Origin of the sequence: Enterococcus sp. AZ109 (genome assembly GCF_051714625.1) — a bacterium.
Lineage (GTDB): Bacteria > Bacillota > Bacilli > Lactobacillales > Enterococcaceae > Enterococcus_A.
Genome location: NZ_JBIOSF010000001.1, coordinates 813,187 through 870,857, shown reverse-complemented (window position 1 = coordinate 870,857; position 57,671 = coordinate 813,187). Strand labels below are relative to the sequence as shown.

The window sequence follows — 57,671 nt, the reverse complement described above, 5'->3', positions numbered from 1 at the left end:
TTATAAAAGGCAGACCAGAGGCAGGCAGCATGTTAGAGGTGACCGATTTTACGAGTCGTGAGTTATTGGTTGTAGTTAATAATGAAAAAGCAGAAAGTGAAGTGAACTATATTGATAATTTTTAATATTATTCTATTTATACTGTTAGTAGCAGTAGTATTGTTTGTCGTTTCAAGAATGGTAGTTATTGTTCAGCAAGGAGAAGTAAAAGTAGTAGAAAGTTTCGGGAAATATGACCGGTCTTTAGAACCTGGCTTGCATTTCTTGATCCCAATATTGTATCATGTACGTCGTCGTGTTTCTTTAAAGCAGACCCCAATTCAGATTGATCCACAAAGTGTAATTACCCGTGATAATGTAATTGTTGAAATTGATGAAGCCATCAAGTATCATGTGACCGACGCCAGGGCTTTCGTTTACGACAATGAAGATTCTGTTACATCAATGATTCAAGACTGCCAATCTAATTTGCGTGGAATCATTGGTAAAATGGAATTGAATGAAGTGTTAAATGGCACGGAAGAAATCAACTTAAGCTTGTACGAAAGTGTGAAAGATATCACAGCAGGTTATGGGTTATCCATCGACCGAATTAATATCGGCGAAATTTCTGTTTCTGATGAGATTATTAATTCCATGAACAAACTAATTACCGCCAGTCGGGATAAAGAGTCTTTAATCACTATCTCGGAAGGAAAAAAACAGTCAGTTATCTTAGAATCAGAAGCTAAAGCCTCTGAAATGCAGATTGATGCTGAAGCACGAGCAAAGCAAACTAAAATCGATGCTCAAGCACGGGCAGAACGGACTAAAATGGATGCAGTCGCTGAAGCTGAACGGATCAAGTTGATCACCGAAGCTGAAAAAATGCGAATTAAGGAGATCAATCAAGCGATCTCTGAAAGTGGTTTAACGGAAGAAATGATTGCTTATCTGGGAATCGAAGCGTTCAAACATGTGGTAGAAAACAACAGCAACACGGTTATTATGCCGAGCAATTTGACTGAGTTGGGAAATGTACCCGCAATCAAAGAAATTTGGCAAAAAACCAAGTAGGAGATGAGGCACAATCGCAAAAAAGAGCAAAAAGCAGACTCCCGTAAAGATTCTATCTAGCATTGTTATACTTATCGCTGCTTTATATGGCTTGTATACACAGGAGTTCTTTGAAGACAATACGGTAAAAAATGTAGAAGTCAGCCAATTAGCTGAAATTCCCGCTTATGATGGTGAAAATCAAGTCATTCAACTAAATCATAATCAACCAGACTTTACCCAAGAAGATTTAGAAATGTCTATTGGGACTCATTTTTCTGATTTAGATAGTTTAAACCGAGTCGGGCAAGCGGATGGAATGCTGCATAAGAGCTTGTTTCCAGAAGAAGAACGTGAACGACTGTATATTAAGCCAACTGGGTGGCAGCAAAAATTCTATCAAGACCAGCCTCTTTATAATCGAGCACATCTAATTGCTTTTCGCCTAACCGGTGAAAACAACAACTTAAAAAATTTGATGACTGCAACTAGAAGCCTGAATTCACCAGGAATGACAGTATATGAAAATCAGGTAGCTGAATACTTAAAGGAGACCAACAATCATGTGCGTTATCGAGTAGTTCCTTATTTTGACGGGGAAGAATTAGTAGCGCGAGGTGTTCAAATGGAAGCTCAAAGTGTTGAAGATGATGAATTATCCTTCAACGTGTTCATCTATAATATTCAGGAAGGCGTAACGATTGATTATCAAACGGGACGTTCACAAAAAAGCGAGTAGGCGAACTGCTCGCTTTTTTGCTGCATCGATATCCAGCCTTACGAAGACTTTCTTGCAACAAAAAAAGCCAAGGCACAGGGCCTCAGCTTTAATAAGTTTATCCTTTTAGTGCACCTTTGTTTTCCATTACTTCATCAATTAAACCATAAGCTTTTGCTTCTTCAGCGGTCATGAAGTTGTCTCGATCAGTATCTTTTTCGATAACTTCGATCGGTTGACCAGTACGTTCAGACAAAATATTGTTTAAGCGTTCGCGTGTCTTCAAAATGTGACGCGCAGCAATTTCGATTTCAGTAGCTTGTCCTTGTGCTCCACCAAGTGGTTGGTGGATCATGATCTCAGCATTTGGTAATGCGAAACGTTTACCTTTTGTGCCAGCTGTTAATAAGAAGCTTCCCATTGAAGCAGCCATACCAAGAACGATAGTTTGTACATCAGCTTTAACGAAATTCATTGTATCAAAAATCGCCAAGCCAGCGGACACACTGCCACCTGGTGAGTTGATGTAAAGGTAAATATCTTTTTCAGAATCCTGTGCATCTAAAAAAAGTAATTGAGCGATAATAGAGTTTGCCATATCGTCTGTTACTTGTCCGCTCAACATGATAATGCGGTCTTTCAGTAAACGTGAGTAAATGTCATAGGCCCGTTCACCACGAGATGATTGTTCAATAACTGTAGGGACTAAATTCATAATGAATCCTCCTTGTTTTATGTAGTCATATAGTAGTTTAGCACAATCAAGGGCTAAATCCTAAAAAAAAGTATACACCAAAGGTCAGTTTTGGTCAAATGTTTTAGATTTGTTTTTTGATGTTGGAATGCTACCCTAGATAGTGGTAAATGTGTTACTATTAATAACGCATAAACAACAAGGAGGAGCAAAATGAAAACAGCGTTGATTGGCTTATTAGGTGTCTTGGTAGGGGCAGCTATTGTAGGTGTTGCTGTCATTATTTTTTTCAGATACATTGAAAAAAAAGAAACTCGTACAAGAGATATTGAACATCGAGTAAAAGAAATCGAAACCCTGAATCTGTTAAATAAAAAAGTAAATGAAGTGCTAGGTAAACGTAATGTTCTTATGGAAGATTATGTACGTTTTAACGCGTTCGATGATTGTTATATTACTATCGATGACTACATTTATTTACATTCTTTTGCGGCACAAAATAATTTTTATTTGCCTAATTATTTAATTGAAGAATTCTTTAAAAACATTTCTCAGCGTAAAGCTATCCTATCACCAGAAGAAACGGTAAAAATGGGCGGCTATACTTATAAAGGTGGTCGTGCGGTAATGGAATCTTTTTCGGATGAATTATTAATAATTATCAATGAAAAAAAAGCTCAATTAAACCAAATGACTAAAAAACCGCTCCATTATTTTGATGTAAAGTAAGAGGTGAAAAAGTGTGACTTTAATTATTGCCCATCGTGGAAGCAGTGGAACTCATCCGGAAAATACATTGCCGGCCTTTGCTGAAGCTGTACGTGCAAGTGCAGATTGTATCGAATTAGACGTTCATTTTACTAAAGATAAACACTTAGTAGTCATTCACGATGAAAGTGTTGAGCGGACAACTAACGGTAAGGGTCTAGTTCGCGAATTAACATTAGAAGAAATTAAAGAATTGGATGCGGGCAGTTGGTTTGCTCCAAAGTATAAGGCTACGAAAATATCTACATTGCAAGAAGTTTTGAATCTGCTGTTGCAAATGCAATATCGAGGCATTTTAAACATTGAACTAAAAACAGATAAATACCATTATCCTGAGATTGAAGTAGCTGTATCTAATGTAATGCGTAGTCGTGAATGGCCATTCACTCACTGGTACTCTAGTTTCAATTTAGAATCATTGCGTATAATGCATCAAATTGAACCAGATACTCAGTTAGATTTAGTTCTAAAGAAATCACAGGCAAAAGTTGAAGCAGCTTTAGAACTGGATTTCATTGAAGGGATCCATCCTTGTCATGATTGGATACAAGAAAACTTAGAACTAGTGAAAAGCTATCCAAAGTCGATCCGTCCATGGTCTGTAAACCTTTATTTATCCATGATTGAGTGTATGAACTTAAAACTAGATGGTATGTTTACGGACTTTCCAGAAAAAGCTCATCGTGTGAAAAGCAGGCTGAGACGATGAAGAAAGTTGTCGCAATTGTTGGACCGACTGCAGTCGGAAAAACCAGTTTGAGTATTCAGCTAGCAAAACGCTTTAACGGGGAAATCATCAGTGGGGATTCGATGCAGGTATATCGTACTCTGGATATTGGTACAGCCAAGGTAACTGTAGAAGAAATGGCGGGGATTGCACATTATTTGATTGATGTCCGTGACGTAACTGAAAGCTATTCAGCAGCCGATTTTCAAGAAACTGCCCGTCAAGTGATTGATGAAATTGATGAACGAGGAAAATTACCGATAATAGTCGGAGGAACAGGTCTGTATATTCAGTCCTTACTTTGGGATTACAAGCTCGGTAGTGAAAATGAAAAAGAAGATCTTGGTTTACGGGAAAAATATGCAGCATTTGCTGAAGAGTACGGAAAAAAGGCACTTTGGAAAGAACTTGCTTGTATTGATCCATTGGCTGCCGAAAAGATTCATTTTAACAATTTAAAAAAAGTCATTCGTGCTTTGGAAGTCTATCAATTGACTGGTCGATCAATTTTAACACCAAAAGAAACACCCAAGCTATTGTACGATCCATACATAGTCGGCTTAGATACTGATCGTGAGCTGTTATATCAGCGAATCAATAAGCGGGTGGATTTAATGATGGAGCAAGGAGTGCTATCAGAGGCTAAACAGATGCTTGCTTTTAGAGACCAGCAATCTGCTCAAGGCATTGGCTATAAGGAGTTTTTTCCTTATTTCGAAGGAAAGATTTCTTTGGATCAGGCGATTGAAGAGGTGAAACAAAAATCTCGGCGATACGCTAAACGCCAACTGACTTGGTTTCGCAATCGAATGCCGGTTAATTGGTTTGATATTGTACAGCATCCTGAGGAAGTATCGCAAATAGAGGCAGCTATCATCGAATGGCTAGAGGAGGGATGAGCTTTGTCAGAAAGAGTTATTCTTGTTGGAGTAGAAACAGAAGAAAATAAGCAGAACTATTTAGAATCTATGCATGAATTAGCAGGATTGACTAAGACTGCTCACGGAGAGATTGTATTCTCTTTAACGCAAAAACGTCCCAGAGTCGATCGGCAGACAATTATCGGAAAAGGAAAAGTAGCCGAATTAGCTCAATTAGTAGAAGCACATGAAGCTGAGCTGGTGATCTTCAATCACGCAATGACCCCAAGACAAAGCCAAACAGTTGAAGAGATTGTAGGCGTTCCTGTGATTGATCGCATTCAGCTAATCTTGGATATTTTTGCTCAGCGTGCTCGATCAAAAGAAGGTAAGCTGCAGGTTGAGCTAGCTCAGTTAGATTATTTGTTGCCGCGTTTAATGGGACAAGGACATAGTTTGTCACGTCTCGGAGGTGGGATAGGAACAAGAGGTCCAGGGGAAACCAAATTGGAAACCGATCGTCGCCATATCCGTAATCGTATTTCAGCTATCAAAAAAGAATTAAAAAACGTGGAGGCTCATCGTGAGCGCAGCCGGCAAAAACGTCAGCAGTCCAATATTTTCCAAATGGGTCTGATCGGTTATACAAATGCTGGAAAGTCTACCATTTTGAATTTATTGACTAATGCTGAAACTTATTCTCAAGATCAGCTTTTTGCTACCTTAGATCCATTAACCAAAAAATGGCAGTTACCGCAGGGGATGTTAACGACCATTACAGATACGGTAGGGTTTATTCAAGATTTGCCGACACAATTGATTGATGCTTTCCATTCAACTTTGGAAGAAAGTAAAGGTATGGATCTTTTGCTGCATGTGGTTGATGCAAGTGCAGAGGACCGTTTACAGCAAGAGCAAACCGTAATGAGCTTGTTGAAGGATTTAGAGATGGAAGATATTCCGATATTGACGATTTATAATAAGGCAGACCGCATCGATCCGTTCGCCTTTACACCCACGTTATTTCCTAACGTACTAATTTCCGCTAAATCTAGCAAAGGAAAAGAAGTATTGTCAGAAGCGATAAAAAAAGAGATTATGGAGTTATTAGAGCCTTATTTGCTAAGTATTAGTGCGAGTGAGGGACAATCGTTGAGTGCGATTCGAAGAGAGACTTTAGTTTTAAGCGATACTTTTGAAGAAGAAAATGAAGTTTATCATATTCGCGGATTTGCGAAGAAAAGTTCAGTTTGGATAAGGAGAATGGATAAAGATGAGTTGGACAGCTAGTTTGGCCCCTGAATTAGTGGCAACAATTGACAAAGTTGATCAGAAAATTGAACCTGCCTTGAAGAAGGTTCGAGAGACAGCTTTATCAAACCAAGCTAAGGTGTTGGCGGCTTTTCGTCAACAGCATGTTTCTGAGAGTCATTTTTTACCTTCTACCGGATATGGGAATGATGATTTAGGACGGGACGCTTTAGAAGCAGTTTACGCACAAACTTTCGGTGCCGAAGCTGCTCTGGTCCGTCCGCAACTGGTTTCTGGCACCCATGCGATTTCAACCGCACTGTTTGGCGTTTTACGCCCAGGTGATGATCTGCTTTATATTACTGGCACACCTTATGATACTTTGCTGGAAGTGATCGGTACTCAAGGAAATGGTATCGGTTCTATGAAAGAATATAATATTGGCTATGATGAAGTGGAGCTTTTGGCAAATGGATCAGTTGACTTTGAAGGTGTAAAAAAGAAGATAACTGAAAAAACAAAAGTTGTAGCGATTCAACGTTCACGAGGTTATGCTTCACGACCTTCATTTACGATTGATAAAATCAAAGAAATGTGTGAATTTGTTAAAACTGTGGCACCAAAAGCGGTGATTTTTGTCGATAATTGCTATGGGGAATTTGCTGAATTGCTTGAGCCTACTCAAGTGGGGGCGGACTTAATAGCTGGTTCTCTAATTAAAAATCCAGGTGGCGGTATCGCTAAAACGGGTGGCTATATTGCCGGTAAAGTAGAACTGGTTGAAAAATGTGCTTATCGACTAACTACACCAGGTGTAGGAGCTGAAGGTGGTGCCATGCTGGGGAATGTTTATGACATGCTGCAAGGATTTTTCTTGGCACCTCACGTGGTGGGGCAAGCTATTCAAGGAGCGATTTTCTCTTCTGCTTTGTTAGAAGAATACCAGATCGAATCAACACCTAAATGGAATGAGCCAAGAACGGATTTAATTCAATTGATTGAGCTAAAAGAACGGGAGGCAATGATCTGTTTTTGCCAATCGATTCAAAAATTCTCACCAATTGACGCATATGTGGCACCGATTCCCTCTTACATGGCTGGGTACGAGGATGATATCATTATGGCGGCTGGGACGTTTGTTCAAGGAGCCAGCATAGAGCTGAGTGCAGATGGACCGTTACGGGAGCCATACTCCCTCTATTTACAGGGTGGATTGACCTTTGAGCATGTGAAAGTAGCTGTTGCTAATGCAGTAAATGATGTTTATCATCCAAAAGCGTAAATTTTTTGAATAAAAAATCACGGCGTTTCCTTGACAGGGAGCGCTTTTTTTAGGTTCAAATCGCCATGTTAGAAGTTTTTTTAATTCGATGTAAGGAAATATCACATTTACTGTTGACAAGTGGTCTAATGCTTGGTATCCTATTTTCAACGTTAAGAAACAAGGAGGATATTTGATGCGGGAGAAAGAATTACGTCGTTCGTTAGCTGTTTTTCCAATTGGTACAGTCATGAAATTAACTGATTTAACTGCTCGGCAGATTCGTTACTATGAAGAACAAGAATTAATCCATCCAGAACGGAGCGAAGGTAACCGTAGAATGTATTCTCTAAATGACATTGATGTGCTGTTGGAGATTAAGGATTATTTATCAGATGGATTAAACATGGCAGGGATTAAACGAGTGTATCAAATGCGTAAAGATGAAGAGAAAGCGGCCAAAGAAAAGCCGCCATTAACAGACAAAGATGTCCGTCGCATTTTCTATGATGAGATGCTAACACAAAGTGGTTTAAATCAACAACATCCATATCAATCACAAGGGCCAAAGCTTTAGTGATTGTGGAATAATAAAAAAATGAAGCGTGAGGAAGGGATATTATGCCAAAGAAAGATTTATCAGTTGCAGACATTAAAAAAATCGTTGAGGAAGAAAACGTACGTTTCTTACGTTTAATGTTCACCGATATTTTAGGAACAGTCAAAAACGTAGAAGTGCCTGTAAGTCAACTTGACAAAGTGTTAAGCAACAAAATGATGTTTGATGGTTCTTCTATTGAAGGATTTGTTCGTATCGAAGAAAGTGATATGTATTTATATCCTGACTTGTCTACTTGGATGATCTTCCCTTGGGAAAGCGACCATGGAAAAGTAGGACGTTTAATTTGTGATATCTACAATCCAGACGGTACACCATTTGCAGGTGACCCTCGTGGAAACTTGAAACGTGTATTAGCTGGCATGAAAGAGTTTGGCTTTACTTCATTCAACTTAGGGCCTGAGCCTGAATTCTTCCTATTTAAACTGGATGAAAATGGCGATCCTACTATGGACTTGAATGACAAAGGCGGATACTTCGATTTTGCACCAACTGATCTTGGTGAGAATTGCCGTCGCGATATCGTATTAGAGCTTGAAGGTCTTGGTTTTGAAGTAGAAGCATCTCACCATGAGGTAGCGCCTGGACAGCATGAAATTGATTTCAAATATGCTGATGCAGTTGAAGCTTGTGATAACATCCAAACGTTTAAATTGGTTGTAAAAACAATTGCACGCAAACATGGACTGCACGCAACATTTATGCCAAAACCATTATATGGAATTAACGGTTCTGGTATGCACTGCAACATGTCGCTATTCAATGACGAAGGCAATGTTTTCTATGATGAAGATGGCCCAATGCAATTAAGCAAAACGGCTTACCAATTCTTAGCAGGACTTATGAAACATGCTCGTGCTTACACAGCAGTATGTAACCCAATCGTTAACTCTTACAAACGTTTGGTTCCAGGATTTGAAGCACCGGTATATGTAGCTTGGAGTGGACGCAACCGTTCACCGCTGATCCGTGTTCCGGAATCTCGTGGTCTTTCAACTCGTTTAGAATTACGTTCAGTTGACCCAGCGGCTAACCCTTACATGACAATGGCTGTATTGCTTGAAGCTGGTTTGGACGGAGTTCGTAACGAATTGACCCCACCAGCAGCAGTCGATCGCAATATCTATGTCATGACTGAAGAAGAACGTAAAGAAGCGCAAATCCATGATCTACCTTCTACAATCCACAATGCAATTAAAGCATTGCGTGAAGATGATGTAATGATCGACGCTTTAGGTTCACACATCTACAATAACTTTGCTGAAGCGAAGAAAATTGAATGGGCAGCGTTCCGTCAAACGGTGTCTGAGTGGGAACGTGAACAATATTTAGAGCTTTACTAAAAAACACAAGTTTATCCGCTAGAATTATTTCTAGCGGATTTCTTTTTGCCTACAGCTGTTAGTAAGAAAAAAGTTCACTTGCAGCAAACCTAAAAGCAATTTGGTTAGCTTGATCAGAATATTGGGAAAATTTAATCTCTGTCCATCTTTTTTGGATTTTTGTGGGATATTGGTAGTACAAGGCGTCTTATTTTAACAGAATCATGAGGAAAACACTGAAATAGGCGGATAAATGAATTCAATATTTGTAACTTGGCTTATCTTTTAGTAGAATGGTAAGTGTGGAAACTTTGAGAAAGAGGTGTCGCTTTATGGGATATACAGATGAAACTGTCCGTTTTGATTTTGATGATAACCGTAAGAAAGAAATCAGTGAAACGTTAACAATTGTCTACAATGCGTTAGCAGAAAAAGGATACAATCCAATCAATCAAATTGTTGGATACCTATTATCAGGAGATCCAGCGTATATTCCACGTTACCAAGATGCGCGGAACTTGATTCGTCGTCATGAACGTGATGAAGTGATGGAAGTACTGGTAAAATACTACCTATCTAACCATGGTATTGAACTTCCATGAGAGTAATGGGTTTAGATGTAGGTTCCAAAACAGTTGGTGTCGCTGTGAGCGATCCTTTCGGTTGGACCGCACAAGGTATTGAAATCATCCGAATCAACGAAGATAAAAACGAATTTGGATTTGAACGATTAAAAGAATTGGTCAAGCAGTATAATGTGGACCGATTTGTAGTGGGGTTACCCAAAAATATGAATAATTCAATTGGACCAAGAGCTGAAGCGTCAATGGAATATGGTGAAAAGATTAAACAAATTTTTGGACTACCAGTTGAATATCAGGATGAACGATTAAGCACTGTTCAAGCTGAACGGATGTTGATCGAACAAGGTGATGTCTCGCGTTCTAAGCGCAAGAAGGTTATTGACAAAGTTGCTGCGGTAATGATTTTACAAAACTATCTTGACCGAACCAGCAATAATTTTTAGAAAAGAGGAAAGTAAATGGCTGATGAACACAATCACGATCACGAACATGATCACGAACATGAAATGATTACTTTAGTAGATGATGAAGGAAATGAAACTTTATATGAAATTCTACTAACCATTGATGGTCAAGAGGAGTTTAACCGCAATTATGTATTACTTTATCCTGCAGGTGCTCCTGAAGATGAAGATGTTGAATTGCAGGCTTATGCTTACGTGGAAAATGAAGATGGCAGTGAAGGTGAATTATTACAAATTGAAACTGATGCTGAATGGGATATGATTGAGGAAGTTTTCAATACATTCATGACCGAAGAAGAATAATTTAAATGTGAGCTGAACCCTTGGTATAAGGGTTCAGCGTTTTTTTGTTGAATACGCTCTGCCGATTCAAATTTAAAATAATTCTAGTGCTTTATTTGCAAAACGTTCTCCAAAAATCGTAAACATTTTTTTAGCTTCTTCATAGTGAGTTCCTTCTGCATCTAAAGCCACAGGTCCATGATGAATAAACGGTTTACCTAAGGCAGCGCCACCAGAATACACTAACATACCTTTGGTCAGCAAAACCCCTACTATTGACATAATGGCACTGTCGCTACCACCTTGCGCATAATGAGCAGTTGCAAAGCAGCCTCCTAGCTTGCCGCCCAGTTTAACTGATTTATTAGAAGTCAACCATTCAACAACACGCCAATGAGAAGTCGCAACATAAGTAGGTGTACCAAAAATAATGCCAACACAATCGTTGAGATAGTTATCGTCTAGTTGGTCATCCAAGGAAAACAAACGTACTTCGATATCTTTTGATTTGATTCCTTCAGCAATTTGTTCAGCCATTTCCTGGGTATGGCCTCCGTGTGTATAATAAATAATTCCAATCTTCATCTATTTTCCACCTTTTTTAGAATATTTCGATAATTATGTCGAGTACAAAATAATGCATATTTATGTGACTTAATGTAAGAAGCCTATCAGTTAGTGCACCTTAATTTAGTTCGTTTCGGACTTTATCTAATAGTCCAAGCAAAGTGTCTCTCTCTACTAGTGATAAACTTCCTTGAATCTTTTGCTCTATACGATCATGGGATTTCTTGATTTCTTTCAAGGTCTCTTCCCCTTCAGCGGTTAGGAAGATACGTTTTTGACGAATGTCAGTAATTGAAGACTTCCGGTAAATTAATCCTTTATTTTCTAGTGCTACTAGCTGATTTTGTAGAACTTTTCCAAAATAACTTGTTAAATGTTTTTGAATAGTCCCAGGATGGAGCTCAAGATATTCTAAAATTTCGATATGAATGAGTTCCAAATGAGCTTTTTCTAAAAAATCCCGAATGATTAACTCCTGTTTTTTGTTTATAAAAGATATTTTTCGAGAAATATAATTACTATTAGATTTCATTTTTTCACCCCTATTTTGATTAGTGTAAACGACAATCAAAAAAATAACAACTCTCTTTTTATAACTTAATTTAGAAAGAAGGTTTTTTGTTGCTGAGGATTAGTAAGCAATATTTTTGTCCAGATTTAGATAGAAGAGTAGGATACAATTGTAAACGTTTTTAAAAGGAGGATGGAATAAAATGGTAAACAACTATCAAACGAGTAACGCTGAAGGTACGATAGATTTTATCAATATGTATGATTTGGAAGAAATGGCAAAAGAAGTAATTCCCAAAGGAGGATATGGTTATATTAATAGTGGTGCGGGTGACATTTTTACCTATCGGGAAAACGAGCGTGCTTTTGAACACCAGCTGATTATTCCACATGTTTTGAAAGATGTGGAACTACCAACTACGGAACTAACTTTTATGGACGAAACATTGAAGGCACCAATCATCATGGCACCGATTGCAGCACACGGTTTAGCTAATACCAAAGGTGAAGAGGCATCTGCTAAAGGAGTAGCCGATTACGGGACAATCTTTTCAATTAGTTCGTATGCTTCCCGAACCATTGAGGAGATTCGTCAAGCAGCTGGACCTGAAGCCTGTCAATGGTTTCAATTATATATGAGTAAAGATGATGGGATTAATATCGATATTATTTCACAAGCTAAAGCTAGTGGCGCAAAGGCGATTATCTTGACAGCTGATGCAACGGTTGGTGGTAATCGAGAAACCGATAGACGTAATGGATTTACTTTTCCGCTGCCTATGCCGATCGTTCAAGCCTATCAATCTGGTGTTGGCCAAACGATGGATGCAGTCTATGGATCATCAAAACAAAAGCTTAGTCCGAGAGATGTAGAATTTATTGCTAAAAATTCATCATTGCCGGTGTTTGTAAAAGGAATTCAATCAGAAGAGGATGTAGAAAGAGCGTTAGATGCAGGGGCTAATGGTGTGTGGGTCTCAAATCATGGCGGCCGTCAATTAGACGGTGGACCAGCAACTTTTGATTCTTTACAGTATGTAGCTAAAGCTGTCAACAAACGGGTACCGATTATCTTTGACAGTGGCGTTCGTCGCGGCCAACATGTTTTCAAGGCTATTGCTTCTGGAGCTGATTTAGTTGCGATTGGCCGTCCTGTTATTTACGGTTTGGCTTTAGGTGGAGCAACAGGGGTCAAACAGGTCTTTGAGTTTTTCGAAAAAGAACTAGAAATGGTAATGCAATTAGCTGGAACCCAAACAATAGAAGATATCACACAAGTAAAACTACGAGAAAATCGTTACATTTAAATAGAGATCGGGGTACCTTGAAAGGTCCTTCGAATTTTTAATAAATTTTCTTATTGAAAAGTCGAATTTCGAATTAATGTACATTTAGGGAATAAGTGATATATTATGATTAATTAGTGCGTCTGAAATTTTAAAGAATCAAATAATGTCTAAGGAAAGAGTATTTTTGAATAATAAAATACTACGTATGTCTAAAGCGTGTTTTGCATGAAATGACAGAAGTTGTAATTTTTATGTTGAATTCAGTGATTTAAGAAGAGCAATTTTTTTATTTCGAGTAGTAGACGGATAGTTAGACGTATTAATTTAGATAATCTAATTCCTATGAATATGACTATTATCTGTTTTTTAAGTTCTTATTTAACGATGGAATTGAGTGCAAATTAGTTAATTTGATACTATGATTTTTCAAAAAAATTTTAGAAGAAAAGAGAGTTGTTTTTTTTATTGATATCTTCAGCTTAGAAAGCACATTATTCTATTTGTGATCTATGAAGTCATACTGTTTTTTTAAGATGAAGTTTTGTTATAATTACTGTTTTTTTTTGAGAGTTTAAAAAGTGTTTTTTAAGCTATTTTACTTCCGTTTTAGATTCAATTTGACTGAGTTAACTCTATCTTTTTTTAATTTGCTCGACTTTTCTTCAATGAAAGTTGTAAAAACTTCCTCTTTTAGCATATAATAAACTAGAGTTTTTCCGAAAACAGTGCAAGGAGGTAGAATCCCTATGACTCAAAATAGATATAAAGCAATCGTTGGTGGACAAACATATACGATTATTGGACAGGAATCCAAGCAACATATGGATATGGTTCTGGCGTTGGTAAATGAACAATTGAATGAAATAAAGGATTTGTCACCGGAGATTACAGCGGAAAAAGCGGCAATTCTATTAGCAATCAATGCGGTTTCCGATCAGGTTAAAAAGCAAGAAGAGCTTCTACAGTTGAAGAAGTATCAAGCTGATTTAAAACGGCGAGCTGCGCGATCAGTCGAGCTCGAAAATAAAATAAAAAAAATCGAAGCGATTGAAGCTGAGGCAAAATCAATTATGCAAAAAAATGGAAAAAATAATGCACAAATTCGCAATCATGTTGAAGCACAACAGGTCGTAAACGAAAATCGAAAGCGCGAAATTCAAAAACGCGCTGCTAATAAGTGAGGAAAACCATGCTAACGCTATTTATCTTAATTGTTTTAATTCTTTCTTTTTATACTGGTTACCGTAGGGGGACCGCATATCAATTATTTTTTACTGTAGGCTACGTTGTTTCATTTATTGTAGCTTTAATGTTTTATCAAGGAGTCGGCGAACGTTTGCAGCTGTTTGTCCCCTACCCATCTGTTACAAGTGAATCCAATATGGTATACTACTCGATTGAACAAGGTTTTAATTTGGATCAGGCCTTTTATGCAGGGTTTGCATTTATTATGATTTTGTTTATTGGTTGGATGGCTACTCATTTTCTGGCAATTTTTTGTAAAAATCTATTGTACCAAGTTTTGGTGCCTAGATATGATGGGATTGTTGCAGGAGTAGTATCATTTATATTGGCTTATTGTGCTATCTTTTTAATTTTAAAACTGGTTAGCTTTGTACCGATGGCATTGGTACAAAATGCTATCTCAGGAAGTGCTTTTGCTCGCTTTATTATTGATTATTCGCTATTTTTAAGTAGTGCTTTTGATAATCTGTGGGTGACAAGAATTATTGGACAAATTTAAAACCGAGACTTTAGAGTTTCGGTTTATTTCTTATGTAGAAGGTGAAAATAATGAATGGACGAATTCTAGAAACATTAGGATTTGATGATGTGAAAACGATGGTTGCTCAGTATTTGGCAACTGCACAGGGAAATGATGAATTAGCTCGTCTTACGCCTTCTAGTGATAAAGATACCATTCAGGCATGGTTAGAAGAATCCGAAGATGGTATGAAGGTATTGCGATTACGTGGAGGACTACCTGTTCCTAAGTTGATGAATATCAACCCACATATGAAGCGAATTGAGATTGGCGCTAATTTGAACGGTTTGGAGTTAGCTGAAGTAGCGCGAGTGCTATCTACGACTAGTGAAATGACACGTTTTATTGATGACTTGATGGATAGTGAATTAGAGTTTTCAAGATTGTACTTCTGGGTAGAACAATTAGTCACACTACCAGAATTAAGCGGACGATTACGACGATCAATAGAAGAAGATGGCAGGATCAAGGATGAGGCTTCAACGGAGCTTCGAACTATCCGTAGTCAAATTCGTCGTAGTGAACAAAATATTCGAGAACAATTAGATGGTTTAGTTCGTGGGAAAAACGCTAAGTATCTGAGTGATGCAATTATTACGATGCGCAATGACCGTTACGTTGTACCAGTAAAGCAAGAATATCGCGGTATATTCGGTGGTGTTGTTCATGACCAGAGTGCCTCTGGTCAAACTTTATTTATCGAACCGAAGCAAGTTGTAGAACTAAACAATCGACTACGTCAGCAACAAATTTCTGAACGTACTGAAATCGAACGAATCTTATCAGAGTTGTCTGCAGAATTAGTTCCCTACCGTCGAGAAATTTTACACAATGCTTATGTGTTGGGGCGTTTTGATCTGATGAATGCTAAGGCGCGCTTTGCTAAAGAGCTTAAGGCGGTAGTGCCTGAGCTAAGTGAGGAAAATCAGGTGCTTTTCAAGCAAGCAAGACATCCTTTGCTAAATCAAGAGACAGCTGTTCCAAATGATATTATGATCGGTGGAGATTACCAGGCAATCGTAATTACTGGACCCAATACTGGGGGTAAAACGATTACTCTAAAAACGTTAGGTATTCTACAATTGATGGGACAAGCAGGATTTCCGTTGCCAGTTGGTGAAGAAAGTCGGATGGGCATATTCGAAGAAGTATTTGCTGATATTGGCGATGAACAGTCGATTGAACAGAGCTTATCTACATTTTCTTCACATATGACAAATATTGTATCAATTCTAGATAGGATCAATGACCGTAGTTTAGTTTTATTTGACGAACTTGGGGCCGGAACCGATCCGCAAGAAGGGGCTGCTTTGGCGATTGCTATTTTAGATGCTGTGGGAGCAAAATCTTCTTACGTAATGGCGACTACCCATTATCCTGAGTTGAAAATTTATGGTTACAATCGTCCAAATACCATCAATGCCAGTATGGAATTTGACGTAGACACATTAAGTCCAACATATCGCTTATTAATTGGTGTGCCAGGACGCAGTAATGCGTTTGAGATATCACGTCGTCTTGGCTTAGATCCGATTATCATTGAAAGTGCTAAACAAATTATCGATGACGAAAGTCAAGATTTGAATGATATGATTGCTGATTTGGAAAACCAACGAAAAATGACCGAAACGGAATACCACGAGGTCCGCCATTATGTAGAAGAATCTGAAACCCTATATCGTGATTTGAAGAATGCCTACAGCTATTTCTTTGACGAGCGAGAAAAAGAAATGGAAAATGCTCGGAAAAAAGCGAACGAATTAGTGCAAGAAGCGCAGGAAAAAGCTGACAAGATTATCAAGGACATTCGCCAACTACAGCTAGACGGACAAGGCCACGTAAAAGAACACCAATTGATTGATGCTAGAACCCAGTTGGAAGACTTGAAACAAAACGAACAATTAAAGAAAAATAAGGTTCTTCAAAAGGCAAAAGCTAAAAAACAATTCAAATCAGGTGACGAAGTGATCGTTGAGACTTACGGTCAACGTGGCACGTTACTGAAAAAAATGGGAAATCATGACTGGCAAGTACAGATTGGCATTTTGAAAATGACTATTTCCGAAGAAGATATGACGCTGACAGCACCAATTGAGGAACCCCAGCAGCGAGTAATAACAGGTATTCAACGAGGAGCGGGTTCACAGGTGAAACCTGAATTAGATCTTCGTGGGAAACGTTATGAAGAAGCACTTGCAGAAGTTGACCAGTACATTGATGCAGCATTATTGGCGAATTATGCCCAAGTTCGTATTGTTCATGGTAAAGGAACAGGAGCATTGCGCAAAGGTATCACTGAATATTTGAAAAATCATCGCAATGTAAAAAACTTTGAATTTGCTGCGGCAAATGAAGGTGGCAACGGGGTAACAGTAGTAACCTTTAAGTAATGTTTACAACTGTAAGCAGAACAATAGCCTAGGACACCATGGCATGCTATAATACAATTACAAATCTTAGGAGGGATATCATGTCACAAGTAGTAACAGATACAACATTTAATGAAGAAACTGACGAAGGCTTAGTCCTTGTTGATTTTTGGGCAACTTGGTGTGGACCGTGTCGTATGCAAGCGCCAATCTTAGAACAATTAAGCGAAGAGTATGACGAAAGCGAATTGAAAATCGTGAAGATGGATGTTGATGAAAATCCTGAAACACCTGCATCATTTGGTATCATGAGCATTCCTACACTTGTTTTGAAAAAAGATGGACAAGTTGTCGATAAAGTGATTGGTGTTCATACAAAAGATCAATTGCAAGAGTTAATCAGCGCTCATATGTAAGCATTCGAGCTGGGCATTTTGTCCAGCTTTTTGTCTGTTTAAAAATTACGTGAAGGGAGCCTAGGAATGAACGAAAGAATTAAAAATAAGTTGGCTTTGCTTCCTGATCAGCCTGGATGTTACTTGATGAAGGATAAAAACGGCACGATTATCTACGTTGGGAAAGCCAAGATTTTAAAAAATCGGGTACGTTCTTATTTTACCGGCAGCCATGATACCAAAACCGAACGATTGGTTAGTGAGATCGAAGACTTTGAATATATTGTGACGGAATCCAATATTGAAGCGCTACTTTTGGAGATCAATCTAATTAAAAAGAATGATCCAAAATATAATATTATGTTGAAGGATGATAAGACATATCCTTTTATAAAAATTACTAACGAAGAGTTTCCGCGTTTGCTCATTACACGGAAGGTTCTGAAAGACAAAGCTTTGTACTTTGGTCCATATCCAGATGTTCGTGCAGCAAACGAAACCAAGCGATTATTAGATCGCTTGTTTCCACTAAGGAAATGTCGGGTTCTACCTAAAGAAGTTTGTCTTTATTACCATATGGGTCAATGCCTAGCACCTTGTGTCTTTGATATTCCAAGTGTGCGTTACAAAATAATGGTGAACGAAATCAAGCGTTTTTTAAATGGTGGTCATAAGGAAGTTCAAGAAGTATTAGAGAAAAAAATGACCACTGCTGCTGAGAATATGGAATTTGAAAAAGCCGCTGAGTACAGAGATCAAATCAAAGCAATCGAAACCGTAATGACCAAGCAGAAAATGACCAATGCTGATCTTGTAGATCGCGACGTATTTGGATATGCTACTGATAAAGGGTGGATGTGTGTTCAAGTTTTCTTTGTACGACAAGGTAAATTAATCGAGCGAGAGGTTTCCATGTTTCCATTTTATAATGAAGCTCAAGATGATTTCTTAACCTACATAGGCCAGTTCTATCAAGAAAATGAACATTTCGTGCCGAAAGAAGTGCTGATCCCAGACGATATTGACAAGTCCAGTGTTGAAGCAATGCTGGAGACCAAAGTGTTGCAGCCGCAACGAGGCGAGAAGAAAAAGTTAGTTAAGTTAGCTGGTAAAAATGCTCATGTTGCGCTAAATGAAAAATTTGATTTAATTGAGCGCAATGAAGCTAGAACAATTGGTGCAGTGGAGCGTCTAGGTAATGCAATGAACATTCCTGAACCAATTCGGATTGAAGCATTCGATAACTCGAATATTATGGGAACGGATCCGGTATCTGCGATGGTTGTATTTATTGATGGGAAGCCTGCTAAGAAGGAGTACCGCAAGTACAAGATTAAGACGGTTAAAGGTCCAGATGATTATGCATCGATGCGCGAAGTTATTTACCGACGTTATTCGCGGGTGTTGAAGGAAAATCTGCCATTCCCTGATCTGATTGTGATTGATGGTGGGAAAGGGCAAGTAGATGCAGCCAAGGATGTATTGGATAATCAGCTGGGGCTGGATATTCCAATTGCCGGCTTAGCAAAGGATGATAAGCATAAAACTAGTGAATTGTTGTTTGGTCCGGATTTAGCGAGAATTCCGCTGGAACGTAATTCCCAAGAATTTTTCCTGCTGCAGCGAATTCAAGACGAAGTCCATCGCTTTGCGATTACCTTCCATCGCCAGCTGCGCAGCAAAAACAGCTTTGCTTCCAAGCTGGACAGTATTGAAGGCTTAGGACCAAAACGCAAGAAATCACTCTTAAAAGAGTTTAAATCGCTGAAAAATATCCAAGCTGCTTCCGTTGAGGAGCTGCAAGGCATTGGATTACCGAAAAATGTCGCAGAAAATGTCTATAAACAATTGCATGAAGAAAAAAAAGTATAGCACGCTTTACACGCTAAGTAAAGCGTGCTATACTTTTTGTCAAGAAATGTAAAGGAGACTATACATGGAGGGGATCATTTGCAGAATCGAATACAGGAACTACGCAAAGCACAAAAAATGACCCAAAGTGAGTTGGCGGATCATTTGGAAGTCACACGCCAGACAATAATTTCCTTAGAAAATGGCCGCTACAATGCTTCGTTGATTTTAGCTCATAAAATTGCAAAATTTTTTGATTTAGCCATTGAGGACATCTTTATTTTTGATGAGGAGGATGAAGAATGAGCAAGCTGTCAAAAGCTGATCAGCACTATTTTAATCGTTTAAAACGAAAAAATCTTTGGTATGTCGCCGCAATTATTTTTGTCGTTCTTTGTACCTTGTTCCTTTACTTTGGAACGAACTGGCTGGAAATAAAAGTCAGCAATCATACGGTGGATTTCTTAACGGGCATGTTCAGTACGTTAACCATCTTGTTGATTGTCTACATTATCAGAAATCGACGAGTAATGAACCAGCCGCAGCTTTTACGAAAACAACGTATCACAGTGATGGATGAACGCAATCAAGAGATTATCAACCGAGCTTGTCGCTTGGCTGCTTATGGATTGAATATTTGTTTAATCCTTTTGAGTGTAGTAGGAAGCTTTGTACACCCTTTAATGACACAGCTGTCGGTGGGGTTGCTGTACGTCTTTGTGCTGATCTATGCAATCAGCTACTTCTATTATAAGAAGAAAAACTAGGAGAAAGAGAAGTGAAAACATGTTAGCGGTAAAGAATTTGACTAAAACCTTTGGTACGTTCAAAGCCTTAGACGATCTGTCCTTCACCATTGAGGATGGAAAAATCTTAGGCCTGATCGGTCAAAACGGGGCGGGGAAAACCACCACCTTTCGTTTAATTTTGGATTTTTTAACCAACGATACTGGAACAGTGTTGTGGAACGGTCATGCAATTAAGGAAAAAGATTATGACATCATCGGCTACCTGCCAGAAGAACGAGGGCTGTATCCTAAAGTGACAATTGAAGAACAGCTGCTGTTCTTTGCTTCTCTGCGAGGTAAATCTCGCAAAGAAATCGCTCCGAAAATTGACGAGTGGATGGAAAAATTCCAAGTCAAAGGCAAAAAAACAGATAAGGTAAAATCGCTGTCCAAAGGGAATCAGCAAAAGGTTCAGCTGATTGCTACTTTGATCCACGAGCCTAAACTTGTAATTTTGGATGAACCCTTCAGTGGACTGGACCCGGTCAATGCTGAGCTGTTGAAAAACGGCATTATAGAATTGAAGGAAAAAGGTTCCTGCGTCATCTTCTCCAGCCACAACATGGATAATGTGGAAAAAATCTGTGACCATCTAATCATGCTGCGAGATGGTAAAACCGTTCTAAATGGTCGTGTCAGCGATATTCGGGAATCCTTTGGCCGGACCAAGCTGTACTTGTCTTCACCTTTAACGAAAGAGCAGCTGGAAAGCTTTGAAGGAGTTACCACGGTTAAACAGCGGGAAGATGGCAGCTTCGATCTGACCTTGAATGATCCAGCCGCAGGGGAGCAAATCTTTGCGGCGGCAACTGCGGAAGGCTATATTCCAATGTTCAGCCAACAGCCGCCAACCTTAGAAGAAATATTCAAATGGAAAGCCGGTGAGCCAAATGAGTAAATTAGGAATTATTATCAAAGATGTCTATAAGAAAAACGTCAAATCAGCTGCCTTTGTGATTATGATTCTAGCACCCTTTTTTATTATGGGAATCTTCTATTTGGCCCAATATTTCTTTGGCGACATGTCCGATATCAGTAAAATCGGCGTAGTGGCTAATCAACCCACTGTTAGCCAGCAATTTGAACAAGTAGAAACCGATGATTATACCTTCACCCCTGTCACTAGTGAAGAAGAAGCACAAAAGCAAATGGAAGATGAGAAAATTGATGCTTACTTGCTGCTTGAGTCAGACGAAGGTAATGTGGCGGGAAAATTATACAGCACCTCCTCGCTAGGAACCAGTACGGAGCTGGGGATTCAGCAAATCCTCAATCAAATGCAATCAGGGGTGCGGGCGGCGAATCTCTCACTGACCACGGAACAAGTTCAGGAGGTCATGGCGCCTGCGACGTTTGAAGCTGTTAAGGTGAATTTTGAGAATGGAAAAATGGAAAGTGATCAAGGGGACGCCAGTGTCCAGATGATCCTAAGCTTTTTAACTACCATTATCATGTTTATCTTTATCATGACTTACTCCTCGATTATTTCCCAGGAGATCGCTTCAGAAAAAGGCACCCGTATCATGGAAGTGCTGTTATCTAGCATGAAGGCGAAGACCCATTATTATGGCAAATTGTTTGGAATCTTATTAGTAGCACTGACCCAACTAGCAATTTATGGAGTGGCTTTGATTGTCGCTTACCAGCAATTTAAGGATATGCCGCTGGTGAATTCCTTCTTGAACAATGTCTCGATCAAGAGTCTATTAGGTAAAAATATTTTGATCATCGTAGGCTTCATGCTGGTGGGGATTTTTATTTACGCAGTTTTATCGGCCTTGTGCGGTTCGTTGGTAAACAAAGCCGAAGACACAGCCAAGGCGATTCAACCGGTGATGTACTTATCGATGATTGGCTACATGCTGGGCTTGATCTTAGGAGCGGCCGATCCAACCAATGTGATTATCAAAGTGGCCTCCTATATTCCATTTGTTTCTTCCTATTGTATGCCGTTGCGTCTAGCGTCGAACACGGTTCATTTCTCCGGAGCCATGGTATCCTTAGCAGTATTGTTGGTGACGACGATTTTACTGACGCTGTTTTCAGCCCAATTGTACAAATCCAATGTGCTGGTTTACAGTGAAGGCGGTACTTTCAGTGCGCTGAAACAATCCTTATCAATTATGCGCAATGAAAAACGCAAAAAGTAAACAAAACAGTTGACCGATTCGCCAAAGAGTACCAAAATGAGGAAACATAGGAGGAATGAACATGGATAAAATAAAAACATTAACTAATGGTCTGGAAATGCCTCGTTTAGGTTTAGGGGTTTGGCGTGTAGAAAATAGCGTAGCGACTGACGCTGTAAAATGGGCGATCAAGGCTGATTATCGCTTAATCGATACAGCTACTATTTATAAAAATGAAGCGGGTGTCGGCAAAGGCATCAAAGAAGCTGGAGTTGATCGTAAAGACTTGTTTATTACCACGAAACTTTGGAATAGTGATCAAGGCTATGAATCTACCCATAAAGCTTTTAACGATAGTTTAGAGCGTTTAGGATTAGAATATGTGGATTTATATTTGATTCATTGGCCAGTTGAAGGGAAGTTTAGCGCCTCTTGGCGGGCAATGGAAGAAATTTATGAGAGCGGCCGTGCCAAAGCAATTGGTGTTTCCAACTTCCACCAGCATCATATTGAAGAACTAATGAAAACAGCTAAGATTAAACCAATGATTAACCAAATTGAATTGCACCCAACTTTAACTCAAGTTCCTCTTCGAGATTATTTAGCTGAAGAAGGTATTGCAGTTGAAGCTTGGTCCCCTTTAGGACAAGGAAAGATTTTAGAAAATGAGATGCTGATGGCAATTGGTAAAAACCATGGTAAATCAGCCGCGCAGGTCATTATTCGTTGGCATTTACAAAGCGATATCATTGTCATTCCGAAATCAGTTCATGAAGACCGAATTCAACAAAATTTCGATGTCTTTGATTTTGAGTTAACGGATAATGAGATGAAGCAAATTGATGAAATGAATATTAACGAGCGTTTAGGCGCCGATCCAGATAATTTTGATTTCTAGTCAAAAAAGAAGGCTGTCAGCAATTTTGCTGGCAGTCTTCTTTTGCAGCGTTGTAAAAAAATAGCTAATTTTTCACAATTATTTTATTGCAGCATGTTGATCGAGTAGCCAAACCTTTTTTCAATAAAGAGTCTATTCAAATTCTTGGACAAAAAAGTCGAACAAATCCTGTTCTTTTGGATCAGTCTCGTGGGTCAGCTCCGGATGCCATTGTACTCCTAAAATTCTGGTGTTGGCTTCACGGCTTTCAACAGCTTCAATAACTTGATCCTCAGACCAAGCGATCGGCACAAGGCTTTCGGCCAGTTGATTAACAGCTTGGTGGTGGTAGGAGTTCACTTGAGTTTTTTCTCCCAGTAGTGGAGCTAGACTGGAATCCCCCTTAACTGAAATAGTATGTAAAGCAAAAGCAGGAGGAGTTGGATACATGTCATGCTTCACTTGCCATTTTTCGTATTCAGAAAGATCTTGGTATAAAGTGCCACCTAAAGTTACATTCAATAATTGCATCCCTCGACAAACGGCAAAAATAGGTTTGCCTTGTTTAATCGCTTCTTTAATCAATGCTGTTTCAAAGCTATCTCGTTCAATGCTTGTGACTCCTAACTTGGGTCGCGGCTCTTGATCATAAAGACACGGACTAACATCTTGGCCACCCGGAAGTAAAAGTTTATCAATTTTTTCAATATAGTCAGCAGCTAATTCAGGGCTTCCGATAGGCAATAAAAGCGGTAAACCGCCTGCTTGATGAATCCCGTTAACAAATCCCTGTGGACTATACGTAAAGGGCTGATTAAAAAAATCTTGGTTACTTAAATAGTGTTGATTGGCTGCAATGCCAATAATAGGTTTGGTCATTTAGATACTCCTTTTTTAGTGATAGTTCATTCTTAACACAACTACAAAATGAAAGCAAGAAATCAATATTTTAAACTAATTACACAAAGTATAATCTATAGTGCGTTCAAAAGAAGCTTCGCAAAAAAATTAGTGATGGACTTATCATGACTACTAAATTGCATGTTAAAATATCTAACATATGGGAATTTTAGCTTTTTTTTGGAAAAAATTTCTGTTATACTTGAAATTGTATAATTTTTAAATGGTTGGGCGCAAGCTTCAAGGATTTGTTCTTCAAGGGGTGAGAAGAACTCCATGGATGATTGCGTCCATTTTTATTTCAATTGAAGGAGGAGCTTGGATGTTAGAGGCCTTGCAGCAAATTAAGGAAGCTGAAACTAGGAACGAACAATTGAAACAGCAGTTGCAAGAAAAACTGCAATCGGAAGAAAGTGAACAGCGACAAATAGTTCTAGAAAAGAAAAAGCAGCTTCAAGAGGAATCGGCTAAAATCATCGCCGAGCGTGAAGATTCTTTGCGTTTGAAACTAGAGCAAGAAGATCAAGCGTTAAAAAAAGATGCTGCTAAAACAAAAGATCAGATGCAGGCAAATTATGAACGCTTAAAGGAAACTGCTGTGCAGAAAATTATCGAGAGGGTGATTGCACAATATGGCAGTCAGTAAAATGAAGAAACTGACCTTGATTGCTGAGGGCAGTAAAAGCGAAGAAATCTTGCAGGCTGTTCAGGGATTTCAAGAGGTAGAAGTGCGAGATGTCTTTCAAACCACGGAAAACAATCAGTGGGTAAAAACTTTTTTCGGCGACTACCAGCCTGAAAGCCACCAAGAAAAGGTTCAAGCACTTAATTTTAAAATCGATGAGCTTGAGCAAGCCATTCGTTTTATCGATCATCACGGCAGCAGTAAGGACAAGGGATTTCATTTGCAACGGAAAAACCTGACCCTGCAGCAGTTGGAGGAAAAGTTTGATGAAGCTGAATTGGCTAGAGAACTAAGTGAAGTTCAATCCCTAGAGGACCGCTTCAATCGTAATTTAGAAAAAATCCGCGAATTATCGGATGAAGAAACTAAGCTTTCCCTTTGGCAGTATTTGGATGTTATTCCGGCAAACTTTGCATCTTCAAAGACCAATGTATTTTTAGGTGCAGTGGATGAGGTAATTTGGGATGAGTTTAAAACGGTCATCCAACAGAGGGACACGATCTATTTAGAAGAGCTGTATCGAGGACAAACGGAAATTTGTTTTAGTTTGGTTTACCTAAAAGCGGATCAAGCGTTCATTAATGAACAACTTAATCGCTACGGAGTGGTTCGTTACCAATATCCTTACCAAGAATTACCGAAACAACGGCTGCAGGCAATCTCAAAAGAGCTAAACAGTTTGTACGAGGATCAGAAGAAAATGGCAGTTCGAATTGGTCAAAAACGCATCAATATTGAACAGCTAGAGTGGGCCGAAGAAACACTATTGGCAAGAAAAAATCGTTCGATGGTGCAGGATTCCTACATTCGGACTCATCAGGTCTTCGTTCTGCAAGGTTGGATCGCAGAGGATGCAGGAGGGAAATTCCAGCAATTTATTACTGAATTAGTAGGAAAAGAAAATGTTTACCTTGAGCTGGAAGAACCGACGGAAAATGAGATTGCTACCGAGATTCCAACTAAATTAAAAAACAATAAACTGGTTCAGCCCTTTGAAATGCTGACGGAGATGTATAGCCTGCCTAGTTACCACGAGGTTGATCCGACACCTTGGTTTGTCCCATTTTACTTTGTCTTCTTCGGCATGATGGTAGCAGATGTCGGGTACGGCGCTTTGATGCTGATCGCCACCACCTTCGTTTTAAAGACGAAAGTTTTACCGCGGGGCATGACCCGTTTTATGCATTTTTTCCAAATTCTGTCGATTCCGACGATTATTTGGGGCTTGATTTATAATTCCTTTATTGGTTTTGCCATGCCTTATCAGCCGATCTTATCAACCAGTGATGATGTCATTACTATTTTGATTTTATCGATTGTCTTTGGGGTAATTCAGATCTTTGTTGGCTTAGGCTTGGCAGCTGCTGAAAATATCAAGGCAAAGGATTATTTAAGTGCTGTATCAGATGGCTTTGCTTGGCAAGGGATTTTTGTCGGCATCATCTTAGCCGCTGGCGGTCAAATGCTGTTAAACAATCAAGCCTTGGTGATTACAGGGGTAGCCGTTGCAGTATTGAGTGCTTTGGCAATTGTATTTATTCCGATGCTGCAGTCAGCTTCTAAGGTTAAAGGGTTAGCCAGAGGAGCTTACAACTTATACGGGATTACTGGTTATATCGGTGATTTAGTCAGTTATACTCGGCTGATGGCCTTAGGTATTTCCGGTGGCAGCATCGCCGCAGCCTTTAATATGCTGGTAGGCTTTATGCCGCCAATCGCTCGCTTTTCAGTGGGGATTCTATTAATGTTAGCCCTGCATGGCTTGAACATTTTCTTATCACTATTGTCTGCCTACGTGCATGGTGCACGTTTGCAATATGTCGAATTTTTCGGCAAGTTTTATCAAGGCGGCGGGCGTCCGTTTGCACCTTTGAAAACAGAAGAAAAATATGTAAACATTGAACAAAAAGAAAAATAATTGGAGGATTTTTAACAATGGTAGATTACTTAATCAACAACGGTGGCGGAATTCTTTTCGCAATTTTAGGAATGGCAACAGCAACAATCTTTTCAGGTATCGGATCTTCAAAAGGGGTAGGTATGACTGGGGAAGCAGCCGCTGCTTTAACTACTAGTCAACCAGAAAAATTTGGTCAAGCATTGATTCTGCAACTACTTCCAGGTACACAAGGATTATATGGTTTCGTTATTGCCTTCTTGATCTTTACTAACATGTCTTCAGGCGATTTAACAATGATCGACGGCTTAGGATACTTCGGTGCTTCACTACCGATCGCTTTCACGGGTTTATTCTCAGGGATTGCTCAAGGTAAAGTAGCGGCAGCCGGCATCCAAATCTTAGCGAAAAAACCAGAACACGCTACTAAAGGGATCATCTTTGCTGCGATGGTTGAAACTTATGCCATTCTAGGCTTCGTTATCTCATTCTTACTTGTAGGACAAGTATAAGGAGTCGTTGACTATGGAAGCAATTGAAAAGATCATTCAGCAACTGGATGAGCAAGCTGCGGCTGAACGACAAACACTGGAAACAAAAGAGAAGCAACGAATTGAGCAGGAACATCAAGCCGGCTTGAAGGAAATAGAAGCAGAGCATGAACAGCGTCTGCAAAAAAGCTTAAAAGCAGTGGATCAAAAGTACAAACAGCTGTCTAATCGTCAACAAGTGGAAACTAAGCAAATGACCTTAAATCAAAAGCAAACCTTTTTAGAGCTTTTATTTGAGGATGCAGTGGAAGCGATGGAAAGCTGGACACCAGAAGTACAGCGGAAATTTGCGGAACAAGCCTTGGCTGACTTAAATGACCTTACTGGTGAATTATCCTTTGTTTGCGGCGAAAAATCGCAAAAGGCTTTCACTAGTGAGTGGATCGCTGCCCAAAATAAAGTGTTGCCCTTCCAATTGAAGGCTAGCGCTGAAGTGGTGAACAATCAGGCAGGATTTTTGATTAATGATCACGGGGTGCAGTACAATTTCTTATTCCGGACATTAGTCCAAGATATCCAATCTGAAATGAGTTATGAATTGGCACAGGAATTTTTTGCATAGGGGGATTTAAATGAAACCATATAGTTATCATGAACTAAATCCGCTGATTCGCTTGAAAGAGTTAGAATTGATTCCTGCTGAATTGATGGAGCGTTTGATTCAAGCTAAAGATGTGCAAGAAGTCGGTGAATTGTTAAAAACAACAGTTTATGCTGAATACATCAATGACCATTTTGAAGACAATTTTGAAGAAGGGTTTGCTATTGAACAGCGCAAGTTAATTGAAGAATTAGCTGCATTAGCTCCTGAACCAAAAATCGTCTGGGCCTATACGATGCGTTCTACCTTCCACAATTTGAAGGCGATGACCAAAGCGGAATTGTTAGACGAAAATTTTGATGACTTGTACATTTACGATGGTTTTTACTCACTAGATCAAATCAAAAGTGCAGTGAAAACCGGGGCGGCCAGTGAGCTGCCAGAAGCCATCTTAGCAAGCATACAAGAAGTAAAGGATCACTTTGCTGAGTCTAACAGTTTGCAAGGGATTGACATTATCTATGATCGTGATTACTTGCGTTGTATGCGAGCATTAGGTGAAAATTTGCAATCACCGGATTTACTAGATGAGATCATCAGCTTTATCGATTTTACTAATATTGTAATGACCGGGCGAGGCATTAACCAAAAACGCAGTAAAAATTTTATGACGACGGTACTTTCCAGTCAAGGCAGTATTCCCAAAGAGGATTTGCTGAATGTGGTGGAAGAATCGATGGGGAAATTCACTGAATTCCTTTTATCGACGGATTATGCCGATGTGATTGCTCCGCTGATTCAAGACGGTGAGTTGGATTTAGCTCAATTGGAAAGAATCCGAGATAATTATTTAACCCGCCGCTTTGATCGGGCAAAAGTACAGGCATTTGGTCCACTTCCATTGTTGTCTTTATTGAATGCAAAAGAAGTAGAAATCAAGAATTTACGACTAATTATCGTTGGTAAACGTGTAGGGATTTCTGAAGAACAGTTAAGAGAAAGGATGCGAGAAACCTATGACGCATAAAATCGGTGCGATTGGGGACAAGGATTCTGTCCTTCCTTTTAAACTCTTTAACTTTGATGTTCGGGTAACCAAACAAGCCAATGAAATTCGGCGGATCATCGAAGAAATGGCTCGAGAAAAATACGGAGTCATCTACATCACTGAACAATACGCAAAACTTGTTCCAGATACGATTAAACGTTACGAAGAGGAACTAATTCCTGCAATCGTACTAATTCCTAGCCATCAAGGATCACTAGGAATTGGTAAACAAATGATTCAGGACCAAGTGGAACGAGCTGTTGGGCAGAATATTTTATAAAGGAGCAATTAATTTGCAAGAAGGAAAAATTATCAAAGTTTCCGGACCCTTAGTTATGGCTGAAAACATGGCCGAAGCTGCCATTCAAGATATTTGTTATGTCGGCGATTTAGGGGTTATCGGTGAAATTATTGAAATGCGCGGCGATGTTGCTTCGATTCAGGTGTATGAAGAAACAGCCGGAATAGGCCCAGGGGAACCAGTTAAAACAACTGGGGAAGCCTTGTCTGTAGAACTGGGACCAGGAATTGTTTCTCAAATGTTTGATGGTATTCAACGTCCGTTAGATACCTTCAAGGAAGTTACTCAAAGTAATTTCTTAACCCGCGGTGTGCAGTTGCCGGCGTTAGATCACGAAAAAAAATGGTGGTTTGAGGCAGTTATTGAAGTGGGTACTGAAGTATCGGCTGGTGATATTATTGGTGAAGTGCAAGAAACCAAGGTAATAAACCATAAAATTATGGTACCGTTTGGTGTCAGCGGCAAAGTAAAAAAAGTGGTCTCTGGTGAATTTACCATCGATGATACTGTCTATGTTTTAGAAACAGCAGACGGCGACAAAGAATTCAGCATGCTGCAAAAATGGCCGGTTCGTCGTGGACGTCCAGTCAAAGAAAAATTAAATCCAGAAGCACCGATGATTACCGGTCAACGGGTTATTGATACTTTCTTCCCTGTTGTTAAAGGTGGAGCTGCGGCTGTTCCGGGACCGTTTGGAGCTGGTAAAACAGTAGTGCAGCACCAAATTGCCAAATGGGCCGACGTTGACTTAGTTGTTTACGTGGGCTGCGGTGAACGAGGAAATGAAATGACCGATGTATTGAATGAGTTCCCAGAATTGATTGACCCGAAAACCGGGGAATCATTGATGAAACGGACGATTTTGATCGCTAATACCTCCAACATGCCCGTAGCTGCCCGTGAAGCGTCAATCTATACGGGGATTACCATTGCGGAATACTTCCGTGATATGGGCTACAACATTGCGATCATGGCGGACTCGACTTCACGTTGGGCGGAAGCCTTGCGGGAAATGAGCGGACGTTTGGAAGAAATGCCGGGGGATGAAGGGTATCCTGCATACTTGGGAAGTCGCTTGGCTGAATACTATGAACGCGCCGGTCGTGTGTTGACTTTAGGTGCTGGTAATCGTGAAGGTTCAATCACGGCCATCAGTGCGGTATCGCCATCTGGTGGGGATACTTCTGAACCAGTTACGCAAAATACCTTGCGGGTAGTTAAAGTCTATTGGGGTCTTAGTGCCACTTTGGCACAACAACGTCATTTCCCATCGGTAGATTGGTTAATCAGCTACTCTCTATACTCAGCTGAAGTTGGAAAATTCCTGGACAATGCGTTGCAAAGCGATTGGTCAGCTATGGTCACTGAAGGTATGCGGATCCTGCAGGAAGAATCACAGCTAAGCGAAATCGTTCGATTAGTCGGAATTGATTCATTGTCTGAAAAAGACCGTTTGACGCTAGAAGTCGCAAAACAAATTCGTGAAGACTATTTGCAGCAAAATGCCTTTGACGATGTAGATACCTTTACCTCAAGAGAAAAACAATTCAAGATGCTGAACAACATTTTGACCTTTAATAAAGAAGGCCAACGTGCGCTGGAATTAGGAGCCTACTTGAAAGAAATTATTGATGGCACCGTCACACTGAGGGATCGGATCGCCCGGAGCAAATACATTCCAGAAACGGAATTAGAATTACTGGATCAAATCAATCAAGATATCACCTTGGAAATCCAAGCGATTATTGCTGAAGGAGGAATGACCAATGATTAAAGAATATCGTACAATCAGCGAAGTGGTTGGTCCTTTGATGGCAGTGGACAAAGTCCAAGGCATTAAATACGAAGAACTATTAGAAGTTCGCATGAGCAACGGGGAAATTCGTCGGGGACAAGTACTGGAAGTTAACGAAGATAAAGCCTTGGTTCAGATCTTTGAAGGAACCAGCGGCATCAACTTGCGGGACTCAACTGCCCGTTTCTTAGGACATCCGTTGGAATTGGGTGTTTCTGAAGACATGATCGGTCGGGTATTCGATGGCTTAGGTCGTCCGAAAGACAACGGTCCAGAAATTTTAGCGGAGAAAAAAGTCGATATCAACGGGGAAGTAATTAATCCCGTATCACGGGATTATCCGGATGAATTTATTCAAACCGGTATTTCTGCCATCGACCACTTGAACACCTTGGTTCGGGGCCAAAAATTGCCGGTATTCTCTGGCTCAGGTTTGCCCCATAAAGAACTAGCAGCACAAATTGCTCGTCAAGCCAACGTATTGAACTCCGATGATGATTTTGCGGTAGTTTTTGCAGGCATCGGGATCACCTTTGAAGAAGCTGAATTCTTCATGGAAGACTTCCGTCAAACCGGTGCGATTGATCGTTCAGTGGTTTTCATGAACTTAGCTAATGATCCCGCAATTGAACGGATTGCAACACCAAGAATGGCACTGACAGCTGCTGAGTACCTAGCCTATGAGAAGGGCATGCACGTTTTAGTTATTATGACGGACATGACTAACTATTGTGAAGCTTTGCGGGAAATTTCAGCTGCACGTCGGGAAGTTCCTGGTCGTCGTGGTTATCCAGGTTATTTGTACACCAACTTGGCTACTTTGTACGAACGTGCTGGAAGAATTCGCGGATTAAAAGGTTCAGTAACCCAAATACCGATTTTGACCATGCCAGAAGGCGACATTACGCATCCAATTCCCGATTTAACTGGGTATATCACTGAAGGACAAATCATTTTGTCCCGTAGCTTGGATAAAAGCGGAATTCAACCGCCGATCGATGTTTTACCGTCACTTTCCCGTCTGAAAGATAAAGGAACAGGGGAAGGCAAAACCCGTAATGACCATGCACCAACGATGAACCAGTTGTTCTCGGCTTATGCTCAAGGAAAACAAGCTAAAGAATTAGCCGTTGTTTTAGGGGATTCAGCCTTATCTGATGTTGATAAAATCTACGCAAAATTTGCGGATCGTTTTGAAAATGAATACGTCAATCAAGGTTTCTACACGAATCGGACGATTTTTGAAACGTTGGAACTAGGCTGGGAATTGTTGTCGATGCTGCCACGGACAGAGCTGAAACGGATCAAAGATGATATGCTGGATGAACACTTGTCAAAAGGAGTTTGATCTGACTTATGGCAAAATTAAATGTAAATCCAACACGGATGGAGCTGTCTCGTCTAAAAAAGCAGTTGACAACTGCGACGAGAGGTCATAAACTCTTAAAAGATAAGCAAGATGAGTTGATGCGTCGTTTCATCTTGTTGATCCGAAAGAATAATGTATTGCGAGTTGAGGTAGAAGAAGAATTGAAATCAGCTATGAGCAGCTTTGTTTTGGCGGATGCGATGCTGAATGATAAATACATTGACGAGCTTTTGGCGGTGCCAAAAGAAAAAGTTGATTTAGACGTGATTGAAAAAGATGTGATGAGTGTAAAAGTACCTGTCATGAACTTTCAACACGAAACCAACTTGTCTGAAGATCCATTGGAATATGGTTTTTTGAATTCTAATGAAGAGCTGGATCAGTCAATTGACCGCTTTACCAATATTTTACCGAAACTTTTAGAGCTGACGGAAATTGAGAAAACTTGCCAGCTAATGGCTAAGGAGATCGAAAAGACGCGGCGCCGAGTGAATGCTCTGGAATACATGACCATTCCTCAGCTAGAGGAAACGATTTACTTCATCAAGATGAAGTTGGAAGAAAATGAACGTGCGGAAGTTACCCGCATGATTAAAGTAAAAAATATGGGTGCCACATAAGTGGTACCCTTTTTTAGGAAGAGATCATGGAGATAAAAAATACCTTAAGTAAATTCAGATTGCATCCCTTACAGTTTTTAGCTTTGGGTTTCGCACTGGTTATTCTAGTGGGCGCCCTGCTACTATCATTGCCTATCAGCAGCAATTCTGGTGAAGCAACCAATTTTATTGATGCGTTGTTTACAGCTACTTCGGCGACCTGTGTAACTGGATTAACCACTCTGACAACCATTGAACATTGGAATTTCTTTGGACAGGCAGTCATTATCGTATTAATTGAATTAGGCGGTTTAGGCTTTATGATGATGCCAATTTTATTTTTTACAGTATTTCGTAAAAAGGTTGGCTTAAAAACGCGGATTGTTCTGCAAGAAGCGTTGAATTTGGAAACCATGTCAGGGGTTATGAATCTGATGGTTTACATTCTGCGCTTTGCAGCGGTCATCCAAATTATCGGAGTTGGTTTGTTGGCCATTGACTTCATCCCGAGGTTTGGTTTGCAACGTGGCTTGTGGTATGCGGTGTTTCATTCGATCTCAGCTTTCTGTAATGCAGGCTTTGATTTGTTTGGAGACAGTTTAGTCGGGTTTCAATCCAATCCGTTTGTATTATTGGTAATCTCTGGCTTAATTGTTGCTGGTGGATTAGGATTTTATGTGTGGCGAGACGTAATTGCTTTTCCGAAACGAAGGAAGTTATCTCTGCACAGTAAAATCGCCTTAGGAATGTCGACAATGTTGCTAGTGGGAGGTACAGTCCTATTTTATTTAACAGAACATAACGCAGTGTATTTAGCTGCTGGCAGTAACGGTATCGAACGCTTTGCTAATACAATTTTTATGGCCGTCACTCCTAGGACAGCAGGTTACTTTTCGATTAATTATCTGCAAATGAGCCAAGCTGGCTTATTGTTGACTATTATTTTGATGTTTATCGGTGGGACTTCAGGATCAACAGCAGGAGGACTTAAAACAACAACTTTAGCAGTCCTGATTATTCAGACGATCTCAATGTTAAAAGGCCGTCAGCACGCAGAGCTGTTGGGTCGTACGATTCGAACAGCGACGGTTTTCAGGGCGTTATCTCTATTTTTTATTACCTTGTCTCTTTGTGTGGGAGCTACAATGGTTTTGTCGATTACCGAAGCAATTCCTGAAACTTCCGGGATTGAGTTTATCGCCTTCGAAGTTGTTTCGGCCTTTGCAACGGTAGGATTAACAATGGGCTTAACGCCAGAACTAACCGTTTTTGGTAAATTACTGATCATTTTCCTCATGTATGTTGGACGTGTAGGTATATTAACAGTCGGTTTCTCTATATCTATGCGCCTAGCTCAAGATAAAACACACGGAACCTACAAGTATCCTGAAGAAACGGTTATCGTAGGGTAAATAAAAAGGAAGCCATCCACAAAGGATCGCTTCCTTTTTTCTATGCTCGAATAACTTCGATTTTGTAACCGTCTGGATCAGTAATGAAATAATAAGAAGGTTCAGTGCCAGGCAAACCTTTCATGTCAGTGATATTGAACCCAGCGGATTGATGTTTATCATGTAAGCCTTCAATATCGTCAGAGCTGATAGCGATATGACCGTAGCCATTTCCTAGATCGTAACCTTCGTGATTATAGTTGTAAGTTAATTCCAATTCGTAATCATCACCAGGTAAAGTTAAATATACTAAGGTAAATTCAGATTCTGGAAAATCACGACGACGACTTTCTTCAAAACCGAAAGCCTCTTGATAAAATTTTAGAGACGCGTCTAAGTCTTTTACGCGAACACAAGTATGAGCCATTTTCATATACGAATACATCCTTTCAAAATAAGTTAAATTTATCATAACATAAAATTCCTTAGTTGCCTTGTTTTTGCTTAAGTAGTTGTTTATGAGAAAACTTTAATGTAAACTAATCCTATAACAATTTAAGGAGCGAAAATCATGACCCAAATTTTCGGTGTGAGGGAAGCTGAAAAGGAGTATCAAGCACGTTATGCAGCGTATGCAATTATTGCAAATGATCAAAATGAAATTATTATCGTACAAGCTCCCAATGGCGCATATTTCTTACCGGGTGGAGAAATAGAAGGAAACGAAACTAAAGAGGAAGCAATCGATCGAGAGATGTTGGAAGAGCTAGGGTTTCAAATTACCTTAGCCGAGTATTTAGGTGAAGCTTCTGAATATTTTTATTCCAGACATCGTGACACTTATTTTTATAATCCTGGATATTTTTTCGTAGCCGATCGTTGGGAGAAAGTTTGTGAGCCTTTAGAAGAAGGGAGCCACAGTACTTGGATCAGCCCTGAAAAGGGAATTGAACTCCTAAAGCGCGGCAGTCATCAATGGGCAGTCAAGCAATGGTTAACTAAATAAAACACCATAAAAAAGTCGTTAAGTGATTTATTGTTCACTTAACGACTTTTTTATGTATTAAACCGAAAAATAATAAAATCTCAATATTTTTCTGGATCGTGAAAAACTGTAAAAAAGGTGAGACTTATAAAAAAAAATAGTTGTTATCATAAGAATATACTAAAGAGTTACATGCAAAGGAGGAGAGTGAGTGAAAAAAATTTTAGCAAGCACAGTTGTTAGTGTCTTGCTAGTAGCAAATTTAGGTGTAAATCGTGGATATGCTGAAATGCAATCTGATAGCAAGACAACTGGACACGTAGAATTGGTAGAGAACTTTGAATTTATTGACCCTCGAGATCCTGATGACCCCACACAACCTACAACTCCGGAGGATGATACGAACCTGCCAACCGGAAACGTCGGACCGCTTTCTCTCGATGTTGCGCCAAAGTCATTTGATTTTGGTGAACAAAAAATGTATCAAACAGCTCACACCTATCAAGGGGTACAGGCAGAAGATTCTCCAGACCAATACATTCAGGTAACTGATAATCGAGATGCGGATGTCTACGGATGGGTCGTCACAGTTAGGCAAGAAAATTATTTGACGAGTGACGGTAATATTTTGGAAGGGGCTTCAATCCACATTCCTGCTGGGGAAGCTAGATGTAATCTAAATCCTATACCTACAGAGATCGATCCAACACTTACAGGAGAATCGGTTGAGATTGCTTTAGAAGAGGAAAAAATTTTTTATCCGAACGTTGAACGTGCTGGAAAAGGAACATCGATACTCAAATGGAGATCTAGCGAAGTGGCATTGACAATTCCAGCCAAACAGGCAAAACAAGGAAATTATACAAACACGATACTTTGGACACTAACTGCAGATGTAGTTTATTAATTGGAGGAGAACAAATATGAAAAAAACAAAATTATTGATTAGTGCAGCAATACTTGGCGGAATGGTAACAGCAGGTAGCTTGCCAGCGTTAGCGCAAGGAACAGGTGAAGCAACATTTAGTTTTATTGAAAATACGGAATCACCCGGACCTATGGATCCAGAAAATCCACCGCAACCAACACAGCCAGATCCTGAATTACCGGCCGATCATCCAAACAATGAGGGGACAGGGAATGAAGGACCACTATCCTTAGACGTTGTTCCATCATTATTTAATTTTGGTGAGATACCAGTGGATATGATGGGAGGAACTTATGAGTCAACATTAACAGGCGTCCATTATCTACAAGTAACAGATAACCGTGATGAAATCGACGGCTGGGGAGTTTTAGTAGGGCGTACAGAATTCCAAGATGCAGAAGGAGCAGAACTCGCAGCCACGTTATCATTACCAGGTGGTGTAGCACGGAATAGTATGACAGGATCTGCTATTTCGGAAGATTTCACTCATAATGCAGACGGCATAGAAATTCCAGTAGCATCTGCGGGGGGTGCTGGAACGTCTATCTTTGGATCGGCTGGGACTAACGAACAAGATGAAAGAATAGGTAAAGCGACTTCTACCTATACTTGGCAGGCTGGAGAAGAAACATTGTCAATTGGCAAAGGTAAAGCGAAGAAAGGGACGTATACTTCTACAATAAACTGGACATTAACTGCAGAAGTAGCGCAATAAAATAATAGGATGTGATGACGATGGGTAGGAAAGAAATTATAGGTTTTGTTAGTGTGCTGATTGCTTTTATGAGTGCAGCAGTTATACCGACTGTGGGGCATACAGAAGGCAATCCGAATGCCAGTATTGGCTACAGTGTCCAAAAGGTGAGTCCCGGGAATGAAGTAAACAGTTCCAGCTCATTTTATGATTTAGCTGTTACTCCAGGTGAACAACGGACAATTGAGGCAAAATTGATTAATCCAACAGACGAACCCATCGTTGTTGTGTCTAGAATATTTACGGCCTCAACTAATAATAACGGTGAAATTAATTATACGATGCAACCAGTGGAATTAGATCAAAGTTTGAAGCATCAGGTTTCTGAATTAGCCGTGGTTGCGGCTTCTGATGTGAAAACAGAGATCGCTCCTCATTCTGAGAACATTGTGCATACAACTATTAATGTACCGCAAGATGTCGAGCCAGGTGTACTGTTAGGCTCTTGGTATTTTGAAAAAGAAGGCCAGACGGACGATACGGACGATGAAGGAATTGTCATCAATAATAAGTATAGCTATGCTATGGCAATCAAATTGACGGTTCAACATGAAATTGAGCAACCCAATATGAATTTAATGACAATTACTAGTGGTCTAAACAATTATCGTAAAGTAATTAACGCAAATCTGCAAAATGATCGTCCGGCAATAATCGGAAATTTGGCAGTTTCCGCAAAAATCACTGAAAAAGGCAAATATGATGTTCTGTATGAGAACGAATCAGATGGCATGATTATGGCCCCAAATTCAAACTTTGCTTACCCTGTATTTTTAAAAGAGCAACCTTTAAAAGCTGGGGACTATACCATGCGTGTGACGGCAACCAGCGATGACCCTAAATGGGAGAGTCAACGGTGGGAATGGACGGAAGACTTCACAATTACGGCGGACGAAGCTCGCCAGATAAATGAAGAAGCTTTAAATGATCCAGAACAACCAACTAGCTGGTTGTTATATGTAGTCATTGCATTGATAATCCTAGTGATTATCTTAATCATATTGCTATATCGCAAACGAAAACGTGTCGTTTAACAGAAAACTCAAGGTTTAAAATAAACAAAGGAGTGTGCAAGTAATGAAAAAAAGTGTCTGTTTACTGCTTTCTTTCTTTGCTTGCTTCTTCTGTGTTGGTGGTCTTAAGGTGCTAGCAGCAGAAACGGAAGGATCGATAAGATTAGAAGGTTGGGCTGATATTGAAGTGCCTGCGCCTAATCAGCCAGTGGGCCCTCAAGGTCAATCTAGTTTGAAAATTCAACAAACTGAAGTTCCGACAAGCCAAAGAACAGAGCCTAAAAAAACTGCTGCTTTTTATCCTCAGACAAATTTTGTCCGGAACAACTGGCATTGGCTAGGTGTTTTGTTCATGTTGTTCTTATTTTTGTTATTAAGAAGAAAAAGAGAGGAAGAGGAAAATGAAAAATAGAATATCGTGGTTTCTTATACTCATCTTGCTCTTACCTTCTTTTCTCACTTTCCCAATAAGAGCAGTTGGCGAAACCGTAAGTACGCTAACTTTGACGTTGATCGAATCTGATGATCAAATAATTTCTGATGAATTTTCATTAGTAGTAAGTGATCAATCGTTAGAATCTATTCCCGATGAAAGCAGCTATCTTCTTAGATTACCTGATGGAATAACTTATCAGGGTGCTTCTCCTGAACTAGAAGTGATAGCTGAAGGAGATTTTATTGCGTTTAGCGGACTAAATGATGGAAACCTTTCTGGAGAATTGTATTTGCGCTTTCAACCGGAGGTAATAGCGGGAACAGCCTTTACTTTGCAGCTAGAAAAGATTGGTGAGATTCCTTTGCTCTCACAACCCGTCAAAGTTACAAAAGAGGTCGAAACTGATGAATCAGTCGAACTGCCAGTTGACAAACCAACTGTAATTGAGGAAGAAAACCAAAACCCTGATTTAGAATTTATCCAACCAGAAGAATCTGAGCAAGTAGAAGCCAACGAAGATATTGCTATAACTAGCGAATCGACAGACGAGATTAATGCATATTTTGAGACATATCAATACCCCACATCATCAAGTAAGTCAGCTGAAGCTAGCTACCAAACCGGCGAAAAGGATTTAAGAAATTACTCTCGAGAACAGATTAAAATGATCTATAACAAGGAAGATTGGCAAGCTGCGTGGGATGACAGAAACATTGTTGTGTTTAATGTAATGAACGATTTTTTGATTGATATCAGTACTTTACGAGTACATCACCATTATCAAAACCAAAACGATTCTGATGGGACAAGAGAAATTATTATAGAAGGTAATGGTCACACAATTGATTTTCGTGGTACGTCATACGTTCCCAATAGTGGGACATGGCACATGACAGTTCAAAATCTAACTGCGTATTCTCGAAATCATTACGGTCCATTTACTGCCCGAATGGCAAATGATGATTCTACACAAACCTTCCATAATTATTATAATATCGGTAGTCAGATGCTCTATGCAACAGCCACGTACGTAACTTTTTCGGGGGATGTTGTAAATGACATGTATTACACTTATGATTCGCCGATCGATGGGAGTAATCAGACGACATATGGAGATATTGATGCGAATTTACAAATTAAAGATTTAGAAATGCTCAATGGTTCTACTTTCGTTGGGAAAACACAAAGTGCTGGAAACATCGCTATTTCTGGTAATGGGAATGTAATTATTGGTGAAGATGCGGCTATTGATTTGGAAGGGAAATCTGAGAGAAATACATCTAGGGGTGAAGCGCTTGGATATGGAATTAACTTGGATGGAAAATTCCACATGAAGAAACGTTCAACCATCACCTACTCATATCACTATCATCCAGATAGAGCGGCTCGTGACCAATATGGCATTTTAAACATGTCTACTGACAATGAATTCATAATGGAAGAAGAAAGTGAAATGATTGTTCAAAAAGATAGTCACTCTAGTACTAGGGATATTATTAGTATTGGAGCGGGTAGTAGCTTTCAAATGGGTGAAAGAGCGAAAATTAATTTTGACATTAAAAGTTTAACCTATACGAATTCATCGATAGATTTAGGTAACAATAGTACTTTTCAATTAGAAAAGCAAGCAACGATAAATATGGCTATTAAAGATGTAAGTAGCATACATTCGGCTATTTCTTTAGGAACTAATAGTGTATTTAATTTAAATCCGGAAGCTAAAGTCAATATAGACTTGCAAGGATCTGGTGCAGCAAAAGCGATTAATGCTGGCTTACGTAGTCAATTTTTGATTGATTCAGAAGCAAGCCTTATTGTAAATGCAGATGGAATTACAGGAAGCATCGTAGACATGGGGGCTGGAAATGCAACGACCTCAACAACCTTTGAAGTAAAGCGAGATAATCCTGCTTTAGGATTAGAAGGTGGTATCGTTGATATCACTTCAATCAATCGTGGTACGTCTACTAACAATGTTTTTAATACGGGAAATTATACTAAGTTTAAAGTCGGACGTTTAGGCACGTTTAATTTACGAGCAGATGGAGAGGGAACAGGAGCTAGGTATTTATTGAGATTAGGGACCTATTCAGAATTCGTTTTTAGTGATGCGAAGAGTGTAGATCTAGAATTTCTAACGCCCCCTGCAAATAATTGGGCATTAGTTTACATGGGGGGAGCAAGTGGTGTGTTTGAAGTAAACGTCCAGCGAGTCAAAGCGTGGGCTCGAGGTCAAACAGATGAAGAGCCAACATATGATTGGACTCCGATGTTCGATATGCGGATTCCCTACTATTTGCACAACGTAACTCGTAATAACTTAGAAGCACGTTCAGTTAACTCAGCAATTCGACAAGATTTTTTAGATAATTTTGATACCGGACGATCTAACGGTTTTCAGCGGTTACTATTTGAATTTATTCCCGATGTGGATGTAGAAATTTCCAGTCAACCAGTTGATAATTCGTCAGACGAGAATGCAGCTTCCATTAAAGGGAAAACCAATCCTGATGCTTACGTTCGTCTAAGTGAAACGATCGTACCGAATGGACGAGTAAGTTTCCCGCCTGAAGGAAATTTAGTTGAAAGCCCAGTAGAAATTCAACCTGGAGAAGCTTTAGATGATAAGAATAGTCCATATACTATTCAAGCTGATGAATCAGGAGAATTTGAGTTTAAGATTTCAACAGATACACCAGTTTTTACAGCGGGCAATGTTATTGAAGCCTACGCTTTCAAAGACGGAAAGTCTGCGACTGATCAAATAACGGTACTGGATACTACACCACCTGAAGCAGATGCAGCGGTGATACACGCAGCAGTAGGGGATGAATTACCTACTCCAGAATACTTCACGCTAAATCGTAGAGATTCGAATCCTAATACAGAAATCCACAGTCGATTCATTGATAGTATAGATCAACTACACCAATACATGAATCAAGCAGGTGAGTACGATGTAGCGATGCAATTAAATGATGACGCTGGTAACCAAGTAGTTATTAACAGTCAATTGATCATTCATGCCGCGAGACACGTATTAACAGGGGAGGATGTCACACTGTATCATTCTGAGGTAAAAGAGTTGAGTCAGGAGGAGCTTCACACATTAGTAGAAGAAGAGATTCAAGCAAGTAGCTACGTGCTACGAGACTTTGCCCCTGTCACGTTAACTGAACATGTCCAACATGACTTCTCGATGCTAGTCAATGAACCCGGTGTTTATGATGTGGCATTAAGTGTTGCACCCGAACATGTTCAAAACGAAGATGGACTGAATCATAAGGTAGAAGTACAGATTGATACGAATCGACCACCAGAAATTGTCGATCCGGACGACCCTCAGCCCGGTACTCGACCAGAAAACGGTCAGGAAAACGAAGGTACGAACGAATCTGGTGATTTACGTTTAGACTATATCCCAAATGGTTTTCAATTTGGTGAAATTCCGCTAGATTACAATGCTCGAACTTATCATGCGTTACCAGCTCTTGCAACGAACGGTAACTTGTTAAATAAACAATGGGTACAAATTTCAGATACACGTCTTAACGAAAGTGGTTGGCAATTAAAGATCCAGCAAACACAACCATTCCGTTCAGCTAGTGGTCATGAAATTAAAGGAGCCACAATTAAAATTCCAAAAGGAACTCCGCGAAATAGTCAAATGAATGCTGAAACAGCTGAGCGAGTGATGGTCGCCAATGAAATTATTCTCTCAGAAGAAACACAAGAGCAAACCATTTTTGGCGCATATCAGACAACTGACTCTGGCAAAGAAATTTCTACTTTGCAGTGGTCAGCCAAGGAAGTGAGTTTAAAGATGCCTAACGGGAACGTTAAGAAGAAGGAAGCCTACCAAACCGAAATTCAATGGACTTTAGTGAGTGAACCCACACAATAAAGTCAGGAGGTTTTGACAGAAGTGTTCACCTTCAAGAAGTAAGCCAAGTAATCCGAAAATAGTTGCTCATATTTTGGCGATTATTTGGCTTATTTTCTGAAATAACTGCTTCAGATACACCGAACATGCCGTTTTCAGTGTCTGTGACGCTTTATGTCACAGACACTTGTTTTTATAGAAGAGTTATAATAAATTAATTTATAGAAAAATATTATAATGCTGATATTGTAAGTTTACAGAAGAAGAAAGAACTAAACTTTTATAATTATATGAGTCTTCAATGAAGTTGTTAGTTGTAAAAGTACACATAATTTGTAATATTTTATTTTCTCATCTATCCTTAATTTAGGAGGTGGAGAAAATGAACATTCATCATTTACTAGATCGTTCTGACGATTTGCAAATAAGAATTATTCGTAATCTCTATCGTAGCGGCGGAATAGGCACGAAAGGGGAACTTATGCAGGAATTCCAAGTTTCTCTACCAACTTTGTATAAATACCTTGATGAAATTAATGCCTCTCTTGAAGCGCAAAATGGCAAGTTGCGTATTTTTTTCGAAGGTCCATCGCTGTCATTGAAATTGGCACCAGAGTTTACCATTCATGAATTGGTGATTGATCGGTTAAAAGAGTCAATCAAGTATCAACTATTGGTGGAGCATTTAGATGGCTTAAAAAAAGAGATCACTTATTTTACTCAAAAATTTCAAATCAGCCGGGCTTCCTTCTTTAGAAAAATCAAAGAATTGAACGAAATATTAGCTGAATTCAAGTTAACACTTGAAAATGGAGAGGTACAAGGAGATGAGCTACAGGTTCGCTATTTCTATTTTCAATTGTTGTGGTATACAGAATCTCGAATTACGTCTGATATTGAACTTTCTATGCGGCGCATGGTAATTGAACATTTAGAGTCTACCTTTCAAAAACGTTTCCCAGAAGATATTCAACGAAAAATTGCTCTTTATTTAGAAATTTTTAGCAGGCGACGAAAAAAGCAGGAGCAATTTCAAATTCTAATTTCTGAAGAAGAAGAAAAAACGATCTCCCCAGTTGTATTAAGGCAAGTAAAGGAAGCCTTAGCAATTTATACTGAGCGTTATGCGATCACGATTGAGACATTTGAATTAAAGAGTTTCTACTTTTTTTTGTGCAACATTAATATTTTTTCAGCAACTGATGATGTGAGCTACTATATATACGAGAAAAACTTTCAGGAACAAACACCGATCATTCAAATGAATGATATTATTTTTGATTATTTAAATGAACATGAATTCTTTAGTCAAAAAAAGAATCCTGGGTTATGGTTAGAGATTACTATTTTCCTTTTTCGCATCCACTTTAATGTTTTTATGTATTCAGGTTGGTTTGAGGAATACTACGAGCACGCAGCTACAGCAGGAGAAGGAATTCCTGAAATGGATTTTTATCAGCCTCATGCCGAAGAAATGGCTAAAAGAGTTCAGAAATTTGCAAAAAAATATCGGAAGGCACTGATTCCGGAGTATGTTCTGTTCGGTGTTTATATGGATATTTTATTATTGATATCCAGGAGAAATGTCCGAGAGATCGTTGTCGGCTTATCATTTTCCTTTAATCGTGTCAGTAATAGGGCGAACAAATTACTTCTAATTGAAGCGCTGAATAGTAATTATCCAGTGGAATTTGAAGACTATGTCTCAGGGAAATTTTATAATTTAGTTATTAGTGATCATAAACTAGAAAAGGATGAATTAGTAGAGAACTATTATGTGATTTCTGAAATAGGCAACGAATATGACATTTCCGCTTTAAAAGAAATCCTGGAAAAATTGGCACACGAGACGGGAGGATATGAGCAATGATTGTGATTATTGGCGGATCTTTTGCAGGGGTTCAAGCAGCGCTAGAACTCAGACGATTGGATAAAAAGCAAAGAATTGTTATTTTTGAGAAAGAGAAATATCTCGGCTACGTACCGAATGGATTAAATGAGTTGCTCAAGGGAAATATAAAAAAACTAGAAGAAGCCATCTTATATGACCTATCAGAATTAAAAAGCAACCAAATCGAGGTACATTTGTCAAGTGAGTGCACGTTCGTTGACCCAGTGAATAAGCAAGTAACTATTCTTAAAGAGGGACATGAAATGGATATACGCTATCACCAACTGATTGTAGCAATCGGCTCAATTCAACGCCCTTTATCTTTAGAAAGAGAAACTAATCTTGTCTATCAGACTAAGACATTAGCGGATGCTCAGCGGACTTTCGATAAATTACAAAAAGACGTTTCATCAGTGGCCGTTTTAGGAGGAGGAATTATAGGAGTGGAACTAGCCTCTGCACTGAGACAGTTCAATCCCAGATTAGAAATTACTATTCTAGAAAAATTTGATTATTTGTTGGAATTGGCAGTCGATAGGGTTATTTCGGATGCTATCGTGGAAAAACTTTATAATGAAAATATTCAGCTGTATACAGGAATTGATTTTGAATCAATTCAAGAAGACAAAAGCAGTACCTGCATAAAAACCAATCAAGGAACTTTTGAAAGCGATATGATTATCAAGGCTCCTAACTTGGAACCAAATCATAGAATGTTAGAAGGTGTTATAGCCTTAGACATTGATGGAAGCAGCATTGTCAATCAAGGATTTCAAGCAGTAGAATCACTTTATGTATTAGGAGATTTATTAAGACTGAAGCTAATGCCAATCAAAGAAAAATTTTACATGCCATTGATTAATAACTCTGTACGCACTGCATTAGTAGTCGCTAATCATATAGGAGGAAAAAACGAGCTAACCTTTGAAAGCACGAAAACGAATGTATTTGCAGCGTTTGGTCTAACGGTTGTTCGAAGTGGGGCACAAAAACGAAATGAGCGTTTTACTTTCTACAATATTGATAAATGCAGTGGTGTCTACTGCCTGCCGGATGAAAACCGTTCTAACTTGTATGTCGTAATTTTTGTGCGTGAGGATACTCATGAAATTCTAGGCATTCAGGCAGCGAGTGAAGTAGATATTAGTTGCTTTGCCGATCTTTTTTCAATCATTATTAGAGGAAAGCTGTCAGTAGAAGAGTTAGCTACGCACGACTTTTTTTTTCATGCTGCATATCCTTCCAAAGTGACTCATTTTTTAAACGAATTAGCTTTAGATTATTTAGACAAGCAGAAAGAACACTAGTACAATTTGTACTAGCGTTCCATATTTATCAGTTTGCCGTTGCGAATATAATTGGAAAATTCTGTGTAGTCATCATCGAATAAATTCGCATTATCTGGATTGATTTGAGTCATTTCTTTAGGAAAATAAAAGCGGGCATCACCTTGTCCTTGCCCAGCTAAAGCTGCAACCAGCTGACTCGCTTGTGATAATTCAACTAATGTGCCATCAGATTGTATAATCTCAATTTGTGTCCGATGCCGTCCCATTTCTGGTCGATAAAAATCATATGGAAGATCGTAGCTGGAATTTATGGCAGTGTAATAGTTTGCGTTGAATCCAACTTTTTCAACCAGTTCTCGCATTTTTATAAGTAGCGGATTGTCTGAGGAATCAACAGCCACTGACTTTAACGGTTTGCGATTTAGAAAACGCTGGGCTAGGTCACTAAGGATAACATCTTTTTCATCAATCCATTGAGCGAAATAGGTATTCAAAACGCCATCATCTAGTTTTAGATAGTCTTCTAATGTAAAAGCTTGGTTTAAGAACGGTAGCAATAATTGTGAATGATAGGCGAAGATTTCGGGATCTTCTTGGCTTAATTCATGGGCTCGATCTAACAAATGCTCCAAGATTACTTCCATCCCACGTGAAACGCTATGGAAGTATACCTGTACGTACATTTGGTAACGACTGACAATATAGTCTTCCACCGCATGCATTCCATTCATGGAAAAAGCAATCCCTCCCTTATAAGGGCGAATGACCCGTAAAATACGTGTTAAATCGAATGTCCCGTACTCGGTGCCGGTATAGTAGGCATCACGCAATAAGTAATCCATTCGGTCGGCATCAATTTGGCTGGAAATCATCTGGACTACTTGCGGGTTGCTGTATTTTTTTGTGATAACGCTGGCGACTTTTTCGGGAAAGCCTTCCTCCACATTGTTCAAGATTTGAAAGACCTCAGTTTCTGGTGAAGTAATGATGGCAACGGTCAGTGCTTCGTGGTCTGTATGGAAAATGTGCTCAAAGGTATGGGAATATGGCCCATGTCCGATATCGTGGAGTAAAGCGGCACAAAGTGCAACCAAACGGTGGGAATCATCCCAACCATCGTCACCTAGTTTTTCAATCGGATAATTTCGTTTAAAAATATCACAGATCCGTCGGGTTATCTCATAAACTCCTAGTGAATGGGAAAAACGACTGTGTTCAGCTCCGTGAAAGGTATAAGATGAAGTTCCCAGTTGTTTAATCCGACGTAGACGCTGAACCTCACGTGAATTTATTAAATCCAAAATAACCCGATGTTGTACGTGGATATAATTATGTACTGGGTCGCGAAATACTTTTTCCATGGGTAATAATTGATGTTTATAGCTAGTCATAGAAATCCTCCTGAATACCAATATTGCGCTGGTACATATTTTTTAGCCGTTGCTGGTATTCCTCTGTTGTGTAAAACTCTGATAAACGGTCGGTTTCGTTAGTAAAAGGGATATTTTGTAACAACTCTTCCTTAACTTCAGCAATTGATAAAATTTTATCGAAGGCATCAGAAAGAGTGGTCATACTCGTAGGATTTACTGCAGGATAACCCAATGTTCCGAACGCTTCTTCTAAGCCAGCTTGGTAAAATGAACGGACGAGCTCTCCGCGATAGTTTTGATTGCCTGAAACACTGAGGTACATCATAATTGCAACGCCTTCTTTTACTCGACGTTGGGCGATTCCGGCGATTTTTTTATTGTTAATAGAAAGATCAAATTTCCCTGGGCAATAAGAATCGACTACTTCGCCAGCAGTAATATTTGCCTGAGCATAGCTGGTACGATTCAGCCAATCTAACATTTTTTGATACCCATCGTCAATTGATAAAGGATGGATAGATTGCTTTGGTAGAATTAAAGAGATATTTAAAATACCCGAGTCACTTACCACTCCCAGTCCCCCGGCGTTGCGTAGCAAGGGGGAATAGTTGGCCTCTCGAATAGCTTGGAGACCCTGCTTTAAGTAGGTCACTCGACTGTCCTTCATCCCTAAAATAAGCGTTTGAGATAGCTGCCAAAAATGGATAATCGGCTGATTCTCTTCGCCAGCATAAGTTGTTAATATATCAGTTAGCGCAAATGGACTAAAGTGATCCTTGTGGGGAATCATTCCTTGGTCAAAAAGCATGGCAGTTTTCATCAAATCTTCCTTTCAAACAATATCTAGTAATAGTATAAACAAAAAAGTTGGTTTCGCGTAGTCCAAGCAACTAAATAAAGTAAGTAGTTGACAAAAAAATTAAAACCATGAAAAATAGGGGTGAAAGGGGCGAGACTCAGTGAATATTAATGGAGGAACTCCAGCCAAGATAAAATTGCAAACGAAAGTGATCCAAAATAATGAAATCGAGGAATTCGTGTTTGACTTGTCAGGACAAGTAGTTAAAATGGGTAGTACCTTATACATTCGCTATAAGGAAGAGCAACCAGACGGTAGTGAGGTGCCTGTAACTATGAAAATCACACCTGACTCTCATGTACAATTGATTCGCTCAGGTGATATGCGCTTGCGGATGAAATTCGGTTATCGTGAGGAAATTGAAACCAGCTACAAAACACCTTATGGAATGTTCGTGATTACTACAGATACCCACAAACTACATGTCAGTTTAAAAGACCGACCATTTTCAGGTATTATTACAATCGATTACTCCCTTGCAATGCATGGTGAAAAAGTAGGAGATTATAATTTAGTCTTAGAATTTACTACTTAAATAAAGAAAGGTTTGCTTTTTAGTCAGTGATTTTGTATGATAAGGAGTAGACTTTGAAAGGACGTGTCATACTTGGAACTTAGTGTTTTTGATGGTTTAATTAAAGATGAATTATCAATGATTGAAGTGGCACACGCAATCCTGGAAGAACGCGGCGAGGTAATGGATTTTTCTGATTTAGTGAATCAAATCCAAACATATCTTGGCAAGTCAGACAGCGAGATTCGTGATGCATTAGCCCAATTTTATACCGATCTAAATATTGATGGAAGCTTCATTTCACTTGGAGATAATCGTTGGGGATTGCGTTCATGGTACGCTATCGACTCAATAGATGAAGAAGTAAATCATGGATTAGATGAAGAAGATGAAGAAACACCGCGTCGTAAAAAACGTAAAAGAGTTAATGCCTTTATTAATGGTGATGACGATGCGATCGATTACAATGATGACGACCCAGAGGATACGGATCTAATCGACGAAGATGATGATGAAGACATTGTTGACGACGATGACGACGATGATGAAATCGCAGCATACAACTCTGATCTGCAAGAGATTGGTGCTGATGAGAACACGGATGATGAAGAAGTTGTTCCAGGTGGAATCGAAGATGATCTAAGCGTAATTGATGATGATGATTTTGAAGATGACGATGAAGATGAAGAGTAGGCTTAAATTGCCTGCTCTTTTTTTTGTGGAAAATACAAAAAAGGGCATCCTAGACCTCAAATAATTTTTTGAGAACTAAGATGCCTAACTGCTTTAAAACAGCATTTTGTAAAATTGCCAAATCTAATGTATACTTAAAACTGCTTACAAGACGCGCCCTGAGGGAATCGAACCCCCGTCTCAAGAACCGGAATCTTACGTGATATCCACTACACTAAGGGCGCAGCAACGATTATTAGTTTAGCATATTATCTAAAAATTACAAGGGGAAATTATTATGAAGTTTCAACAAGGTTATTCGCAAGCGCAACAACAGACACAAAAGCTGGCCATGACACAAAAACTTCAACAAGCCATTCAAATGCTGCAATACAATACTGAAGAGCTGCGGGACTATGTTGAGACAGTTTCTTTAGAGAATCCACTGATTGAAGTTGTGGCGCCAAAAATCCGCAGTGATCTGACCATGATGGGAAATCGTACAGAAAAAACGGATTTTATTGGGCAAATTCCTGACCAGCATGAGTCGCTATTTGAATATCTGATTAATCAAATTCACCTAAATTATCGGGATACCTTTTTGCGCAAGCTCATGTTGGTATTGGTAGAATATGTTGATATTAATGGTTATTTGAAGATAGATGAAGATGAAATTAAGTTAGAGATGGGTGCGACTGATATTCAGCTCCTGGATGCTTTGACACTATTGCAACAGCTGGATCCTCCCGGTGTTGGAGCTAGAGATTTGCAAGAATGCTTGATGTTGCAGACTGAGCGAGACGACTATGCACCAGATTTAGCTTATTTGCTTTTGGAGGAGGCCTTCGACAAGATCGCCAATCATCGTTTTGAACAAATCGGTAAAGAATATAATTTAACGATGGTACAGGTACAAGAAATCATTGACTATATTCGTTCGTTAAATCCATTTCCTGGTGCTGGCTTTGGTGAAAGTGTCCCAGATTTTATTATTCCAGACTTGAGTTTAATTCGCAAAGAAGATCAGTTGGAGGTTCTTTCTAATAAAAGAGGTCAGCTGAAGCTGAACTTCAATGAAAGCTACTTTATGCGCTTAGAACAGCAGGCGGATGCGGAGACAAAAGAGTACTTAAAGGAAAAATTCCAGCAGTATGAGTGGTTAAAACGGACCATTGGGCAAAGAAAAGATACGATCTTGGAAGTGGGCAAACTTATTGTAAAATATCAAAGACCGTTCTTTTTAGATAAAAAAGGAGCATTGAAACCACTAATGCTAAAAGATATTGCTAAAGAACTTGAAGTTCACGAGTCTACAATTAGTCGTGCTGTCAATGGCAAGTATATTGAAACTGATTTTGGTGTTTTTGAGTTAAGAAGTTTCTTTGTCAACAAAATTAGTGACGAGGATACATCAGCGGATGAAGTGAAACAGTTAATAAAAAAATTTATTGACGAAGAAAATAAAAACAAACCGCTATCCGATCAAAAAATAGCGGATATGCTGAAAACGAATGGGCAAAAAGTGTCCCGAAGGACGGTGGCTAAGTACCGCGAAGCATTAGGGATTGCCAGTTCATCAAAAAGAAGACGATTTGACTAAGCCAAGAAAAAAATCTTGGCTTTTCCCTTGCTTGTTAGGCGGAAAACTGGTAGTATTTGTATTGTAAGGTTTTTGAGATTGAAGAAATCAACTTTAGAACTTACTTTTTTTTACTATTCATGGGTCGCTAAAAGTCTATGAGGGACTTAAGGAGTCCAATGGAGGGAACCCTTTGTTATCAGAAATCAGAGTTCTTGAAGCAATTGCCCCTGATGTGTTAAATACGGTAAAGCGAAGATATCGTGTCATGCAAAATATCTTCTGGATGCAGCCAATTGGGCGCAGAAATCTTGCGGATTCATTAAGTTTGACAGAACGTGTGTTGCGAGGTGAAACAGATTTCTTAAGAGATCAACGTCTAATCGAAACAACTAAAAGCGGCATGTCGTTAACTGAACGCGGGAAAGAAATCTTGCAGCAACTTGATCTGCTAATGGATCAATTTACCGGAATGGATCAATTGGAAAAGCATTTAGCTTCCATGTTTAACATTGATCGGTGTCTCATCGTCTCTGGAGATAGTGATGAACAGCCGAAAGTAATTGGAGATTTTGGGGAACTCGTTAATGAAGCCTTACATCGCCGACTACCTGATGGCAGAAATGTTATTGCGGTTATGGGCGGTACGACAATGGCTGAGATTGCTAAGCATATTACGCCGCTTGAGACAAACAATCGCAAGAATTTGTTTGTGCCTGCACGAGGAGGAATTGGGGAATCTGTTTCCATCCAAGCTAATTCAGTTAGTGCCGTTATGGCTGCTAATGCAAAAGGCAATCACCGAGTATTGTATGTACCAGAACAGCTAAGTCAAGAAGCCTATCATACATTGTTGAAGGAACCATCTATTATGGATGTTCTTGCAACAATCAAACAAGCGAACTGTATTGTTCATAGTATAGGACGAGCATTGCATATGGCAGGCAGGCGTAAAATGCTGGAAGAAGAGATTGTTTCTCTAAGACAACATAAAGCAGTAGCAGAATCTTTTGGCTATTTTTTTGACGAAAGTGGTCAGATCGTCTTTCGTGCTTCCCGCATCGGATTGACGTTGGAGGATGTACAGAAGATTCCAATTGTTTTAGCGGTTGCTGGAGGAAAATCGAAAGCCAAAGCAATTATGGCTTACATGAAAAATGCACCAAAACAAACGTGGTTCATCACTGATGAAGCTGCAGCAAAAGAGATTTTAAAAGGGAGACCCCTTTAAAATAAATATTTTTCTAATTCCATAAGGAGGAATTTTTAAATGACAGTAAAAGTTGGAATTAACGGATTTGGACGTATTGGGCGCTTAGCTTTCCGTCGTATTCAAAATGTAGAGGGACTAGAAGTAGTTGCGATCAACGATTTAACAGATGCTAAAATGTTAGCTCACTTGTTAAAATATGATACAACTCAAGGCCGCTTCGATGGAACAGTTGAAGTTCACGAAGGATCATTTGACGTTAACGGTAAAGAAGTGAAAGTTACTTCACATCGTAACCCTGAAGAAATCCCTTGGGGCGATCTAGGCGTAGATATCGTTCTTGAAAGTACTGGATTCTTCACTTCTAAAGAAAAAGCTGAATTACACTTAAAAGGTGGCGCTAAACGCGTTATCATTACTGCTCCTGGTGGAAGCGACGTTCCAACAATCGTTTACAACACTAACCATGAGATCTTAACTGGTAAAGAAACAGTTATCTCAGGTGCTTCATGTACAACTAACTGTTTAGCTCCTATGGCTAAAACATTGAATGACAAATTTGGTATCATTGAAGGAATCATGACAACTATCCATGCTTACACAGGTGACCAAATGACTCTTGATGGACCTCATCCTAAAGGTGACTTCCGTCGTGCACGTGCAGCTGCAGCGAACATCGTACCTAACTCAACTGGTGCGGCTAAAGCAATCGGTGTAGTAATTCCTGAATTAAATGGCAAATTAGATGGCGCTGCTCAGCGTGTTCCTGTTGCAACTGGTTCATTAACTGAATTAGTAACAGTTCTTGACACACAAGTAACTGCTGATGAAATCAATGCAGCTATGGAAGCAGCAGCTAACGAATCTTACGGTTACAACACAGACGAAATCGTTTCTTCTGATATCGTTGGTATGACTTACGGTTCATTATTTGATGCTACTCAAACGAAAGTTATGACTGTTGGCGACAAACAATTAGTTAAAACTGTTGCTTGGTACGATAATGAAATGTCATACACTGCACAATTAGTTCGTACTTTAGCATACTTTGCTAGCTTATAAGATCTAAACATTGTCTGAAAAAGGCGGGGAAGCAACGCGCTTCTCCGTTTTTTTAATAGGCATGGAACTTTATAAATTAACTTTACAGCCTTTCTCACAGGCTATCATTACCCTTTCTAAGCAAAGAGGTATATACTATACAGGTGTCAAAAAAATATTGGGAGGTCTTCTTTCATGGCAAAAATGACTGTCAAAGATATTGATTTAAAAGATAAAAAAGTCCTAGTACGGGTAGACTTTAATGTTCCTTTGAAAGATGGCGTGATCGGCGATGATACTCGTATCAAAGCAGCACTGCCTACTATTAACTACGTAATTGACAACGGCGGGAAAGCAATCTTGTTCTCTCACCTTGGACGTGTGAAAACTGAAGAAGATAAAGCTGGCAAATCTTTAGCACCAGTTGCTAAACGTTTAGGCGAATTGTTAGGTAAAGAAGTAACTTTTGTGCCTGAAACGCGCGGCGCTGATTTGGAAGCGGCTATCAGCAACATGAAAGATGGCGATATAGTTGTCTTCGAAAACACTCGTTTTGAAGATATCGACGGTAAAAAAGAAAGCGGCAATGACGCTGACCTTGGCAAATATTGGGCTTCTTTGGGCGACGTATTTGTTAACGATGCATTTGGTACTGCTCACCGTGCTCATGCTTCAAACGTTGGGATTGCTTCAACAGGTATTCCTACTGTTGCTGGCTTCTTAATGGAAAAAGAAATCAAATTTATTGGCGAAGCGGTTGAAGAACCAAAACGTCCTATGATCGCAATTTTGGGTGGAGCGAAAGTTTCTGATAAAATCGGCGTAATCAAAAACTTGATTCCTAAAGCTGACAAAATCTTGATCGGCGGCGGCATGACTTATACCTTCTACAAAGCTAAAGGTATGGAAATCGGAAACTCTCTAGTTGAAGCTGACAAAGTTGAATTAGCGAAAGAATTAATCGAAGCAGCTGGTGACAAATTAGTTTTACCTGTTGATTCAATTACCGCAACTGAGTTCTCTAACGATGTACCAACTGAAGAACACGAAGGCGCTGTTCCTGAAGGCCAAATGGGTCTTGACATTGGACCTGAATCCATTGCTTTATTCGCTGAAACCTTAAAAGGCGCGAAAACAGTTGTATGGAATGGACCAATGGGCGTATTCGAAATGAGCAACTTTGCTCGCGGAACAATCGGTGTTTGCGAAGCAATTGCGAACTTAGAAGGCGCAACTACTATCATCGGCGGCGGCGACTCTGCAGCGGCAGCAGAACAATTAGGTTTTGCTGACAAATTCACCCACATTTCAACTGGTGGCGGTGCAAGTCTTGAATTGTTAGAAGGTAAAGAATTACCTGGACTAGCTGCAATCAACGACAAATAATTATTTTTGTGGGGAATGAGGCGGCTTAGTCGCTTTGTTCCTGGCAGAGAATTAGTATTTTAATACGAAAAGGAGTGCTACATTACATGCGTAAACCTATTATCGCCGGAAACTGGAAAATGAACCTGACTGCCTCTGAAGCAAAAGACTTTGCTGAAGCAGTGAAAAACAAAATTCCTGCAAACGATCAAGTGGATTCAGTGATTGGATCACCTGCTTTGTTCTTGCAAGAATTAGTTGAAGCTGCTAAAGGAACTGAATTGAAGATTTCTGCACAAAACTGCTACTGGGAAAATGCTGGTGCTTTCACTGGTGAAACATCTCCAGCTGCCTTAGCTGATCTTGGTGTGGAATATGTAATCATCGGCCATTCAGAACGTCGTGAATACTTCCACGAAACAGACGAAGAAATCAACAAAAAAGCTAAAGCAATCTTTGCTAATGGCATGCTTCCAATCCTTTGCTGCGGCGAATCTTTGGAAACTTACGAAGCAAACAAAACAGCGGAATGGATCGAAGGCCAAATCAAAGCTGGCTTGGACGGCTTAACAGCTGAACAAGTATCAAGCATGGTTATTGCTTACGAACCGATCTGGGCAATCGGAACTGGTAAATCAGCCGATGCACAAATCGCTGACGAAATTTGCGGCGTTGTTCGTTCAACTGTTGAAGGCATTTATGGTAAAGAAGTTTCTGAAGCAGTTCGTATTCAATACGGCGGTTCAGTGAAACCTGAAAACATTGCTGAATACATGGCGAAAGAAAATGTTGATGGTGCTTTAGTTGGCGGAGCCAGCTTAAAACCTGATTCTTTCTTAGCTTTACTTGAAGGTGCAAAATAAATTCGTCATTTAAGACAATTTTGATTGCAACTAAGGTCATTTTTGACTAATATTGGTTATGAGGGTTTAATACCCTATTAATAAAACAAAACTCAAAGGAGAGACAAAACATGTCAATTATTTCAGATGTTTACGCTCGCGAAGTCCTAGACTCACGTGGTAACCCAACAATCGAAGTAGAAGTTTACACAGAAAGCGGCGCATTCGGCCGTGGAATGGTTCCTTCAGGTGCTTCAACTGGTGAATACGAAGCTGTTGAATTACGTGATGGCGACAAAGCTCGTTACGGCGGCAAAGGTGTTACTAAAGCTGTTGACAACGTAAACAACATCATCGCTGAAGCTATCATTGGATACGATGTTCGCGACCAAGCGGCTATCGACCATGCAATGATCGAATTAGACGGCACACCTAACAAAGGTAAATTAGGTGCCAACGCAATTCTTGGTGTATCTATCGCCGTTGCTCGCGCAGCTGCTGATTACCTAGAAGTGCCATTGTACAACTACCTTGGCGGCTTCAACACAAAAGTTTTGCCTACTCCTATGATGAATATCATCAACGGTGGCTCACATGCTGACAACTCTATTGATTTCCAAGAGTTCATGATCATGCCTGTAGGCGCACCTACATTTAAAGAAGCGCTACGTTACGGCGCAGAAGTATTCCACGCTTTGGCTTCAATCTTGAAATCAAAAGGCTTGGCTACATCTGTTGGTGACGAAGGCGGATTCGCTCCTAACCTTGGTTCTAACGAAGAAGGCTTTGAAGTAATTATCGAAGCAATCGAAAAAGCTGGCTATGTACCTGGTAAAGACATCGTTCTTGCTATGGATGCTGCTTCTTCAGAATTCTACGACAAAGAAAAAGGTGTTTACGTTTTAGCTGATTCAGGCGAAGGCGAAAAAACAACTGACGAAATGATCGCATTCTACGAAGAATTAGTTTCTAAATACCCAATCATCTCAATCGAAGATGGCCTAGACGAAAACGACTGGGATGGTACTAAGAAATTAACTGAAGTTTTAGGCGACAAAGTTCAATTAGTTGGTGACGACTTGTTCGTTACAAACACTGAAAAATTAGCTGAAGGTATCGAAAAAGGCGTTGGCAACTCAATCCTTATCAAAGTTAACCAAATCGGTACTTTGACTGAAACTTTCGATGCAATCGAAATGGCTAAAAAAGCTAGCTACACTGCAGTTGTATCTCACCGTTCTGGTGAAACAGAAGATTCAACAATCTCTGACATCGCAGTTGCAACTAACGCTGGCCAAATCAAAACTGGTTCTCTTTCACGTACTGACCGTATTGCAAAATACAATCAATTACTACGTATCGAAGACCAACTTGGCGATGTAGCTGAATACCAAGGAATCAAATCTTTCTACAACTTAAAAAACAACCCATTTATCGGTAAATAATATTTATTGATAACTACAAGTTTTAGGCTTGCGTATCTATTTAGATACGCAAGTCTTTTTTTGTGGAAATGGGAAATAACGTTAGTAGAAAGTTTATACAGCATGGCAACTAGTATCTATGTTCAAAACTTGATTTTGTTTAGATTGTAAAAGCATGAATTCCATATAGCGACAGCGCTCCAGCGATCAACACTAACAATGGGGGCATTAAATATTTTAAAACCCAGTGGATTAATTGGTTAAATTTAGTATAGAAAATCGTCAGTTTGTCTTCGAAGTAAATCGAAAAAATATAAATCAGCAATAATGGTGCTACATAAATTAGGTTATAAACAGCTAGTAGTAAGGCAACCGCGGTAAAAGGTAGCTGGTAAGACACAAGCAAGCCTAAGAAAGCAAAGTAAGGAAGTGCACTGGTTAATTCTAAGATACAAGCTAAGACTCCTAAGAAGAACAATTTTGTGCTGTTCAAATTGGTCACTTTCTTCTCTTCTTGCTTCTCGCTCTCTTTTTTCCTGAAAACAAAGTAAAGAATAGCAAGAGCAGCTAAAATAGCTGCACTAGGTAAAAACAGCGGAAATTGCTGAACAAATTGCTGATAAAATCTTAGGAATAGCTGATTGATTCCTTGGTAAAAAAGTAGGCCAGCTAAAAAGTTAGTCAAACCAATTCCGACAATAAAGCTACGAATATCCTTTTTCTTTTTGCTTAGGGCTTGAAAAGACAGCTGTTGCGCAATTGCAACAGGATTTAAGCTATCTAAAGCACTGGTAACAAAGGTCATACTTAAAATGGCAAACATATTTCTTCCTCCTAATAGCACGTGAGTATTCTGCCGACAAACAAAAAAAGAGCATCTTAACTGCACCACAATGGCCTAAGTGCAGGTAAAATACTCTTGTGTCCGGCGACACGCATTTGTTCTATTTCTTAGAACTATAGCAAATTTTTTCTAAGAAGGCAAACTTTTTGCTATACTGAGTATACGAAGAAAAAATGAGGAAGTGAAAAAATGGCACAGGACAACTTACAAAAGCATTTAGATGCGGGGCGCTATGGGTCACCGAAAATCAATCCGGATGAACAAAAAGAGTATTTGGGAACTTTTCGCGAGCGTTGTTTATTAAGCATGACCATTAAAGAAATGCGAGACAAAGATAATGAAGCGGGCTTGTTAATGGAAATACAGAAAGAACCAACTGCACGATTATTGATTAATGGGGCAATATCCACTTCCTTACAGCAGCGATATATGAGTATCGCTACAAAGCATAATATAGATTTTACCATTGTAAACGATGCAGTGGCTGATAATGATTCGAAAATTGGCTTGTTGGTGGTAGCTGATTATGCGGTCAATATACCAGAGATCGATGTTAAAAAAAAATAC

59 protein-coding genes, 1 tRNA gene and 1 other annotated feature (2 of these 61 only partly in view) are annotated in these 57,671 nt (G+C 39.5%); of the genes, 51 read left to right on the top strand and 9 right to left on the bottom strand.

Annotation, left to right across the window (positions count from 1 at the left end; translation table 11 throughout):
* The 3 genes in view from IGI42_RS04215 to IGI42_RS04205 are tightly spaced (at most 13 nt apart) and all read left to right on the top strand, a layout consistent with a single transcriptional unit that may run on beyond the window.
* Positions 1-125 carry the 3' portion of a hypothetical protein gene (locus IGI42_RS04215; RefSeq protein ID WP_438714465.1) on the top strand. 106 nt of this gene lie to the left of the window's left edge, so the window shows 125 of its 231 coding nt (coding positions 107-231); the start codon falls outside the window, past its left edge; the stop codon is at positions 123-125.
* Complete coding sequence (locus IGI42_RS04210; RefSeq protein ID WP_438714463.1) at positions 112-1,056, top strand: SPFH domain-containing protein; 945 nt, start codon at positions 112-114, stop codon at positions 1,054-1,056. Before IGI42_RS04215 ends, IGI42_RS04210 begins: the two co-directional genes overlap by 14 nt.
* Before the next feature lie 13 nt (positions 1,057-1,069).
* A complete protein-coding gene (locus IGI42_RS04205; RefSeq protein ID WP_438717009.1) occupies positions 1,070-1,774 on the top strand; it encodes a DNA/RNA non-specific endonuclease in 705 nt (234 codons plus the stop codon).
* A gap of 97 nt (positions 1,775-1,871) precedes the next feature.
* Here the strand turns inward: IGI42_RS04205 and clpP are convergent, their stop codons facing one another.
* Positions 1,872-2,468, bottom strand: a complete 597-nt coding sequence (gene clpP, locus IGI42_RS04200) for an ATP-dependent Clp endopeptidase proteolytic subunit ClpP (protein ID WP_438714462.1) — start codon at positions 2,466-2,468, stop codon at positions 1,872-1,874.
* Positions 2,469-2,660: 192 nt separating this feature from the next.
* Between clpP and IGI42_RS04195 the strand changes: the two genes are divergently transcribed.
* From IGI42_RS04195 to IGI42_RS04150, 10 genes are all read left to right on the top strand, one after another.
* A complete protein-coding gene (locus IGI42_RS04195; RefSeq protein ID WP_438714460.1) occupies positions 2,661-3,176 on the top strand; it encodes a hypothetical protein in 516 nt (171 codons plus the stop codon).
* 13 nt (positions 3,177-3,189) lie between these two features.
* A complete protein-coding gene (locus IGI42_RS04190; protein WP_438714459.1) occupies positions 3,190-3,924 on the top strand; it encodes a glycerophosphodiester phosphodiesterase in 735 nt (244 codons plus the stop codon).
* Entirely contained in the window at positions 3,921-4,841 is a 921-nt protein-coding gene (gene miaA / locus IGI42_RS04185; protein ID WP_438714458.1) for a tRNA (adenosine(37)-N6)-dimethylallyltransferase MiaA, read from the top strand. The genes IGI42_RS04190 and miaA overlap by 4 nt, the downstream gene beginning before the upstream one ends.
* A 3-nt stretch (positions 4,842-4,844) precedes the next feature.
* Positions 4,845-6,092: a GTPase HflX gene (hflX, locus tag IGI42_RS04180; protein ID WP_438714456.1), complete on the top strand. Its 1,248-nt coding sequence runs from the start codon at positions 4,845-4,847 to the stop codon at positions 6,090-6,092.
* The gene (locus IGI42_RS04175) at positions 6,076-7,335 is read left to right on the top strand and encodes an aminotransferase class I/II-fold pyridoxal phosphate-dependent enzyme (RefSeq protein WP_438714455.1); all 1,260 of its coding nucleotides are present in this window, start codon (positions 6,076-6,078) and stop codon (positions 7,333-7,335) included. The genes hflX and IGI42_RS04175 overlap by 17 nt, the downstream gene beginning before the upstream one ends.
* Before the next feature lie 175 nt (positions 7,336-7,510).
* Positions 7,511-7,891 (top strand): MerR family transcriptional regulator, encoded by a 381-nt coding sequence (locus tag IGI42_RS04170; protein WP_207675432.1) that lies wholly within the window; start codon positions 7,511-7,513, stop codon positions 7,889-7,891.
* Between the two features lie 44 nt (positions 7,892-7,935).
* Positions 7,936-9,276, top strand: coding sequence for a type I glutamate--ammonia ligase (glnA, locus tag IGI42_RS04165; RefSeq protein WP_438714454.1), 1,341 nt, complete (start codon positions 7,936-7,938; stop codon positions 9,274-9,276).
* 311 nt (positions 9,277-9,587) lie between these two features.
* Positions 9,588-9,857 carry an IreB family regulatory phosphoprotein gene (locus tag IGI42_RS04160; protein WP_438714452.1) on the top strand — a complete coding sequence of 90 codons (270 nt, stop codon included), beginning with the start codon at positions 9,588-9,590 and terminating at the stop codon, positions 9,855-9,857.
* Positions 9,854-10,282 (top strand): Holliday junction resolvase RuvX, encoded by a 429-nt coding sequence (gene ruvX, locus IGI42_RS04155; RefSeq protein ID WP_438714450.1) that lies wholly within the window; start codon positions 9,854-9,856, stop codon positions 10,280-10,282. The genes IGI42_RS04160 and ruvX overlap by 4 nt, the downstream gene beginning before the upstream one ends.
* Positions 10,283-10,297: 15 nt before the next feature.
* Positions 10,298-10,606: a DUF1292 domain-containing protein gene (locus IGI42_RS04150; protein WP_438714449.1), complete on the top strand. Its 309-nt coding sequence runs from the start codon at positions 10,298-10,300 to the stop codon at positions 10,604-10,606.
* Between the two features lie 72 nt (positions 10,607-10,678).
* On the opposite strand, the gene IGI42_RS04145 is transcribed toward IGI42_RS04150, so the two are convergent.
* Together IGI42_RS04145 and IGI42_RS04140 are read right to left on the bottom strand one after the other, a co-directional pair.
* Positions 10,679-11,170: a flavodoxin family protein gene (locus tag IGI42_RS04145; RefSeq protein ID WP_438714447.1), complete on the bottom strand. Its 492-nt coding sequence runs from the start codon at positions 11,168-11,170 to the stop codon at positions 10,679-10,681.
* Between the two features lie 100 nt (positions 11,171-11,270).
* The gene (locus IGI42_RS04140) at positions 11,271-11,684 is read right to left on the bottom strand and encodes a MarR family winged helix-turn-helix transcriptional regulator (RefSeq protein WP_438714446.1); all 414 of its coding nucleotides are present in this window, start codon (positions 11,682-11,684) and stop codon (positions 11,271-11,273) included.
* Positions 11,685-11,865: 181 nt separating this feature from the next.
* Between IGI42_RS04140 and IGI42_RS04135 the strand changes: the two genes are divergently transcribed.
* The 11 genes from IGI42_RS04135 to IGI42_RS04085 all read left to right on the top strand — a co-directional run bounded on the left by IGI42_RS04135 (position 11,866) and on the right by IGI42_RS04085 (position 23,146).
* Positions 11,866-12,969: a lactate oxidase gene (locus IGI42_RS04135; RefSeq protein ID WP_438714445.1), complete on the top strand. Its 1,104-nt coding sequence runs from the start codon at positions 11,866-11,868 to the stop codon at positions 12,967-12,969.
* Positions 12,970-13,697: 728 nt separating this feature from the next.
* Positions 13,698-14,132: a cell division protein ZapA gene (gene zapA, locus IGI42_RS04130; RefSeq protein ID WP_438714443.1), complete on the top strand. Its 435-nt coding sequence runs from the start codon at positions 13,698-13,700 to the stop codon at positions 14,130-14,132.
* Positions 14,133-14,140: 8 nt separating this feature from the next.
* Positions 14,141-14,695, top strand: a complete 555-nt coding sequence (locus IGI42_RS04125) for a CvpA family protein (protein WP_438714442.1) — start codon at positions 14,141-14,143, stop codon at positions 14,693-14,695.
* Between the two features lie 50 nt (positions 14,696-14,745).
* On the top strand, positions 14,746-17,106 hold the full coding sequence (locus IGI42_RS04120; protein WP_438714441.1) for an endonuclease MutS2: 2,361 nt from the start codon (positions 14,746-14,748) through the stop codon (positions 17,104-17,106).
* Between the two features lie 80 nt (positions 17,107-17,186).
* On the top strand, positions 17,187-17,501 hold the full coding sequence (gene trxA / locus IGI42_RS04115; protein WP_438714440.1) for a thioredoxin: 315 nt from the start codon (positions 17,187-17,189) through the stop codon (positions 17,499-17,501).
* A 66-nt stretch (positions 17,502-17,567) separates the two neighbouring features.
* Positions 17,568-19,352, top strand: a complete 1,785-nt coding sequence (gene uvrC, locus IGI42_RS04110) for an excinuclease ABC subunit UvrC (RefSeq protein WP_438714439.1) — start codon at positions 17,568-17,570, stop codon at positions 19,350-19,352.
* Between the two features lie 78 nt (positions 19,353-19,430).
* Entirely contained in the window at positions 19,431-19,637 is a 207-nt protein-coding gene (locus IGI42_RS04105; RefSeq protein ID WP_438714438.1) for a helix-turn-helix transcriptional regulator, read from the top strand.
* A complete protein-coding gene (locus tag IGI42_RS04100) occupies positions 19,634-20,098 on the top strand; it encodes a hypothetical protein (RefSeq protein WP_438714437.1) in 465 nt (154 codons plus the stop codon). The genes IGI42_RS04105 and IGI42_RS04100 overlap by 4 nt, the downstream gene beginning before the upstream one ends.
* A gap of 19 nt (positions 20,099-20,117) precedes the next feature.
* Positions 20,118-21,017 carry an ABC transporter ATP-binding protein gene (locus IGI42_RS04095; RefSeq protein ID WP_438714435.1) on the top strand — a complete coding sequence of 300 codons (900 nt, stop codon included), beginning with the start codon at positions 20,118-20,120 and terminating at the stop codon, positions 21,015-21,017.
* Positions 21,010-22,269, top strand: coding sequence for an ABC transporter permease (locus IGI42_RS04090; RefSeq protein ID WP_438714433.1), 1,260 nt, complete (start codon positions 21,010-21,012; stop codon positions 22,267-22,269). Before IGI42_RS04095 ends, IGI42_RS04090 begins: the two co-directional genes overlap by 8 nt.
* A 55-nt stretch (positions 22,270-22,324) precedes the next feature.
* Complete coding sequence (locus IGI42_RS04085) at positions 22,325-23,146, top strand: aldo/keto reductase (RefSeq protein ID WP_438714432.1); 822 nt, start codon at positions 22,325-22,327, stop codon at positions 23,144-23,146.
* A gap of 132 nt (positions 23,147-23,278) precedes the next feature.
* On the opposite strand, the gene IGI42_RS04080 is transcribed toward IGI42_RS04085, so the two are convergent.
* Positions 23,279-24,004 carry a gamma-glutamyl-gamma-aminobutyrate hydrolase family protein gene (locus tag IGI42_RS04080; RefSeq protein WP_438714431.1) on the bottom strand — a complete coding sequence of 242 codons (726 nt, stop codon included), beginning with the start codon at positions 24,002-24,004 and terminating at the stop codon, positions 23,279-23,281.
* 246 nt (positions 24,005-24,250) lie between these two features.
* Positions 24,251-24,297, top strand: a sequence feature (sodium ion sensor (DUF1646 type); this cis-regulatory element may regulate processes involved in with the transportation of sodium ions).
* Between the two features lie 50 nt (positions 24,298-24,347).
* Here IGI42_RS04080 and IGI42_RS04075 point away from each other — a divergent pair.
* From IGI42_RS04075 to IGI42_RS04030, 10 genes are read left to right on the top strand one after another with little or no spacing between them, the layout of a single operon-like run.
* On the top strand, positions 24,348-24,671 hold the full coding sequence (locus IGI42_RS04075) for a hypothetical protein (RefSeq protein WP_438714430.1): 324 nt from the start codon (positions 24,348-24,350) through the stop codon (positions 24,669-24,671).
* Entirely contained in the window at positions 24,658-26,628 is a 1,971-nt protein-coding gene (locus tag IGI42_RS04070) for a V-type ATP synthase subunit I (protein ID WP_438714428.1), read from the top strand. Before IGI42_RS04075 ends, IGI42_RS04070 begins: the two co-directional genes overlap by 14 nt.
* A 17-nt stretch (positions 26,629-26,645) precedes the next feature.
* Complete coding sequence (locus IGI42_RS04065; protein ID WP_207675461.1) at positions 26,646-27,119, top strand: V-type ATP synthase subunit K; 474 nt, start codon at positions 26,646-26,648, stop codon at positions 27,117-27,119.
* A 13-nt stretch (positions 27,120-27,132) separates the two neighbouring features.
* Entirely contained in the window at positions 27,133-27,720 is a 588-nt protein-coding gene (locus tag IGI42_RS04060; RefSeq protein ID WP_438714427.1) for a hypothetical protein, read from the top strand.
* Positions 27,721-27,730: 10 nt separating this feature from the next.
* On the top strand, positions 27,731-28,726 hold the full coding sequence (locus IGI42_RS04055; RefSeq protein ID WP_438714426.1) for a V-type ATPase subunit: 996 nt from the start codon (positions 27,731-27,733) through the stop codon (positions 28,724-28,726).
* Entirely contained in the window at positions 28,716-29,027 is a 312-nt protein-coding gene (locus IGI42_RS04050) for a V-type ATP synthase subunit F (protein ID WP_207675464.1), read from the top strand. Before IGI42_RS04055 ends, IGI42_RS04050 begins: the two co-directional genes overlap by 11 nt.
* 13 nt (positions 29,028-29,040) lie before the next feature.
* Positions 29,041-30,822 carry a V-type ATP synthase subunit A gene (locus tag IGI42_RS04045; RefSeq protein WP_438714425.1) on the top strand — a complete coding sequence of 594 codons (1,782 nt, stop codon included), beginning with the start codon at positions 29,041-29,043 and terminating at the stop codon, positions 30,820-30,822.
* A complete protein-coding gene (locus IGI42_RS04040; RefSeq protein ID WP_207675466.1) occupies positions 30,815-32,191 on the top strand; it encodes a V-type ATP synthase subunit B in 1,377 nt (458 codons plus the stop codon). Before IGI42_RS04045 ends, IGI42_RS04040 begins: the two co-directional genes overlap by 8 nt.
* An 8-nt stretch (positions 32,192-32,199) precedes the next feature.
* Positions 32,200-32,832, top strand: coding sequence for a V-type ATP synthase subunit D (locus IGI42_RS04035; protein WP_438714424.1), 633 nt, complete (start codon positions 32,200-32,202; stop codon positions 32,830-32,832).
* Between the two features lie 26 nt (positions 32,833-32,858).
* Positions 32,859-34,223 (top strand): TrkH family potassium uptake protein, encoded by a 1,365-nt coding sequence (locus tag IGI42_RS04030; protein ID WP_438714423.1) that lies wholly within the window; start codon positions 32,859-32,861, stop codon positions 34,221-34,223.
* A gap of 40 nt (positions 34,224-34,263) precedes the next feature.
* Here IGI42_RS04030 and gloA read toward each other — a convergent pair whose 3' ends face one another.
* Complete coding sequence (gloA, locus tag IGI42_RS04025) at positions 34,264-34,635, bottom strand: lactoylglutathione lyase (RefSeq protein ID WP_438714422.1); 372 nt, start codon at positions 34,633-34,635, stop codon at positions 34,264-34,266.
* A gap of 138 nt (positions 34,636-34,773) precedes the next feature.
* On the opposite strand from gloA, the gene IGI42_RS04020 reads away from it, so the two are divergent.
* The 8 genes from IGI42_RS04020 to IGI42_RS03985 all read left to right on the top strand — a co-directional run bounded on the left by IGI42_RS04020 (position 34,774) and on the right by IGI42_RS03985 (position 45,399).
* Positions 34,774-35,208, top strand: coding sequence for an NUDIX hydrolase (locus IGI42_RS04020; RefSeq protein ID WP_438714420.1), 435 nt, complete (start codon positions 34,774-34,776; stop codon positions 35,206-35,208).
* 190 nt (positions 35,209-35,398) lie between these two features.
* Positions 35,399-36,094: a WxL domain-containing protein gene (locus tag IGI42_RS04015; RefSeq protein WP_438714418.1), complete on the top strand. Its 696-nt coding sequence runs from the start codon at positions 35,399-35,401 to the stop codon at positions 36,092-36,094.
* A 16-nt stretch (positions 36,095-36,110) separates the two neighbouring features.
* Positions 36,111-36,830: a WxL domain-containing protein gene (locus IGI42_RS04010; RefSeq protein ID WP_438714417.1), complete on the top strand. Its 720-nt coding sequence runs from the start codon at positions 36,111-36,113 to the stop codon at positions 36,828-36,830.
* 20 nt (positions 36,831-36,850) lie between these two features.
* The gene (locus IGI42_RS04005) at positions 36,851-37,903 is read left to right on the top strand and encodes a DUF916 and DUF3324 domain-containing protein (RefSeq protein WP_438714416.1); all 1,053 of its coding nucleotides are present in this window, start codon (positions 36,851-36,853) and stop codon (positions 37,901-37,903) included.
* Positions 37,904-37,946: 43 nt separating this feature from the next.
* On the top strand, positions 37,947-38,294 hold the full coding sequence (locus IGI42_RS04000; protein ID WP_438714415.1) for a hypothetical protein: 348 nt from the start codon (positions 37,947-37,949) through the stop codon (positions 38,292-38,294).
* Complete coding sequence (locus tag IGI42_RS03995; RefSeq protein ID WP_438714413.1) at positions 38,284-42,222, top strand: WxL domain-containing protein; 3,939 nt, start codon at positions 38,284-38,286, stop codon at positions 42,220-42,222. Before IGI42_RS04000 ends, IGI42_RS03995 begins: the two co-directional genes overlap by 11 nt.
* Before the next feature lie 361 nt (positions 42,223-42,583).
* Positions 42,584-44,071: a helix-turn-helix domain-containing protein gene (locus tag IGI42_RS03990; protein WP_438714412.1), complete on the top strand. Its 1,488-nt coding sequence runs from the start codon at positions 42,584-42,586 to the stop codon at positions 44,069-44,071.
* A complete protein-coding gene (locus tag IGI42_RS03985; RefSeq protein WP_438714410.1) occupies positions 44,068-45,399 on the top strand; it encodes an FAD-dependent oxidoreductase in 1,332 nt (443 codons plus the stop codon). Before IGI42_RS03990 ends, IGI42_RS03985 begins: the two co-directional genes overlap by 4 nt.
* Positions 45,400-45,410: 11 nt before the next feature.
* On the opposite strand, the gene IGI42_RS03980 is transcribed toward IGI42_RS03985, so the two are convergent.
* Together IGI42_RS03980 and IGI42_RS03975 are read right to left on the bottom strand one after the other, a co-directional pair.
* The gene (locus tag IGI42_RS03980; RefSeq protein WP_438714409.1) at positions 45,411-46,772 is read right to left on the bottom strand and encodes an HD domain-containing protein; all 1,362 of its coding nucleotides are present in this window, start codon (positions 46,770-46,772) and stop codon (positions 45,411-45,413) included.
* Positions 46,765-47,574: a lipoate--protein ligase family protein gene (locus IGI42_RS03975; protein ID WP_438714408.1), complete on the bottom strand. Its 810-nt coding sequence runs from the start codon at positions 47,572-47,574 to the stop codon at positions 46,765-46,767. Before IGI42_RS03975 ends, IGI42_RS03980 begins: the two co-directional genes overlap by 8 nt.
* 139 nt (positions 47,575-47,713) lie before the next feature.
* On the opposite strand from IGI42_RS03975, the gene IGI42_RS03970 reads away from it, so the two are divergent.
* Together IGI42_RS03970 and rpoE are read left to right on the top strand one after the other, a co-directional pair.
* On the top strand, positions 47,714-48,148 hold the full coding sequence (locus tag IGI42_RS03970) for a DUF1934 domain-containing protein (RefSeq protein WP_438714406.1): 435 nt from the start codon (positions 47,714-47,716) through the stop codon (positions 48,146-48,148).
* Between the two features lie 72 nt (positions 48,149-48,220).
* Positions 48,221-48,820 (top strand): DNA-directed RNA polymerase subunit delta, encoded by a 600-nt coding sequence (gene rpoE / locus IGI42_RS03965; protein WP_438714404.1) that lies wholly within the window; start codon positions 48,221-48,223, stop codon positions 48,818-48,820.
* 152 nt (positions 48,821-48,972) lie between these two features.
* Here rpoE and IGI42_RS03960 read toward each other — a convergent pair.
* A tRNA-Arg gene (locus IGI42_RS03960) sits at positions 48,973-49,044 on the bottom strand.
* 53 nt (positions 49,045-49,097) lie between these two features.
* Here IGI42_RS03960 and rpoN point away from each other — a divergent pair.
* The 6 genes from rpoN to eno all read left to right on the top strand — a co-directional run bounded on the left by rpoN (position 49,098) and on the right by eno (position 56,281).
* Positions 49,098-50,399: an RNA polymerase factor sigma-54 gene (rpoN, locus tag IGI42_RS03955; protein WP_438714402.1), complete on the top strand. Its 1,302-nt coding sequence runs from the start codon at positions 49,098-49,100 to the stop codon at positions 50,397-50,399.
* Between the two features lie 172 nt (positions 50,400-50,571).
* The gene (locus IGI42_RS03950; RefSeq protein ID WP_438714400.1) at positions 50,572-51,609 is read left to right on the top strand and encodes a sugar-binding transcriptional regulator; all 1,038 of its coding nucleotides are present in this window, start codon (positions 50,572-50,574) and stop codon (positions 51,607-51,609) included.
* A 39-nt stretch (positions 51,610-51,648) separates the two neighbouring features.
* Positions 51,649-52,650 carry a type I glyceraldehyde-3-phosphate dehydrogenase gene (gap, locus tag IGI42_RS03945; RefSeq protein WP_438714399.1) on the top strand — a complete coding sequence of 334 codons (1,002 nt, stop codon included), beginning with the start codon at positions 51,649-51,651 and terminating at the stop codon, positions 52,648-52,650.
* A gap of 174 nt (positions 52,651-52,824) precedes the next feature.
* The gene (locus IGI42_RS03940) at positions 52,825-54,015 is read left to right on the top strand and encodes a phosphoglycerate kinase (protein ID WP_438714398.1); all 1,191 of its coding nucleotides are present in this window, start codon (positions 52,825-52,827) and stop codon (positions 54,013-54,015) included.
* Positions 54,016-54,101: 86 nt separating this feature from the next.
* Entirely contained in the window at positions 54,102-54,857 is a 756-nt protein-coding gene (tpiA, locus tag IGI42_RS03935; protein ID WP_438714397.1) for a triose-phosphate isomerase, read from the top strand.
* 110 nt (positions 54,858-54,967) lie between these two features.
* Complete coding sequence (gene eno / locus IGI42_RS03930; protein WP_438714396.1) at positions 54,968-56,281, top strand: phosphopyruvate hydratase; 1,314 nt, start codon at positions 54,968-54,970, stop codon at positions 56,279-56,281.
* A 139-nt stretch (positions 56,282-56,420) separates the two neighbouring features.
* On the opposite strand, the gene IGI42_RS03925 is transcribed toward eno, so the two are convergent.
* Positions 56,421-57,083 carry a GAP family protein gene (locus tag IGI42_RS03925; RefSeq protein WP_438714395.1) on the bottom strand — a complete coding sequence of 221 codons (663 nt, stop codon included), beginning with the start codon at positions 57,081-57,083 and terminating at the stop codon, positions 56,421-56,423.
* 210 nt (positions 57,084-57,293) lie between these two features.
* On the opposite strand from IGI42_RS03925, the gene IGI42_RS03920 reads away from it, so the two are divergent.
* Positions 57,294-57,671, top strand: the 5' portion of a protein-coding gene (locus IGI42_RS03920; protein ID WP_438714394.1) for a YueI family protein. Its footprint extends 75 nt past the window's final position; only the first 378 of its 453 coding nucleotides appear in the window; it begins with the start codon at positions 57,294-57,296; its stop codon lies beyond the right edge, outside the window.

Bases quoted from the DNA above. Each gene is read 5' to 3' on its own strand.
- clpP (WP_438714462.1), bottom strand. From the start codon at position 2,468: ATGAATTTAGTCCCTACAGTTATTGAACAATCATCTCGTGGTGAACGG.
- IGI42_RS04195 (WP_438714460.1), top strand. From the start codon at position 2,661: ATGAAAACAGCGTTGATTGGCTTATTAGGTGTCTTGGTAGGGGCAGCT.
- miaA (WP_438714458.1), top strand. From the start codon at position 3,921: ATGAAGAAAGTTGTCGCAATTGTTGGACCGACTGCAGTCGGAAAAACC.
- IGI42_RS04175 (WP_438714455.1), top strand. From the start codon at position 6,076: ATGAGTTGGACAGCTAGTTTGGCCCCTGAATTAGTGGCAACAATTGAC.
- IGI42_RS04170 (WP_207675432.1), top strand. From the start codon at position 7,511: ATGCGGGAGAAAGAATTACGTCGTTCGTTAGCTGTTTTTCCAATTGGT.
- glnA (WP_438714454.1), top strand. From the start codon at position 7,936: ATGCCAAAGAAAGATTTATCAGTTGCAGACATTAAAAAAATCGTTGAG.
- IGI42_RS04160 (WP_438714452.1), top strand. From the start codon at position 9,588: ATGGGATATACAGATGAAACTGTCCGTTTTGATTTTGATGATAACCGT.
- ruvX (WP_438714450.1), top strand. From the start codon at position 9,854: ATGAGAGTAATGGGTTTAGATGTAGGTTCCAAAACAGTTGGTGTCGCT.
- IGI42_RS04150 (WP_438714449.1), top strand. From the start codon at position 10,298: ATGGCTGATGAACACAATCACGATCACGAACATGATCACGAACATGAA.
- IGI42_RS04145 (WP_438714447.1), bottom strand. From the start codon at position 11,170: ATGAAGATTGGAATTATTTATTATACACACGGAGGCCATACCCAGGAA.
- IGI42_RS04140 (WP_438714446.1), bottom strand. From the start codon at position 11,684: ATGAAATCTAATAGTAATTATATTTCTCGAAAAATATCTTTTATAAAC.
- IGI42_RS04135 (WP_438714445.1), top strand. From the start codon at position 11,866: ATGGTAAACAACTATCAAACGAGTAACGCTGAAGGTACGATAGATTTT.
- zapA (WP_438714443.1), top strand. From the start codon at position 13,698: ATGACTCAAAATAGATATAAAGCAATCGTTGGTGGACAAACATATACG.
- IGI42_RS04125 (WP_438714442.1), top strand. From the start codon at position 14,141: ATGCTAACGCTATTTATCTTAATTGTTTTAATTCTTTCTTTTTATACT.
- IGI42_RS04120 (WP_438714441.1), top strand. From the start codon at position 14,746: ATGAATGGACGAATTCTAGAAACATTAGGATTTGATGATGTGAAAACG.
- trxA (WP_438714440.1), top strand. From the start codon at position 17,187: ATGTCACAAGTAGTAACAGATACAACATTTAATGAAGAAACTGACGAA.
- uvrC (WP_438714439.1), top strand. From the start codon at position 17,568: ATGAACGAAAGAATTAAAAATAAGTTGGCTTTGCTTCCTGATCAGCCT.
- IGI42_RS04100 (WP_438714437.1), top strand. From the start codon at position 19,634: ATGAGCAAGCTGTCAAAAGCTGATCAGCACTATTTTAATCGTTTAAAA.
- IGI42_RS04095 (WP_438714435.1), top strand. From the start codon at position 20,118: ATGTTAGCGGTAAAGAATTTGACTAAAACCTTTGGTACGTTCAAAGCC.
- IGI42_RS04090 (WP_438714433.1), top strand. From the start codon at position 21,010: ATGAGTAAATTAGGAATTATTATCAAAGATGTCTATAAGAAAAACGTC.
- IGI42_RS04085 (WP_438714432.1), top strand. From the start codon at position 22,325: ATGAACATGGATAAAATAAAAACATTAACTAATGGTCTGGAAATGCCT.
- IGI42_RS04080 (WP_438714431.1), bottom strand. From the start codon at position 24,004: ATGACCAAACCTATTATTGGCATTGCAGCCAATCAACACTATTTAAGT.
- IGI42_RS04075 (WP_438714430.1), top strand. From the start codon at position 24,348: ATGTTAGAGGCCTTGCAGCAAATTAAGGAAGCTGAAACTAGGAACGAA.
- IGI42_RS04070 (WP_438714428.1), top strand. From the start codon at position 24,658: ATGGCAGTCAGTAAAATGAAGAAACTGACCTTGATTGCTGAGGGCAGT.
- IGI42_RS04065 (WP_207675461.1), top strand. From the start codon at position 26,646: ATGGTAGATTACTTAATCAACAACGGTGGCGGAATTCTTTTCGCAATT.
- IGI42_RS04060 (WP_438714427.1), top strand. From the start codon at position 27,133: ATGGAAGCAATTGAAAAGATCATTCAGCAACTGGATGAGCAAGCTGCG.
- IGI42_RS04055 (WP_438714426.1), top strand. From the start codon at position 27,731: ATGAAACCATATAGTTATCATGAACTAAATCCGCTGATTCGCTTGAAA.
- IGI42_RS04050 (WP_207675464.1), top strand. From the start codon at position 28,716: ATGACGCATAAAATCGGTGCGATTGGGGACAAGGATTCTGTCCTTCCT.
- IGI42_RS04040 (WP_207675466.1), top strand. From the start codon at position 30,815: ATGATTAAAGAATATCGTACAATCAGCGAAGTGGTTGGTCCTTTGATG.
- IGI42_RS04035 (WP_438714424.1), top strand. From the start codon at position 32,200: ATGGCAAAATTAAATGTAAATCCAACACGGATGGAGCTGTCTCGTCTA.
- IGI42_RS04030 (WP_438714423.1), top strand. From the start codon at position 32,859: ATGGAGATAAAAAATACCTTAAGTAAATTCAGATTGCATCCCTTACAG.
- gloA (WP_438714422.1), bottom strand. From the start codon at position 34,635: ATGAAAATGGCTCATACTTGTGTTCGCGTAAAAGACTTAGACGCGTCT.
- IGI42_RS04020 (WP_438714420.1), top strand. From the start codon at position 34,774: ATGACCCAAATTTTCGGTGTGAGGGAAGCTGAAAAGGAGTATCAAGCA.
- IGI42_RS04010 (WP_438714417.1), top strand. From the start codon at position 36,111: ATGAAAAAAACAAAATTATTGATTAGTGCAGCAATACTTGGCGGAATG.
- IGI42_RS04005 (WP_438714416.1), top strand. From the start codon at position 36,851: ATGGGTAGGAAAGAAATTATAGGTTTTGTTAGTGTGCTGATTGCTTTT.
- IGI42_RS04000 (WP_438714415.1), top strand. From the start codon at position 37,947: ATGAAAAAAAGTGTCTGTTTACTGCTTTCTTTCTTTGCTTGCTTCTTC.
- IGI42_RS03995 (WP_438714413.1), top strand. From the start codon at position 38,284: ATGAAAAATAGAATATCGTGGTTTCTTATACTCATCTTGCTCTTACCT.
- IGI42_RS03990 (WP_438714412.1), top strand. From the start codon at position 42,584: ATGAACATTCATCATTTACTAGATCGTTCTGACGATTTGCAAATAAGA.
- IGI42_RS03985 (WP_438714410.1), top strand. From the start codon at position 44,068: ATGATTGTGATTATTGGCGGATCTTTTGCAGGGGTTCAAGCAGCGCTA.
- IGI42_RS03980 (WP_438714409.1), bottom strand. From the start codon at position 46,772: ATGACTAGCTATAAACATCAATTATTACCCATGGAAAAAGTATTTCGC.
- IGI42_RS03975 (WP_438714408.1), bottom strand. From the start codon at position 47,574: ATGAAAACTGCCATGCTTTTTGACCAAGGAATGATTCCCCACAAGGAT.
- rpoN (WP_438714402.1), top strand. From the start codon at position 49,098: ATGAAGTTTCAACAAGGTTATTCGCAAGCGCAACAACAGACACAAAAG.
- gap (WP_438714399.1), top strand. From the start codon at position 51,649: ATGACAGTAAAAGTTGGAATTAACGGATTTGGACGTATTGGGCGCTTA.
- IGI42_RS03940 (WP_438714398.1), top strand. From the start codon at position 52,825: ATGGCAAAAATGACTGTCAAAGATATTGATTTAAAAGATAAAAAAGTC.
- tpiA (WP_438714397.1), top strand. From the start codon at position 54,102: ATGCGTAAACCTATTATCGCCGGAAACTGGAAAATGAACCTGACTGCC.
- eno (WP_438714396.1), top strand. From the start codon at position 54,968: ATGTCAATTATTTCAGATGTTTACGCTCGCGAAGTCCTAGACTCACGT.
- IGI42_RS03925 (WP_438714395.1), bottom strand. From the start codon at position 57,083: ATGTTTGCCATTTTAAGTATGACCTTTGTTACCAGTGCTTTAGATAGC.